Source organism: Streptomyces gottesmaniae (genome assembly GCF_031845845.1).
GTDB classification, from domain to species: domain Bacteria; phylum Actinomycetota; class Actinomycetes; order Streptomycetales; family Streptomycetaceae; genus Streptomyces; species Streptomyces akebiae.
The window spans coordinates 1-55,784 of the sequence record NZ_JAVRFJ010000018.1 but is presented as its reverse complement, the minus strand read 5'-3'; the positions used below and the strand labels follow the sequence as shown (position 1 = coordinate 55,784).

Here is a 55,784-nt window from a genome sequence, read left to right as displayed (position 1 = left end):
GTGAGGAGGGCGACGGCCGAGACCACCAGCTGTCTCAGACGAGTGCGCATGGCGACTCCCAACATCGTTGGAGGAAGAAAGGGTTGAGCGTGTCGACACGTGTCTGCGTAGTCCATACGGGTGATGGATCTTCTCTCGAGGTGACTCACCGTTCGCAGGCCCGGGTTGAGCGACTTCCCGCCATGTGTGCCGGATACGGCCGTACGGCTGTCGCGCTTGACCTGGCTCGCGCGACGGACCGAGGATCACGACAGACCCTGGACGAAGGAGAGCGGGACATGACGGCTGGTCGCAGCGTGACGGTCGACGGGACGCTGCGGCGCAGCGCCCGGCGCACCCCCGCCCGCGTCGCGATCCACTACGGCGAACGGTCCTGGACCTACGCCGAACTGGACGACGCCGTCTCCCGCGCCGCCCGCGCGCTGCGCGACACCGGCCTCGAGCCGGGCGACCGGGTCGCCGCCTACGGCCACAACTCGGACGCCTACCTCATCGCCTTCCTGGGCGCCGCCCGAGCGGGCCTGGTCCACGTCCCGGTCAACCAGAACCTCACCGGCGACGACCTCTCCTACATCCTCGACCAGTCCGGCAGCACGCTCGTCCTCACCGACCCGGACCTGGCGGGCCACCTCCCCGACGGCACGCGCACCCTGGCGCTGCGCGACACGGACGACTCGCTCCTCGCCCGCCTCGCCGCCACCGAGCCGTACGAGGGTGCGGAGCCCCGTGCCGAGGACCTCGTCCAGCTGCTCTACACCTCGGGCACCACCGCGCTCCCCAAGGGCGCGATGATGACGCACCGCGCGCTGGTGCACGAGTACCTCAGCGCCATCGCCGCCCTCGACCTCCAGGCGGGCGACCTGCCCGTGCACTCCCTGCCGCTCTACCACTCCGCGCAGATGCACGTCTTCCTGGTGCCGTACCTCGCGGTCGGCGCCACCAACACGATCCTCGACGGCCCCGACGGCGACCGGATCCTCGACCTGGTGGAGGAGGGCCGCGCCGACAGCCTCTTCGCCCCGCCCACGGTGTGGATCTCCCTCGCGAACCGCCCCGACTTCGACACCCGCGACCTCGGCGGGCTGCGCAAGGCCTACTACGGGGCGTCGATCATGCCGGTGCCCGTCCTCGAACGCCTCCGGGAGCGCCTGCCGAAGCTGGCCTTCCACAACTGCTTCGGACAGAGCGAGATCGGCCCGCTCTCCATGGTCCTCGGCCCCTACGAGCACAAGGGCCGGATGGATTCCTGCGGGCGTCCCGTCATGTTCGTCGAGGCCAAGGTCGTCGACGAGGACGGCGAGGAGGTGCCCGACGGCTCTCCCGGCGAGATCGTCTACCAGTCGCCCCAACTCTGCGAGGGCTACTGGGAGAAGCCGGAGGAGACCGCCGAGGCCTTCCGTGACGGCTGGTTCCACTCCGGGGACCTCGCGGTGCGGGACGCCCACGGGTTCTTCACCGTCGTCGACCGGGTGAAGGACGTCATCAACTCCGGTGGCGTCCTGATCGCCTCCCGCCAGGTCGAGGACGCGCTCTACGCCCACGACCGGGTCGCCGAGGTCGCGGTGATCGGCCTGCCCGACGACCACTGGATCGAGGCCGTCGCGGCGGTCGTCGTCCCCCGGGACGAGGTGACCGAGGACGAACTGATCGCCCACGCCCGCGAGAAGCTCCCCCACTTCAAGGCCCCGAAGAGGGTCTTCTTCGTCGACGAACTACCGCGCAACGCCAGCGGAAAGATCCTCAAGCGCGAGCTGCGGGACCGCTTCGCGCGGCCCTGACCCCCGCGGTTCCCCGACGCGACCCCGGACGAACGCACGACGCGGTGGGCACCGCCCGTGCGCTGCTCACACGTCCGCCGCCACCGCCACCGAGCGCGCCCAGCGGTAGTCCGCCTTGCCGCTCGGGGAACGCTGGATGGCGTCCGTGAGGACCAGCTGTCGGGGGATCTTGTAGCCGGCGAGACGGGTGCGGCAGTGGGTCTGGATGTCCTCCAGCGACGGCCGGGCGGCCCCCTCGCGCAACTGCACCACGGCGGCGACATGGTTGCCCCACCGGACGTCCGGCACCCCGGCGACCAGCGCGTCGTAGACGTCGGGATGGGCCTTGAGCGCCTGCTCGACCTCCTCCGGATACACCTTCTCGCCGCCGGTGTTGATGCACTGCGAACCCCGGCCGAGGACCGTGACGACGCCCTCCTCGTCCACGGTCGCCATGTCGCCGAGCAGCACCCAGCGCTCGCCGTCCCGCTCGAAGAAGGTCTCGGCGGTCTTCCTCGGGTCGTTGTAGTAGCCGAGGGGGACATGGCCGCGCTGTGCGACCCGGCCCGGCACACCGACGGGGACCGGCTCGTACGTCGCCGGGTCCACGACCTGCGTACGGGAGTGCACGCGGATGCGGAAACCGTCGCCGGCGCCCGCGTCCTGCGTGGCCGTGCCGTTGAATCCGGACTCCGACGAGCCGAAGTTGTTCAGCAGCATCGCGTTCGGCACCAGGGCCTGGAACTGCTGCCGGACCGTCTCCGACATGATCGCCCCGGAGGACGACACGCTGAACAGCGACGAGCAGTCGGTGCCCTTCATCGGGCCGCCCAGCGCGTCGATCAGCGGCCGCAGCATCGCGTCGCCGACCAGCGACACACTGGTGACCTTCTCCTTCTCGATCGTGCGCAGGACCTCCTCGGGCACGAACTTGCGGTGGATCACGACCCGTTGACCGAAGTTGAAGCCGATGAACGCGGTGAGCGTCGATGTGCCGTGCATCAGCGGGGCCGTGGGGAAGAACGTGATCCCGTCGCCCCCGGCGGCGACCCGCTCGGCCAGTTCCTCCGGCGACTTCACCGGCTCCCCGGTCGGCGCGCCGCCGCCCAGTCCCGAGAAGAACAGGTCTTCCTGACGCCACATCACGCCCTTCGGCATGCCCGTCGTGCCGCCGGTGTAGATGATGAACTGGTCGTCGCCCGAGCGGGCCGGGAAGCCCCGCCCCTCGGAGGCGGCGGCCGCCGCCTCGGTGAAGGCGACGGCGTCGAGGACGGGCGCGTCCGGCGCGGGGGTCCCCACCCGCACCAGGTGCCGCAGCTTCTCCGTCCGCGGCAGCGCGGCCGCCACCCGTCCCGTGAACTCCGCGTCGAAGACCAGACCGGCCAGGTCGGCGTCCCGGTAGAGGTAAACCAACTCCTCTTCCACATAACGGTAGTTGACGTTGACCGGCACGATCCGCGCCTTGAGGCAGCCGAGCGCGGTCTGCAGATACTCGACGCCGTTGTAGAGGTGCAGGCCGACGTGCTCGCCGGGCTCGATCCCGCGGTCGAGCAGATGGTGGCCGATCCGATTGGCCGCCGCGTCGAGTTCCGCGTACGTGAGCCGGTGTTCCGCGCCCGTGCCGGGGATGTCGAGGTACGCGAGTGCCGCCCGGTCGGGGACCACGTCGACGACCGACTCGAACAGGTCGGCAAGGTTGTACTCCACCGCACTCCTCCTGACCCCGCTGCCCCTCGGTTGCCGGTCATCAGAGCAAAGGGCGGCGCAACTGTGAAGGGTCCCCGCAGAGAAATCTGACTGTCTGTCAGAAAACCCTTGAAGTGCCGACCCCACTCCTGCAACCTGTTCTCGTTTCCTGCGGACGGAGGACAGCGGATGGGCGGCACCGAACACCTCACCGTGCGACGCGAAGGCGCCACACTGGTGCTCACGCTCAACAGGCCCGAGGCGAAGAACGCGCTCTCGCTGCCGATGCTGGTCGGCCTGTACGACGGCTGGGTCCAGGCCGACGAGGACGAGGAGGTCCGCTCGATCGTCCTCACGGGAGCCGGCGGTGCCTTCTGCGCCGGGATGGACCTGAAGGCCCTCGCGGGCAAGGGGATGGAGGGGCAGGAGTACCGGGACCGGCTCAAGGCCGACCCCGATCTGCACTGGAAGGCGATGCTGCGCCACCACCGGCCGCGCAAACCGGTCATCGCCGCGGTCGAGGGGCACTGTGTCGCGGGCGGTACGGAGATCCTCCAGGGCACGGACATCCGCGTCGCGGGCGAGTCGGCGACGTTCGGCCTCTTCGAGGTCAGGCGCGGGCTCTTCCCCATCGGTGGCTCCACGGTCCGCCTCCAGCGGCAGATCCCCCGGACGCACGCATTGGAGATGCTGCTCACCGGGCGGCCCTACAGCGCGCGGGAGGCCGCCGGGATCGGTCTCGTCGGGCATGTCGTGGCCGACGGCACCGCCCTGGCCAAGGCCCTGGAGATCGCCGAACAGATCAACGCGTGCGGGCCGCTGGCGGTGGAGGCGGTGAAGGCGTCCGTTTACGAGACGGCCGAGATGACCGAAGCGGAGGGGCTGGCCGCCGAGTTGAAGCGGGGGTGGCCGGTCTTCGACACGGCCGACGCGAAAGAAGGGGCCCGTGCCTTCGCCGAGAAGCGGCCCCCCGTCTACAAGCGCGCTTAGGGCGCTTCTGATGGATCTTCGCGGCGTCGCGACGCCCGGCACGCCTCTCGCCGCACCGCGCGAAAGCCCAAGTACGTCCAGTACGAGGGCTTCCGCGCGGCACGCCGAGAGCACGCTCCCCCAGTCTCGGCTTCGCTCGACCGGGAGGGGCCCCCACGACGCCGCTCCTTCACCCGCGGAGATCCATCAGAAGCGCCCTAGCACCCCCTGGGGCGGCCGTGCTTCGGCTGCGGGTCGGCTGTGGCTGCTCGCGCGGTTCCCCGCGCCCCTGAAGGGGCGCTCCTGTCGCCCCCCTCTCGAAGGAGGCAAGCCCCGATGTCCGCGATCCTCAAAGCGCCCCTCACCGTCGAGTTCCCGTTCACCCGGTCCCTCGGGCCCGTCCAGAGCGCCTTTCTGACCGGGCTCAGGGAGCGGGTCGTGCTCGGTGTGCGTACCGGTGACGGCAGGGTTCTGGTGCCGCCCGTCGAGTACGACCCCGTCACCGCCGAGGAGATCCGCGATCTCGTCGAGGTCGCGCCCACCGGCACCGTCACCACCTGGGCCTGGAACCACGAGCCGCGCCGCGGCCAGCCCCTCGACCGTCCCTTCGCCTGGGTGCTGGTGCGGCTCGACGGCGCCGACACGGCCCTGTTGCACGCCCTCGACGCGCCCGGCCCCGACGCCGTACGCACCGGCATGCGGGTCCGCGTGCGGTGGGCCGAGGAGCGGTCCGGCGCCATCACGGACATCGCCTGCTTCGAACCGTACGACGGCGAACCGGCGGAACCGGCGGGCCACGGCGGCGCTTTCGACGACGCCGTCACCGGCATCGTCGCCGCCGCCCGCCTCGACTACGCCTACTCGCCCGGCCGTGCCCAGACCGGCTACATCGAGGCCCTCGGCGACCGGCGCATCGTCGGCGAACGCTGCCCGTCCTGCCGCAAGGTGTACGTCCCGCCCCGGGGCGCCTGCCCGACCTGCGGGGTGGCCACCGAGGAGCGGGTCGAGGTCGGTCCGGCCGGCACGGTCACCACCTTCTGCATCGTCAACATCAAGGCTGCTCATACGGCGAATCTCGACATCGAAGTCCCCTACGTCTACGCCCACATCGCCCTCGACGGTGCCGGACTCGCCCTGCACGGCCGGATCGCCGGCATCCCCTACGACCGGGTGCGCATGGGGCTGCGCGTGGAGCCGGTGTGGACGGAGGGCGCCCGCTACCCCGACCACTACCGGCCCACCGGCGAACCCGACGCGGACTACGACACGTACAAGGAGCTGCTGTGACGCGCGAAGAAGCCCCGGGAGACCGTGACATCGCCGTCGTCGCCTTCGCCCAGACCGACCACCGGCGCACCAGCGAGGAACTCTCCGAGGTGGAGATGCTCATGCCGGTGCTGCACGAGGTCATGGCGAGCACCGGGCTCAGGACGGCCGACCTCGACTTCACCTGCTCGGGCTCCAGCGACTACCTCGCCGGCCGCGCCTTCTCCTTCACCCTCGCCCTCGACGGCGTGGGCGCCTGGCCGCCGATCTCCGAGTCCCACGTCGAGATGGACGGGGCGTGGGCGCTGTACGAGGCCTGGGTGAAACTCCGCACCGGGGACGCCGACACCGCGCTCGTGTACTCCTACGGCAAGTCCTCACCGGGCTCCGTACGGGACGTCCTCACCCGACAGCTGGACCCGTACTACCTGGCCCCGCTGTGGCCCGACTCCGTCGCCCTCGCCGCTCTCCAGGCCCAGGCCCTCATCGACACGGGTGCCACGGACGAGCCGGCGCTCGCGGCGATCGGGGCCCGCAGCCGCGCGGACGCCGCCGGCAACCCCCACGCGCAGCTACGGGGTTCGGTGCCGCAGGGGGAGTACCTGGTACGGCCGCTGCGCACCGGGGACTGCCCGCCCATCGGTGACGGGGCCGCCGCCGTGATCCTCGCGGCGGGGGAGCGGGCCAGGCAACTGTGCGAGCGGCCCGCCTGGATCCGGGGCATCGACCACCGCATCGAGGCCCACGGCATCGGCGTGCGCGACCTCACCGACTCCCCGTCCACCCGGATCGCCGCCGAGCGGGCCGGAGTCCATGAACGGCCCGTCGACACCGCCGAGTTGCACGCCCCGTTCAGCTCCCAGGAAGTGATCCTGCGCAAGGTGCTGGGGCTCGACGAGAGCGTGTGCGTCAATCCGTCGGGCGGGGCGTCCGCCGCCAACCCGATCATGGCCGCCGGGCTCATCCGGATCGGCGAGGCCGCCGCCCGCATCCACCGGGGCGAGTCCGACCGGGCGCTGGCACACGCCACCTCCGGCCCGTGTCTGCAACAGAACCTGGTCGCCGTACTCGAAGGGGATCCCCGATGAGCAAGGAGCCCGTGGCCGTCGTAGGCGTCGGCCAGACCAAGCACGTGGCGGCGCGCCGGGACGTGTCGATCGCCGGGCTCGTCCGGGAGGCCGCCCGACGGGCCCTGGACGACGCCGAGTTGGACTGGTCCGACATCGAGGCCGTCGTCATCGGCAAGGCGCCCGACTTCTTCGAGGGCGTCATGATGCCCGAGCTGTACCTCGCGGACGCGCTCGGCGCGGTGGGCAAGCCCATGATGCGGGTGCACACGGCCGGCTCCGTCGGCGGCTCGACGGCACTGGTCGCCGCGAGCCTGGTCGCCGCCCGCGTCCACGGCACGGTGCTCACCCTCGCCTTCGAGAAACAGTCCGAATCCAACGCCATGTGGGGGCTGTCCCTGCCGATCCCGTTCCAGCAGCCGCTGCTGGCGGGCGCGGGCGGCTTCTTCGCCCCGCACGTGCGCGCGTACATGCGGCGCAGCGGCGCCCCCGACACCGTCGGTTCCCTGGTCGCGTACAAGAACCGCCGCAACGCGCTGAAGAACCCGTACGCCCATCTCCACGAGCACGACATCACGTTGGAGAAGGTCCAGGCCTCACCCATGCTGTGGGACCCGATCCGCTACTCGGAGACCTGCCCCTCCTCCGACGGGGCGGTGGCGATGGTCCTCACCGACCGGGCGGGCGCGGCTCGCGCGCCCCGGCCACCCGCGTGGATGCACGGCGGCGCGATGCGCAGCGAACCGACCCTGTTCGCGGGCAAGGACAGCGTGTCGCCGCGCGCGGGACGGGACTGCGCCGCCGACGTGTACCGGCAGGCCGGCATCGCGGATCCGCGCCGGGAGATCGACGCGGTGGAGATGTACGTGCCGTTCTCCTGGTACGAGCCGATGTGGCTGGAGAACCTCGGGTTCGCCGCCGAGGGGGAGGGCTGGAAACTCACCGAGTCCGGTGTCACCGAGCTGGACGGAGATCTTCCGGTCGACATGTCCGGTGGGGTCCTCTCCACCAACCCCATCGGCGCCTCCGGCATGATCCGGTTCGCCGAGGCGGCGCTCCAGGTGCGGGGCCTCGCCGGAGAGCACCAGGTCGACGGCGCCCGTCGGGTGCTGGGGCACGCCTACGGCGGCGGTTCGCAGTTCTTCTCGATGTGGCTCGTGGGCGCCGAGCCGCCCGCCTCCTGAACCCGCCCCTCACACGGCCTGTCGGCGGTGGGGGCCGATCGCTAGTCTGGCGGGCGGACGACGAACCGGGAGGAGCACGGACGTGGCCGAGACCACCATGCAGCAGCGATCCCTCGACGGCTGGCACAAGCCGGCGGAACTGGACCTGAGCAACGCGGACTGGCGGTCGAGCAGCCAGGGGCGGGGAGATGTCCAGATCGCCTTCGTCGAGGGTTTCATCGCGATGCGCAACAGCGGCAGCCCCGAGAGCCCCTCGCTGATCTTCACCCCCGCCGAATGGGGCGCCTTCGTGTCGGGGGCCCGTGAGGGCGAGTTCGACCTGACCTGAGCCGCCGCACGTGCCGTGTCGGTGGGCGGCCGGAGCCGCCCACCACCGGCGGGTCAGCGCAGGGTGACCTCGCGCGGGCCGTTGTACGGCGCCAGCGACAGAACGGTCCGCGGTGTGCGCAGCCCCTCGCGCTCCGCGAACAACGCGCGGGCCGCCGCGAAGCGCACCTCGTCGCCCGCCACGACCGCGACCTCGTCGTACAGTTCGCGGACCGGGTCCACGAGTTCCTGACCGGGCTCCGTCTCGGTGCCCCAGATGTCCCACAGCAGTGTCTCGACCTTGTTCAGGGCCGCGAGATCGAGCCGGACGTTCCCGGCCACGAACCACTCCCCGTTGAGCGGCCCCTCCTCCGGCGGGTGCAGGCCGAACGCCCGGGGGTCCGCCTCCCCCGCCCGGATCGCCCGCCACGCCTTGCCCGCGACCAGGAAACGATCGCGCGGTACGTCCATCGGGTCGAAGCCGATGCTCCACGCGTCGGCGATCAGCGGCTCCGTCAGCTGTGCGTCGGCGAACAGCCAGCCCCGCGCCGGGTCCCAGTACTCGGTGACCACGTGGTCGGCGTGGAATCCGTTCTCGCCGAAGTAGGTGGCGAAGCCCGACCGCAACCGGGCGGGCACGCCGATGTGGCGCAGGAGCGAGCAGTGCAGCAGCGAGAAGTCGCGGCACACCCCGACGAACCGGTCCCCGGGCTCGCGGCGGTGCGACAGGGGCGCGTCGTTCCGCTCGACGACGAGCCGCAGGATGTCGTCGAGGTAGCGCGTCTCGGCGTCGTCGTGCAGCCGGTCCGGTGCCACGGCGTGGCCGAACGTGCCGCCCTCGCCCCGATGGATCATCAGATCCCGTGCCACACGGGCGAGTCGGGCCGGATCGCGGGGGAGATCGGCGTAGAGCGGGGCGAGGTCGCCCGGGTCGGTGAACGCGCTCTGCCCGGTGTAGAAGGCGGCGACATCCGGTGCGAGGTGGACGGGTGGCATGAGCGAACCCCCAGAAGGAATCGGCCACGTGTTCGATTTACGGGCCGCTCCGCCTCACCGTGCCAAAATTCACCCGCAATTGTCCACAATTCGCGAGCGGGAGCGGGGTGCTGGAATTCCTCGTTCGCACGCCACCCGATTCGAATTAATGGATGACGGCTCCCTTATCATTAGCGACATGGAGTACTCGATCAGCGGGGACGCACGGCTCGCCCTGGATCTCGCCCTGACCGTCCGCCACGGCGGCAGCGGTGATGTCACCGACGACCTGACCGACGTCATGGGACTCGCCACCTGGGTCCGCGCCCACGCGGACGACCTGCCGGCCACCGTCGGCCCCCTCGTCGACGAGGCCACGCTCACCGCCGTACGCGACCTCCGCGGCGCCGTCCGCTCCCTCTTCGCCCGCGCCGTCAGCCCCGGCGAGCCCAGCCCCGCCGACGCCGCCCGGCTGCTGCCCGTCCCCGAGGCCCTGGCGCGCCTCAACGAGGCAGCCGCCCTCGCCCCCACCGTCCCGGTCCTCACCTGGGGCCCCGGAGCCGACCCCGTCGTGCACCACCGGCCCGCCACCGGTGAGGACCCGCTCACCGCCGCCCTCGCCCGCGCCGCGCTCGCCTTCCTCGCGAGCCCCGAGCGACAGCGGCTGCGTGCCTGCCACGCACCACGCTGCGTGCGCTACTTCCTCAAGGAGCACCCCCGCCAGGAGTGGTGCAAACCCTCCTGCGGCAACCGGGCCCGAGTGGCCCGCCACCACGACCGCCACAAGAAGACCCCGGTCTGACAACCGGGACGGTCGTTCCCTGCGCTCCCTCGGCTCCACCTGCGGACGCCACGCCGTACCATTGCGGCATGTCCTTCCTCCGCCGCCGCAGTGCCACCCCCGCCGGGCCCGATTTCGACGTACTGGCCATGGATCCGGGCGACTGGCCGGGCAATCTCGGTGCCGGTCTGCTGCCCGCCCCCGACGGCAGCTGCCAGGGCGTCTTCCTGCGCTACGACCTCTACGGCGGCCGCGGCCCCGCGATGATCATCGGCAACCTCCCGGAGGGCTCCCCGGCGCGCGAGGTCGGCGACGACGAGATCCCCTTCGAGGTGGCCCAGCTGCTGGTCGCGCTGGAGAACGAGGAGGACATCACCGTCGTCGGTTCTGAGGACATGCCGGTGATGCAGGGCGACAACCTGCTGATCGTCCGCCGCCTCAAGCTCTCCGAGTCCCGGATCAGCTGCGTCCAGTTCGACCGCAGCGACAACGTCCTGGTGACCATCGCCGCCTGGGACCGCCCCATCACCGACGACCTGTACGCGCTGCTCAAGCCGCTCCCGGCGGAGCTCTTCCAGCAGGCCTGAGGGACGAAGAGGACGAACAAGGGGAAGGGCCGGGCGCGCACACCCGGCCCTTCCCCTTGTCCTCGCGCTCACGCGGCGGGCAGCACCCGCACATCCGCCGCCCGCACGAACGCCACCCGGTGGCCGAACTGGATCTCGTAGTAGAGGTCCTTGCCGACCACGACCCGATGGCCGCTCGTGTCGAAGGAGACGGCGTAGTAGTACTCACCGGGCACCAGGCCGCCGGTGACGTACTTCTGGCCCTTGAGGAGCTTGTACGGCCACGGGGACACCGCCTGCGCGGGCACACCCGCCGGGTACGCCGCCGCCTCCGGGTAGGCGCGACCGTACACCGGGATGTCCGCCAGGCCGTCCCGGGGCGTCACGACCAGCCCGGACGCGCCGACCGCCGTCGGCTTGCCCTGCGGGTTCCGGAACCAGGCCTTCTGCCCCAGGTACCAGATCGCCGTCCAGTCGCCCTGCCGCTCCGCGACCGCGTACTGCTGCCCGGTCGACATCCGGGAACCGAGGTCGTTCACATCGATCGTCGAGGGACTGCCGTCCGGCCGCAGCCCGATGTCCTTGATCAGGGGTGAGGTCACGTCGGGCCGGCTGTAGAGGCGTACGGCACTGGAACCGTGCACCGCGCAGGTCGCGCCGCCGGACCCGCAGCCGGTGAACGCCGGACGGTTGGCGGCGTAGTCCGGGAGGATGGTGACCATGGTGCTGTCGCTGCCGGACGTCGCGCCGAGCGGCTTGCCCAGCAGCTCGAAGTAGTGGCGCCAGTCCCAGTACGGGCCCGGGTCGGTGTGCATCCCCGGGATCGTCGCCGTCGTCGGACCGGGCACGGTGTCATGGCCGAGGATGTGCTGCCGGTCCAGCGGGACGTCGTACTTGTCGGCCAGATACCTCACCAGCCGCGCCGACGTCCGGTACATGGCCTCCGTGTACCAGGCGTCCGGCGAGGCGAGGAATCCCTCGTGCTCCAGGCCGACCGATCCCGCGTTGACGTACCAGTTGCCGGCGTGCCAGCCCACGTCCTTGTGCTTGATGTGCTGCGCGATGTGCCCGTCCGTGGAGCGCAGCGAATAGTGCCACGACACGTACGTCGGGTCCTGGACCAGTTCCAGAGTGGTGTCCCAGTAGCCCTCGGTGTCATGGACGACGATGTACCGGATGGGCTGCGAGTTCGGCCGGTCCGCCAGGTCGTGGTTGCCGTAGTCGTTGTCGCCGAACTCCTGGTACGGCGCCGGGATCCACTCGCAGGACACGGTGGTCGGGCACTGGGCGCCGGCGGCGGCCTTGCGCAGTCCCGCGCGGGACAGCTGCCCGGTGTCGGCGGCGAGGTCCGGATCGGCGGCCAGCGTCACCCGCTGGCCGGCGTCCGTGACGCGCTCCGCTCCGGCGCGGATGACCGCGAACACGTCGTTCGCGTACGCCGCCGCCGTGGCCCGGTCGTCGGCGCCCGAGAAGCGCGCCACCGCCCCGTACCAGTCCGCCGGGTCGGCGCTCGGTTCCGCGCCGAGCTGCCGCTGCGCGGCGGCGAGCAGCGCCGCACCGCCCGCCACGTTCGCCCCGGCGTCCGTGCGCAGCGTCCGCGCGGGCAGACCGGTCAGCTCGGCCGCCTTCGTCAACGTCCGGAGCCGGGCCGGGAGTTCGGACCGTTCAGGCAGCTTCGCCTCGGGCACCGGGAGCGGCCGGGACTCGTCGCCGCGCGCGTCCTCCGCGCCCTCGCTGTGGTGCGGGGCCTCGGCCAGGGCCGTGCGGGCGTCGGTGAGATGCATGGGCCCGTAGCCGCCGGTCACACTGGGCGCGCCGCCGTGTGCGTCCCAACGGGACTGGAGGTACGAGACGCCGAGCAGGACGCTGCGCGGTACGCCGTACTTCTCGGCCGCGGCGGTGAACGCGCCCTGCAGCCCGGTGAAGGCCGAAGGCCGGCTCTCCGGCGGCGCGGCCCCCAGCAGGGGCAGCAGCAGGACACCGGGAGCCACGGCGAGCGCCGCTCTGCGGACACGTCTGGGACGCGGGGTGGGCCTGCGGTCGGTGGGGGATCCTCGCAAGGCGGCCTCCTCTAACGGTGGGGCGTTGGCGGAGCGGCGGACCATGGACCCCTCCTGCCGGCGAAGCCGAGCGTGGAAGAGTGCGTCAGTGCTATCGGTCGGCCGACGATCCGTCAATCATGCCCCCGGGAGGTGGTTTCCCCGGTGATTGCCGGGTGCATGGCCACCCCGGGTCATGACGAAGGCCCGCGGTGCGCCCTTGCGCAGGTACACCGCGGGCCTTCGTATCCCCTCAGCGAGTGCCGACCGCCGCCCGTACGGCCTTGCGGGCCAGCTGGCAGTCGTCGTGCAGCCGCCTGAGCAGCAGCCGCTGTTCCTCGCCGGACGGCGCAGCAGCCGGGTGGGCCTGACCCGGTGCCGCCGGGGTCGAGTCGTGCATCGAACGCTGCACGACCGTCTCGTAGGTACGGATCTCGCGGGTCAGCACGAGCATCAGGTTCACCAGGAACGCGTCCCGGGAGGCCGGGCCCGCCGACTGCGCCAGCTGACTGATCTGCCGCCGCGCCACCGGTGCGTCCCCGAGCACCGCCCACAGCGTCGCCAGGTCGTACCCCGGCAGGTACCAGCCCGCGTGCTCCCAGTCCACCAGCACTGGACCGGCCGGTGAGAGCAGGATGTTCGACAGGAGGGCGTCGCCGTGGCAGAACTGGCCCATGCCCTGACGGCCCGACGCGTGGGCGATGCCGTGCAGGAGCTTCTGCAGATCGCCCATGTCCCGGTCGGTGAGCAGACCCAGCTCATGGAAGCGGGAGATCCGTTCCGCGTAGTCCAGCGGGGCGTCGAACGTCCCCGCCGGTGGCCGCCACGCGTTCAGCCGGCAGATCGCGCCGAGCGCCGCCCGGATGTCGGCGCGCGGCGGCGCCTCCACCGGATGCCGCTGCAGGGCCGCCACCCGGCCGGGCATCCGCTCGATGACCAGGGTGCAGTTGTCCGGGTCCGCCGCGATCAGCCTCGGCGCCCGCACGGGTGGGCGGTGCCGGACGAACGAGCGGTACGCGGCTATTTCGTGCCGGAGCCGCTCCTCCCAGATGGAGGAATGGTCCAGTAAACACTTGGCGACGGCCGTGCTGCGCCCTGTCGTGCCGACGAGCAGCACCGAGCGGCCGCTGCGGCGCAGCACCTGGACCGGAGTGAACTCCGGACAGATGCGATGCACCGAGGCGATCGCCGTGCGCAGCTGCGCGCCCTGAGGGCCGGACAAGTCGAGTCTCCCGCTGAGCGGTTGGGTGCCGAGCCCCGGCACACGCCGCGTCCGGCCGCCACCGAGCATCGGGGCCGCCGTACGCGTGGGGTCGAGGTAGGGGCCGCCGCTGCCCGGCTGGCGGGGGTGCAGCGACCGGGGAGGGGCGGACACGGAGGACGATGCTGCGTACATGGGGGAAGACAGATCCCTTCGTGTGCCGGCGATGTCACGCGCTACCCGCCCCGGCCGTACCGGGGACACCCTGGGGAGTGCCCGTCGGGGCGACCGGGTCGGGGTGGCGCTTTCCTACCTGACACCGGATGGGCCCTGGCACACCATCTAGCGCACCCTGGCGAAGCCTGGCGAATAGTCCCCGAGCAACTGACAGCGGGCTACATTCAACTCAGCCGAGAACCTGGGGGCTTGACGTGAGCGGACAACCCAATACCCGACTCGCAGACCTGTTCGGCCTGGCCGGCTGGTCCAAGGGAGAGCTCGCGAGGCTGGTCAACCGGCAGGCGGCGGCCATGGGCCACCCCCAGCTGGCGACCGACACCTCACGGGTACGGCGGTGGATCGACATGGGAGAGATCCCGCGCGATCCCGTGCCACGGGTGCTGGCGGCGCTGTTCACCGAGCGTCTCGGCCGTGTCGTGACCATCGAGGACCTCGGTCTGGTCCGGCACGGGCGTACGGGGAAACGGCAGGGCGGCGGGAGTGTGGAACATCCCGACGGTGTGCCGTGGGCGCCCGAACGGACTGCCGCGGTCCTCACCGAATTCACGGGAATGGACCTCATGCTCAACCGACGCGGCTTGGTGGGTGCGGGCGTCGCGCTCACCGCGGGATCCGCACTCAGCAGCGCCATGCACGACTGGCTGCACACCGATCCGGCCCTCGCGGCCGACGCCCCGGAAATCGACGACCCCCTGCACGCCGACCCCGCCGGGTTCGACCGTTACGAGGCCGCCCCCATCGGGTCGCAGGAGATCGAGGAACTGGAGCGCTCGGTCGAGGTGTTCCGGGCCTGGGACGCGGCCCGCGGCGGCGGGCTGCAGCGCAAGGCAGTCGTGGGACAACTCAACGAGGTGGGAGGCATGCTCTCCTACCGCCACCCCGAACATCTCCAGAGGCGCCTGTGGGGCGTCGCCGCCAACCTCGCCGTCCTCGCCGGCTGGATGTCGCACGACATCGGCCTCGAACCCACCGCCCAGAAGTACTTCATCATCGCCGCCCACGCCGCCCGGGAGGGCGGTGACCGGCCCCGCGCCGGCGAGGCCCTCTCCCGGGCGGCCCGACAACTGGTGCACCTCGGCAAGCCCGACGAGGCGCTGGACCTCATGAAACTCGCCCAGTCCGGATCCGGCGAGCAGGTCCTGCCGCGCACCAAGGCCATGCTCCACACCGTCGAGGCCTGGGCGCAGGCCTCCATGGGCAAGGGCCAGGCCATGCGCCGCACCCTCGGCCAGGCCGAGGACCTGTTCGTCTCCGAACGGGGGGACGTGCCGCCGCCGAGCTGGATGCAGATGTTCAACGAGGCGGATCTGTACGGCATGCAGGCCCTGGCCTACCGCACCCTCGCGGAGCACGAACCGGCCGCGGCCCAGCACGCCCGGCACTACGCGGAGAAGGCGTTGGACCTCAGGACGAACGCCCAGGGGAGGTCGCAGATCTTCGACTACCTGTCGATGGCCTCGGCGTGCTTCATCGGCGACGACCCGGAGCAGGCGAGCGGGTACGCGCGGCTGGCGCTGGCGTCGATGGGCTCCAACTCCTCCCACCGCACCTGGGACCGGCTGCGTGAGATGTACCGGCTCACCGGTCAGTACTCCAGCTATCCGAAGATCCAGGACCTGCGGGAGGAGATCAAGCTCTCCCTGCCCAAGCCCCAGTCGAAGAACAAGGGTGGCGGCGCCCTGGCGTGACCGTGAGGGGCCCGCTCCTCAGGAGCTGACTCGGGCGACGAGCACGCACGCGTCGTCCGTACGCTCCCTCTCGCCGAACTCCTCCAGCACCGTCCGTACGCACTCCTGGGCCGTACGCGCCTCGCCGAACCGGGGGGCCAGGTCCAACAGCCGCTGGACGGCTGCCTCTCCTCCCCGCCGGGGGACCAGCCCATCGGTGTGCAGGAGCAGCAGATCGCCTTGTTCGAGCGTCACTTCGGCCTGCCCGTAGACGGCACCCGAGGTCGCTCCGAGCAGCACACCCTCCGGCGGGGGCAGCACGCGCCCCGTCCCGTCGCGGAACAGCAGCGGGGCGGGGTGCCCGGCCTGCGCCCAGACGAGGGTGCGGGTCGCCGGCCGGTAGCGGCAGCAGACCGCGCTGCCGAGCGCCGGCTGCACGGTGGTGTCCAGTAACTGGTTGAGGCAGGCCATCAGCCGGCCCGGTTCGGTGCCCGACATCGCCATGCCGCGCAGCGCGCCGATCAGCATCGCCATGCCCGAGGTCACGCTGACGCCGTGCCCGGTGAGGTCGCCGACGCTCAACAGGCTCTCACCGCCCGGCAGTTCGAGGGCGTCGTACCAGTCGCCGCCGATCAGCGAACTCGTCGAGCAGGGCAGGTAGTGGGCGGCCAGGTCCAGCTTCTCGGGGCCCTGCTGCGGGAGCCGCAGGGAGCCGCGCCACGGCGGCAGCACGGCCTCCTGCAGCTCGACCGCGAGCCGGTGCTCGGTCTGTGCGACGTGCCGCTGGCGGTGCAGCGAGTCACGGGTCTCGCTCACCACCCGCTGGCTGCGCCGCAGTTCGCTGACGTCCCGCAGGACGGCCCACATGGAGGCCGTACCGCCGTCGTCGTCGAGCACGGGCTCGCCCATCATGTGCACGGTGCGCACTGCGCCGTCGGGGAGCACGATCCGGAACTCCCCGTCGATGCGTTGCGCGTCGATGAGGCAGTCCGTGACCATCGCCGTCAGTCGTGGACGGTCCTCGTCGAGAACCAGCGACGGCAGTTCGTCCAGGGTGAGCGGTGGGGCGGTGGGGTCGCGGCCGAGGATCTGGAACAGCTCGCCGGACCAGCTGGCCTCGTCCGTCAGGAGGTTCCACTCGGCGCTGCCGACGCGGCTGAGCAGCGATTCGCGCCGGGGGGCCGGGGGAGGCGCGACCGGGACGCCGACCGTGTCCGGGGGGACGGGGGGCGGGGCGGGGCCGTCCCGCAGTTGGGCCAAGTGGTCGTCGAGATCGCTCAGTTGATGCAGAGCCAGATCGTAGAGCGCCCGCTGCCAGCGGATCTCGGGATCGGCTTCGTCGGCGGGCGCGTCACGTCGTACGGCGTCCACATCGCCTCGCAGCCGTCGCGTCTGCGAGATGAGCGCGTCGACCGTGCCGCGTCGGGGCGGCTGGGCGGCGGGGCGATCCGCAGAGAGAGGGGACGGCATCACGTACTCCGATGGGGGACGGTACGACCAACGCTGACGTAAGGGCCGATTACGACTGTTGCACAGCCCGCGACGCGCTGTAAGGGATTTGGCAAGACACGATACGGTGGTGCTTCCGGCATATGCCAGCGTCCTCGCGGTCGGGGTCGCCCACTGCGGGTCCATACGCGCCCCGAGGGCCCAAGTCGTAGGAATCGTACGTGACTTGACGGACCGTCGACCGCATTCACACCTCATTCATTCCCCTGTTCGAGGGGCATATGTACGAGCGTTCCCCCGGGTCGATGAGTGACATGGGTCACAGAGGTGAATCCAGGAGGCCGCGTCCTGCGAAACCTCTCGGCAGGAAGAGCTTCATCCGAAACGGAGACCGTTCATGACCGTCACGCTGGAACAGCCCGCCCGCGCGCTCCTCGTCACCGACGAGGACCGGGAGGTCCCGGTGCCCGCGAGCCTGCGCTATTCCTCCGACGATCCGCTGGCCGTGCACCTCGACTTCCCGGCCGACATCTCGCTGAACGGTTCCATGGTGACGTGGACGTTCTCCCGCGGACTGCTGGAGGAGGGCGTACGGACCCCCGCGGGCGCCGGTGACGTGCGCATCCGGCCCAGCGGCCGGTTCCGCACGGTGGTGGAGCTGCACTCCCCGTACGGCATGGCCCTGCTCCGGTTCGAGAGGGCGGCGATCCAGCGCTTTCTGCTGCGCAGCTACGCCGTCGTCGCCGCCGGGAGCGAGGAGGTGGGCCCCGCGCTCGACCGGGGCCTGACATCCCTCCTGCGGGGTGTCTGAGGTCCCTCGCGGCGGCGCCGCGGCGGGTCCGGGGCGGGGCTCAGTAGCGCAGGACGCCCGCGATGCCCCGGGCGTCGCCGAGCGTGCCGTCGGGGACGAAGCGGACCTCCGCGCCGGTGTCCAGGCACCGCTCGACGATCTCGTCCACGATGTCCTCGCGGACGTCGAGGTCGCCGCTGTCGGCCGGCACCAGATGCCCGCCGCCGTCACCGTCCGCGCGGACGGCCGTCCGGAAGTTCTCCTCGACGGCCAGCAGCTGGATCCGGCCCTGCTGGGCGTTCTGGCGGACCTCGTCGACCCCGGCGGCGAACGTCTTGTGGCCGCGCGCCGCTTCGAGCCGGCGCGCCACGGTGTCGACGTTCCTGCGGTCCTCGGCGGCGACCATGGGCCGGACCGCCTGCCACACCGCCTCCGGGGTGCCGTGCGCGAGACCGCCGTGGGGGATGTGGGCGGCGTCCCGGGTGACCGTGCCGATCTCGTCGAGCAGGGACAGTGCCGCCGTCTCGCCGGTGACGTACAGGGGCCGCTGCCGGGTGCGCAGCACCCGGGCCACCGCGGTGTCGGCGTCGCGCAGGAAGTGCCGGATGTCCTCGTCGCGGAAGGTGGACGGCAGATCGCCGATCCGCTCCTGCCGCTCGGCGTCGAAGTTGTCGCGGTCCCTGGTCATCGGGAACCCTCCGACACGCGCCTCGGTGACGCGGTGGCCGGCGCCGTTCCACAGGGTGACCCGGTCGGCGGAGACCGCGAGCACCCAGAACGGCCGCTCGGCGGCCTGCGCGGCCACCAGGTTCCGGGTGAGGAAGGTGTCCGAGAGCACCACACGCTCCGGCACCGGGCGGGTCAGCGACCACACCTGGTGCTCACCGGGCGCGGCGAAGATGGCCAGGCCGTCCTCGGCGTGCGTCAGATCCACCTCGGCCAGTGCCCGGTCCAGCTGCTCGACGACGTCGTTGCGCCGCTCCCGGGTGACGGCGGGATCGTGCTCCAGCCGCTTCTTCGCCTCGGCCACGACGTTGCGCAGCCGGACCGGGTCCTGGGCGCTCTCGGGCTCCCGGCGGTGCGTCGGCGTCAGTACCGAGACCGCGGGATAGGGCCGCGGACGGCGCAGTTCGATGAGGGTCGTGGGACTGAGGGCATGCTCCATCTCTTCACGATAGGACTGATTCACGCATCGGGCATTTGGGGTAATCGGCTGCCCCGCGCGGGCCGCTCGCACAGGCGGCCGGGTGCGGCGAAAGAGCCCGTCGGCGCGCACCGGTGAGGGTGCGCACGACGGGCTCATCGACGTGACGCCTGTGGTGGGGGTCAGCCGACTTCCTTCTTCAGCGCCTTGTCGGCGGCGGCCTTGGACGGCTTCCACCAGGTCGTCACGGGCTCCCAGACCTTCACCTTCTTGGCGGCGCCCAGCTGCTTCAGCGTGAAGGTGCGGCCGTAGAGGTTGGGGTTGGCCGACACCGTGATCGTGCCGACGCGACGCGCCTCCGGGTCCTTGAGGTCGGCGATCGTGCGGACCGCGGCGTACACCGTCTTCCCCGCGCCGACCTTGTACGGGCCGCTCTCGCCCGACGGCACCGGCTGGGCCGCCCCGTCGAGGTCGCCGAAGGTGACGACGGGAAGGCGGTCGATCGTGCAGGCGCGGGTGCCGGTGTTCTGGACGCTGATGTGCACGATCCGCGCGTCCTTCGCCTGCTTGGCCGCCAGCTTGAGGACCTTCGACTTGCAGACCGGGGTCTTCGCGGCGGGCTGTGCGGCGAGCCCCTGAGGGGCGGCGGTGAGGAGGAGCGCGGCGCCGGCGGTGGCGACGGTGGAGACGGTGAGCAAGGAGCGGATACGCATCGGTGGAATCCCCCAGTTTCGGTCACATACGGGTACGGCACGGGCAAACGTGACGTCTGCCCAGTGTGACGGCCGAGATGCGCCCGGGGTTGTGCCGGATGCGCGCGTGTTGCACGCCCGATGCTCAATCGTCGACTCCGCATGAACTCCCGTCGTCCGGCAGCGTCCCGAACAGCAGGAAGTCGTCGACCTTCTCGTGCACGCACTTCGACGACCCGTACCCGGTGTGCCCCTTGCCCTTGTTGTCGAGGACGACCGCCGACGAGCCGAGCCGCTTCGCCGTCTCCACCGTCCACCGGTACGGGGTGGCCGGGTCGCCCCGGGTGCCCACGAGCAGCATCTTCGGGGTGTCGACGTTCCGCACCTCCTCGCGGATGAAATCGGTTCCCGGCGGGCGGCCGTAGCACATCAGCACCTGGGTGAGCCGGTACCGGCCGAACACGGGGGAGGCGTCCTCGTAGGCGGCGCGCAGGTCCTCCAGATTGTCGGCGATCTTCTTCGCGGTGGGCCGGTCGGGGTCGTCGGCGCAGTTGATCGCCATGAGCGCGGCGGGGAGGTTGTCCAGCGGGATCTCCTCGATGTCGACCAGGCCGTCGTGCGGGGTCGGGCTGCCGGACGGGGTGGGGTCGACGGGTTCGTGCGGGCGGGCCGGCGCCGAGCCGCGGTAGGGGGTGGACGGTGGGGCGAAGCCGCCGCCCGTGAGCGCCATGACGCCTCGCGTGTCCCCGTCGTGGACGAGCATGTTGAGCGCCTGGGTGAGCATGGGCCACAGTTGTTCGCTGTAGAGGGCGTGGCTGATGGCGCCCACCAGGTCCTGGCCCGTGAAGTCCGGCCCGAAGTCCGACGGCAGGGGGTTCTCGTCCAGCGAGTCGACCAGCGCCACGACCTGCTCACGGGCCGAGCGGGAGTCCTGCCCGAACGGGCACGTCAGCTCCTCGGTGCAGGCGTCCAGGTAGTCCTCCAGCGCGGTCTGCTGACCCTGGGCACCCACCAGACCCTGCTCGGTCAGCGGTTCGCTCAGGGTGTCCACCCCGTCGAGGGCCATCCGGCCCACCTTCTCGGGGAACTGCGCGGCGTACACCGCGCCCAGCCGGGTGCCGTAGGAGAAGCCGAGGTAGTTGAGCTTCTCGTCGCCGAGGGCGGCGCGCATCACGTCGAGGTCGCGGGAGGCGTTGAGGGTGCCTATGTGCGGCAGCACCGGGCCGGAGTTCTCCTGGCATTCGGCGGCCGCCCGCCGCAGCCGTTCGAGCGCGGCCTTCGGGTCGTCGGCGTCCTCACCGCCGTCGGTCGCCTCCAGGGCCTCGTCGGTGCCGTCGCCGCAGCTGACCGGGGAGGAGCGGCCCACGCCGCGCGGGTCGAAGGAGACGACGTCGTAGCCCTTGGTGAGGTCCATGAAGTCCTCGCCGGCGTAGGCGAGTTCGGGCACTCCGGGGCCGCCGGGGCCGCCGAAGTTCAGCAGCAGCGAGCCGCGTGAGTCGCCGGTGGCCCGATAGCGGGCCATCGCCAGGTCGAGGGTCCCGGCCTGGGGCCGGGTGTAGTCGATCGGCACGGTGACCTTGCCGCAACGCAGATCCCGGGGCATCTCCATGCCCTCGCACTTCGACCACTTGATCTTCTGGTCGTAGAAGCGGCTCAGGTCGGACCGGCCGGCGTTCCTGTCGTCGTCGGCGCCCGCCGTCAGGGCGGGCAGCCCGGCCCCCAGCAGGGCGAGCACCGCGACCGCGGCTCCGGTGAGAGGGCGCCGTCTGTGCGTTGACCGCATGCGTGCCTCCAGGGAAGCCCGGCCAGGGCGGCCGGGGACGACCCCCGGATCACCATAGGCGGCCCCTCGGGGCCACGCCTCCCGGCGAGCGGGCGGCCCGCAGGCGTCGTACTCTCCGCCGTCCCGGGACGTACCCCGCGGCGTGCGAGTAGCCCGTACGCGTGAACCGGGCCGTCGGACCGGCCCGGCGTGCCGCGAGGTCGGCCGTTTCCGGCGTCGCGGCCGTGATCGGGCTTCGGCGAGGATGCTGCGGGGCACGGCCGACCACCGGGCCCGCGGTCGCACGGCGGCCGCGCACTCGCGACCTCAGCGAAGGAGCGCAGAGATGACCTCTCCGGGCCATCAGGACCTCGTCGTCACCCGGGCCACGCTGGACGACTGGGCGGTGGTCGCCCGGTGGGCGGGGGACGAGGGCTGGAACCCGGGCCTCTCGGACCCGGCCTGCTTCTTCGCACAGGACCCCGAGGGCTTCTTCATCGGCCGGCTCGACGGGGAGCCGGTCTCCTCCGTCTCCGTCGTCACCTACGGCGACGACTACGCCTTCCTCGGCTTCTACCTGGTCCGCCCGGACCTGCGCGGCCAGGGCCACGGCCTCGCCACCTGGAAGACCGCGCTCGCCCACGCGGGCGACCGCACCGTGGGCCTCGACGGCGTGGTCGCGCAGCAGGACAACTACCGGCAGTCCGGCTTCGAGCCCGCCCACCGCACCTTCCGCTACTCCGGCGTGGTGCCGCAGCCCGCCGTACCCGCCGATGTCCGGCCCGTGCGCGACGCCGGGCTCCTCGCGGCGTACGACGGGACCTGTCACCCGGCCGACCGACCCCGCTTCCTGGAGCACTGGCTGACCGCCGAGGGACACCGGGCCCTCGCGCGGATCGTCAACGGGCGGCTCACCGGCTACGGCGTCATCAGGCCCGGCCGGGACGCCCTGCGCATCGGTCCCCTGTTCGCCGACACCGCCGACGACGCCCGCGCGCTGTTCGCCGGCCTGGCCGCCGAGGCCGCGGGCCGAGAGCTGGCCGTCGACGTGCCGGAGCCGAACGCGGAGGCCGTGGCGTTGGTCGAGGAGTACGGCCTGACGCCCTCCTTCGAGACGGCCCGCATGTACACCGGCCCGATCCGACCGTACGCGGCGGAGCGCGTCTTCGGGGTCACCACGCTGGAACTCGGCTAGGGGGTGTGTCGAAAGCCCTGTGTGGGTGCTGTGCGGGACTTTCGACACTCCCCCTAGGCCGCGCGCACCGGCAGGATCACCGCCGAGGGGTGCTCCGGGCCGTGGTGCACGCTCTGGTCGGCCACGCGGAGGGTGGTGGCCGTGGCGAGGGGGTCGCCGGTGCCGGTGTTGCGGGCGTAGCGCGGGAAGGCGCCGCTGGAGACCTGGACCCGGATGCGATGGCCGCGCCGGAAGCGGTGGGCGGTCGGCCACAACCGGACGGTGGCGCGGCCGAGTTCGTCGGCGCCGCTCAGGCTGGTCAGACCGTCGCAGACGTTGGTCGAGCGGCCCGTCGCGTCGACCTCGCAGAGGCGGACGAAGACATCGGCGTACGGCAGGCTGGAGCGGAACCAGATCTCGGCGCTCACCTCGCCGACGACCTCGACGTCCTCGTCCAGCACCGCGGTGGTGTAGGTGAGCACGTCCGTGCGGGCCTCGAGCGCGGTGTTGTCGGTGCGTCCGGCGCCGGGCACCATGACCACTCCGCCGACGGAGGGGGTGGGGTCCGCCGGGTCGTAGCGGTAGGTGTCGGTATGCGAGGCGGCGGCCGGTTCCACGGCCAGGGTCCCGCCGGTGTGGAGGTGGAAGCGCTGCTCCTGGTACCCCTTCGGCGGCCAGGACTCGAAGTCGCGCCAGGCCTCCTCACCCGTGACGTACAGCCGTACCGTGGCGCGCTCGGGCGGCTGTGCGCCGCGTGCGTGGGCGAGGCCGAACTCGAGGGCCTCGCGGATCACGGTGTTGTCGACCGACATGTGCGTCCAGGGACCGATGGTGAGGCGGGCCGGGCGGCCGGCTGCCTGGAGGGTCGTGAAGTCGCGTATCTGGCCGGGCAGGAAGATGTCGTACCAGCCGCCGATCGAGCTGACCGGCACGGTCACGTCGGCCACCCGGTCGCGGTGGTCGAGGCCGGTCCAGTGCGGGTCGTCGGCGTCGTGGGCGAGGATCGCCTGGATGTAGTCCGAGCGGTGGCCGAGGGCGGCCAGGTCGGCGTCGGCGAGGGGCAGGGTGTCGAGGGCGCGGCGGACCCGCTTCAGATCCAAGGTGTGCCGGAGCATCCCGAAGGGCCGCTCCTGCTTGGCGACCATGGCGCCCCAGCCGAACGGCGTCTGCAGGGACATCCCGTCGCCGCGCAAGAACTCCAGGGTCAGCGCCGACTCCGTCACGTGCGGGATCATCGCCTTGACCTGCGGCGGCAGCCGGTCGGCCACCGCCCACTGCACGTAGCCCATGTAACTGCTGCCGACCAGCACGATCGCGTCGCCGCACCACGGCTGCTCGACCAGCCACTCAAGGGTCGCGAGGCCGTCTTCGCGCTCTCGCAGGAAGGGGTCGAAGGTGCCGCCGGAGCCGAAGCCGCCGCGGGTGCTCTGGATCAGTACCTGGTAGCCCCGCTCGGCCAGTGGCCTGACGGTCCCGGCGGCGAGCAGGCCCCGCCTGCCGTACGGGCTGCGGATCAGCGCGGTCGGCAGGCCCTCGGCGCCGGTACGCGGCGCCCAGCGGTCGGCCAGCAGGTCGACTCCGTCGGGCATCGGTACCCGTATGTCGCGCTCGACGACGAGGTTCCGGGTGAGCGGCGGGGGCAGTTTCACCGCGCGCTGGATCAGATGGCTGCTCAGGTTCACCGGTGTCGCTCCTGGTGCGGTGGGGGTGGGGTGGACCGGCCCGGCGCGGCGGCGACCACGGGCGCCATCCGCAGGAGCCGGTCGGTGAACTTCTCGGGGTCGAGCGGTTCTTCGCCTTCCACGACCCAGGTGTTGACGACGGCGGAGGCGCCGCCGGTCAGGAACGTGGCGAGGTCGTCGACCAACTCCGGGTCGAGGTGGCCGCCGTACCGCTGTCGTACGAACTCCCGGTTGACCGGGACGAGCAGCTCGGTCAGCGCCTTGTTCAGGTCGAACGCGCAGGACCCGGTGAGCATCGCGCGGTAGAAGCCCCGGTGCTCCGCGAAGTGCCGTGCCATGGCCAGCACTCCGGCGTGATCGGTCATGTCCGCCGAGTCGTACGGGGGGCTCTCGATCAGTTCGCGCCGGGCGAGGTCGAGCCCGGCCTGGAGCAGTAGTCCGTCGCGGTCCCCGAACTGCTGGTACAGCACCTGGCGGCTGACATCCGCGGCCTCGGCGATCTCCGACACCGGGACGGCGGTGGTGCCCCGCTCGGTGACCAGGGCGATCGCCGCGCGAATCAACGCGGACCGGGAACGGCGGACCCGGCGGTCCATGGGCGGCTGGGGTGTCGTCGGCTCGGAGGGTTCCTGCTTCATGACGACGATAATGGACACTTGTCAATAAACAAGCAAGTGTCCATGTAGGTTGCAGGGAGTGCCCCGAAGGCGAGGACGCCGGCGGCGACGGCATCACCGACGGCCCCGGCGGTGGGCGGCTGCTGTACGACCACTACGCCGCCGACCGGCAGGAACGCCAGGGCGGAGAGCCCGGCGGTTCCCGCTGAGCCTGGGCGCCGGGGTTACGGCGGCCGACGGCGCGCTGAGGAGGATGCTCACGCCCGGCAGACGGCGGCGAGGCCCCGCACGGCCCCTCCCGGGAATGGGGCGGCAGGACCCGGGGCCCTTCTGATGATCTCCGTGAGAGAAGGAGCGGCGTCCGGTGCGGCGAGCGAGCGTGCGTGCCGGACGCCGCGGAGATCCATCTGAACAGCTCTAAGGGCCTTCCGCGGGACGTCCGGTGGAGGCGCTGCGCCGGGTCTCCGGGGAGGACGGAGCGGCGTCGCTCGGCTCGGCGGGCGGGGCGGTGGCGCCCGGGCGGAAGGCCCACTCCATGCGTGGCTCGACGACACAGCGGAGCGCGGCTCGCACGGGGGAGGTGCACAGCAGGGTGATGCCGCCGATCGCCACGGCCGTGACGGCGAGTTCCCCGAGCGGGGTGTGCAGCCACTCGACGGCGTACCAGTCCCGGAAGCGCGCCCACTTGATCACGAAGCCGTGCAGCAGATAGCCGTACATCGTGCCCGCGCCCAGCGCCGTGAACCACAGGTGCCGACGCGGCACCCAGGCCAGGAAGCACGCCGTCAGCAGCACCGCCAGACAGAACAGGGCGGGCGTGGTCAGCAGGCCGGCCCAGCGGGTCACACCCTGGCCGGTGACGCTGCCCCGGTGGTAGAACCAGCCGGCGTCGAACCACGGAGCCACCCGGTAGGCCACCAGGAACGCCCCGAGACCGACCGGGAGCAGCAGCCGTACCCGGCGGGTGCGCAGCCGTTCGAAGTGCTCGGCCCGCAGGGTCAGTCCCAGGACGAAGAACGGCAGGAAACCCAGCACCCGCTGGATGGAGACGTCGCCGCCGAGATCCGGTGAGACCGCCGCCAGCGTCGCCAAACCCAGTGCGACCGGCAGCGGGTGACGCAGCATCAGCCACAGGGGCGTGGTCAGCCGCCAGATGAAGAGCGCGACCAGGAACCACATCACGTACCACGGGTCCAGCAGGCTCAGCGGATAGCCCGGGTCGTCCTGCGCCCACCGGTAGAAGAGGGTGTACGCCGTCTCGAACACGACGTACGGCAGGGCCACGCCCGTCAGCAGCCGCTTCAGCCGGCCGGGCGCCATGTCGAAGCTCCGCGAGAAGTACCCGGAGATCAGGGCGAAGGCGGGCATGTGGAAGGCGTAGACGGTCAGGTACGCGGCCGTCACGGTCCGGCTGCCGTACGTCAGCGGCTCCCACGCGTGCCCGCAGGCCACCAGGACGATGGTGAGGTACTTCGCGTTGTCGAAGTACGGGTCCCGCGAGGTCTGCCTCGCCCGGGGCCGTTCCCCGTGGGGCGGGGCGGCGGGGGAGGGGCGGGTCTGCTGCACCACGTCTTCGGGCATCGGTGAGAAGTCTCCGGACGACGACGACTGAACCCGGACCGCCTGCCCGCTCACGCCGGTCTCAGTCGTCCTCGACGACAGTACCGACGCACAGGGCGCGGAATCGTCGACGCGGGTCACCCGCGCCTTCCGACCGGCTCGGCCACCGACCCCTCGCCCGGCGCCCGCACCCCGTGGCGTGCGCCCGCCTCGCACGTGGTCCCACGACGACACCCGTACGGCCCTCGCCGGGCCGGATCGGCGAGGGGCGCCGGGCGTACGCCCGCAACGCGCCCGAGTGGTGGGAGAACGGTCGAATTCCGTTGCCAGGGTGAACGACTGATGATGGAGTGAGCACATGGATCACGCTGCTGTGCTGGCACTGTTCGACCGGGACATGCGAGAGGGCGCCCGCCCCGACGGGCCCGGAGCCCGGATCGAGCGCGTGGGCGGGGTGGTGCGCCAGGTCGGTTCCGAGCAGGGCTGGAGCGGCGTCGTCTGGTCCGACCTGGACGAGGCGGGCGCCGACGCGGCGATCAGCGAGCAGATCCGGTACTTCTCCGGCCTCGGACGCGACTTCGAATGGAAGCTGTACGGCCACGATCTCCCCGTCGACCTGGGACACCGTCTGCGTACGGCCGGTTTCACACCCGCTCCGGAGGAGACGCTGATGGTCGCCGAGGTCGCCGACCTGACTCTCGACGTCGAGCCGCCCGAGGGTGTGCGGATCCTGCCGGTCACCGACCGCGCGGGCGTGGATCTGGTGGCCGACGTCCACGAGAAGGCCTTCGGCACCGACAGCTCCCGGATGCGTCACCAGCTGCTGGCCCAGCTCACCGGCGACACCGAGACGGTCGTGGCCGTCGTGGCGCTCGCCGGGGACGTACCGGTGAGCGCCGCCCGGATGGAGCTGCTGCCCGGCACCCGCTTCGCCGGGCTGTGGGGCGGCGGCACCGTCGAGAGCTGGCGCGGCCGGGGCGTCTACCGGGCCCTGGTCGCCCACCGCGCCCGGGTCGCGGCCGACCGCGGCTACCGCTACGTCCAGGTCGACGCGCTGGCCCGCAGCCGCCCGATCCTGGCCCGCCTGGGCTTCGAGCCGCTCACGACGACCACGCCGTACGAGTACGCGGTGGGGAGCACGGCGGCCGCCTGACCGCCGGTCACAGGTCGAGCTGGTACTCGATCGCCGTGTGCGTGGGCCGGTAGCCGAGGGCGTCGTTGACCCGGCGCATGGGGAGGTTCTCCTCGGCGGTGTCGGTGAGCAGGGCCAGCTCAGGGGCCAGGCCGTGGGCGTGGCGGATCGCCTCCGCCTTCATCCGCAGCCCCAGACCACGGCCGCGGTGCTCGGGCAGCACGGCCGTGCCGTAGTGCTGCCCCTCGCCCTTGCCGTCGCCCGGCAGGACCAGCCCCGGCAGGACCAGCTCCGAGAACCCGACGATCGTGCCGCTCGACGTGTGCACGGCGGCCACGGTGTGCAGCACGTCGCCGCGCTTCGCGATCGCCTCGGCGGCCGCCACGACCCGCTCGACGTCCCAGACGACCGTGCCGTAGTCGGTGTCGCCCATCGGCATGTCGTCCATCGCGCGGCGCGAGGCGGCGTAGGTGTCGGCGAGCTCCGGCGGTACGACGCCCGTCCAGTGGGTCAAGTGGTAGCCCGGACACAGCTGTTCGAGGATCCGGGTGAAGTGGTCCTGGTCGATCCCGGCGAGTTCGAGCCGGGCGTACACCAGCGACAGCACCTGGCGGAAGCCGCGTGCCGCGAGGAACGCGTGGGCGGGGGAGTCCCGGTCGGCCTGGGCGATGACGGCACGTCGCCGCTCGTCGCGCGCCGAGGCGATCGCCGCGTCGAGCAGCGCGGTGCCGACGCCCCGCCGCCGCTCGGCCGGGTGCACGGTGATGTCCAGCTCCGCGAGATGGGCCTGCCCGTCCTTGGTGAACAGCCGCAGAAAGGCCGTCCCGAGGGGTGTGCCGTCCTCCCCGGACGCCAGCCAGGCCGACCGACGGCTCGACGGGGTGACCGTGGGATCGGTGAGGTGCGTGAGGTGGGTGACGCGGGGCGGCAACGGGGCTCCGGGGGGCGGTCGACGGACGAACGGCGGCGCCCGGCGACGCTAGCCGCCGGGCGCGTTCGTCCGCAACGCGATTCCGGACGGGCGCGGGCGCCCGCCGTCGCTCCCGGGTCCGCTCAGCGGCGGGCCCGGGTACGGTCCAGTGCCAAGATGCCCAGGGCCGCCAGGGCGATCTGGATGAGCCACTCGATCCAGTCGACGCCGCCGGTGTCGGCCACACCGATCCCCGCGGCGAGCGCGCTGCCGATCAGCGCGGCGACGATGCCCACGAGGATCGTCAGCAGGATGCCGATGCGCTGGCGACCCGGTACGACGAGTCGGCCGAGTACGCCTATGACAATGCCGATGACGATGGCACTGATGATGCCGTCGATCTCCATCTGAACTCCGCCCCTTGTCGTCGGGATCCCCGCAACCGTGCGAGTGCCCTTCGAACGCGAGTGCAGTCCGTTTCCGTTTCATCTTCTTCACGGGTCCGCCACCAGTCCGGTGTCGGCCACCAGTCCGGTGTCGGCCACCAGTCCGGTGTCCGCCATCCGTCCGGTGCCTGCCGGCCCGTCAGGCGCCCGGCGCGCGTCAGGCCTCCGGCACCCATCCCGTGACGGCGAGCACCTCCGCCGCGATGTCCATGACGGTGCGCCCGTCGGTCGCGACGCGGAGGGTGTCCGCCGGTGCCCGTTCGTCCAGCAGCCGTGCCTTGCGGGCGCTGCCGGCCAGTTCCCGCTCCAGCTCGGAGCCGATCTCCCGCCCCCTCAGCCGCCGTTCGGTCGTCGCGTCGGAGGCGGTCAGCAGCACCCGCACGATGCGGACGTCGGCGCCCATGGCGCGTCGGAAGGTGGCCGCGGTCTCGGAGAGCACGCTCAGGGTGTTGGTGTAGACGAGCCGCCGGTGACCGAGGGCGGCGTAGTTGCCCCAGACCGCGGCGAGGTTGCGCTCGACGATCGCGGCGCGGTGCGGATCGTCGGCGGGAGCCGGGTGCACCTGCCCCATGAAGTCGCCCTCGATGAGGGCGTGCGCCACCTCGGCGAGCCGCAGCCGATCGGAGATCTCCCAGCCCACCGTCGACTTGCCGACCCCGGCCCGACCGCCGATGAGCAGTACTTCGGCACGATCCATCTAGCCCGCCACTTCCGCCGAGCCGAGGCTCGGACGCGTCGCGCGGCGCAGGGCCTCGCGGATCACCGTCGCCGGGTCGCCCTCGTGGTACGGCCGTTCCGAGGACTCGATGCCGTCGAGGAACTCCTGGTAGCGCACGGCGTAGGCGAGGTGTGCCAGTGGCTCGGCCAGGCTGAGTGCGCGGGCGGGGTCGCTCTCCGGAGCGTGGGCCCTCCAGGCGTCGACCCAGGCCCGGACGGCCGTGGGACGTACCGCCTCGGGCAGGAAGTCGTAAAGGCGCAGGCAGTCCAGTACGGGGTTGCCCCAGTGGGCGTCGGCGAAGTCCACGACGACCGGTGGCCGGCCGTCGCTGCGCCAGTTGCCCGGATGGAAGTCGGCGTGCACCAGCGTGTCCGGGAGGCCGCACTGCGCGAGTCGGTCCCAGCGGCCCGCCAACGCCCTTGCGCTGTCCCGTTCCTGTTCGGTGATGTCCAGTGCGGCCCGCCCGTCGAGCAGGTCGTGCGCCAGTTGGCCCAGGACCGGATCCCGTCGGTCCCGCAGTCCGGGTGGCCGTCGGCCGGCCAGGGCCGCCTGTGCGGCGACCATACGGCGTATGCCCGCCTCGACCGTCGCGGCGTCGGCCGACCAGCAGTCCTCGCCGGGGATGTGCTCCAGCAGCACCCGCCGCTCACCGGCGGCGAGGACAGCCGGAACGAGTCCCGGGTCCACCCGGGCGAACGCGGAGATGACGGCGGCCTCGTCGGAGGCGAAGCGCGGTGTCGCCTTGAGCCAGACCGGTCCTTGCCCGGTGGGCAGCCGGAAGAGGCCCGCCAGGTTCCAGGTCCGCTGCTGGTCGACCGGTCCCGTCACCGGCCGCCCCAGCGCGGCCAGGGCCCCCGAGGCCCAGCCGAGCAGTTCCCGCAGCCCGTCGGCGCGTGCCCACGGGGAGCGCAGGGGGTCGTCCGTGTCCAACGGTCCGCGGTCCTCGGGGCATCGTTCCAGCCTGCCGGGCCCGGGAGGCTCCAACGCCTCCACGTGGTACGTGACATGACCGTCGCGCCCGCTCTCACCCCCGTCGACCGCCAGCATCCGCAACACGAACACTCTCACCCCGAGTGCGCGTTCCAGCCGCTCCACGACGGGCGCGACCTCGGCCCACCACGGAACGTCGACGGGGAACGGGCCGGTGACACCGAGCAGCTCCGCACCGGAGGTCACCCATGCGCTGAAAGTCCGACTCACGGCGTCAGTGTGTGCCGACCCTCGGGTGATTGACATGCAGGTAATTACCTGCATAACGTGGAGTGTGCGATCAGAGAGCGACCCGGGAGTGGACAAGGTCTTCAAGGCGCTGGCCGACGAGACCCGCAGGAGGCTGCTGGACCGGCTGCACGAGCACAACGGGCAGACGCTGGGCGAGCTGTGCGCGCGGATCGACATGGCGCGGCAGTCCGTGACGCAGCACCTGGCCGTCCTGGAGGCCGCCAACCTGGTCAGCACGGTGCGGCGGGGGCGGGAGAAGCTGCACTACCTCAATCCGGTCCCGCTCCACGAGATGCAGGAGCGATGGATCGACAAGTTCGAGCGGCCCCGGCTGAGAGCGCTCGGGGCCGTGAGACGACGAGCCGAGGAAGCCATGACCGACAGACCCGCATTCGTGTACGTCACCTACATCGCGAGCACGCCCGAGAAGGTCTGGGAGGCACTGACCAGCGCCGACCTGACCGCCGAGTACTGGGGGCACCGCAACGAGTCGGACTGGCGGCAGGGGTCGCGCTGGGCCCATGTCCGCACCGACGGCTCGGGTGTCGAGGACGTCGTCGGCACGGTCGTGGTGAGCGAGCCCCCGACCCGGCTGGTCACCACCTGGACCTCGCCGGAGAACGAGGGCAGGGAGGAGACCTCCTCGCGGGTCACCTTCGACATCGAGGCGCACGCCGACATCGTCCGGCTCACCGTGACCCATGAGGACCTGGAGGACGAGGGCGCGCTCGCCGAGGTGTCCTTCGGCTGGCCCGCGGTGCTGTCCAACCTCAAGTCGCTGCTGGAGACCGGCCGTGTGTTGCCGCAGGAGCCCTGGGACGTGCCGCGTACCGGGTGAGGCCCTGGGGCCGGAGTTCACCCCGGTGGGGGGTCCGAGGGTGAACGGCGACGGCCGATCCGCCTGAGCGGATCGGCCGCCGTTACCCCTCGCGGGCGTTTCTGTCCGCACCTACGGTGTGCGGCCCCCACGGGTGCCGCCCTTGGCCGCGGCGCCGGCGCACACCAGCCCCAGCAGCAGAGCCAGGCAGCCGATGATGATGTTGTTGACCACGACACCGGCGTCCGGGCTGTCGCCCACGATCCACGCCGAGATGATCATCCACACGCCTATCGCGCACATGGCCCAGCTCAGGCCGTACATCCTCTCCGGTGCGGCGGTGAAGCCGAGAGCCAGCAGACCTATCGCGATGCCCACGATCAGGTTGTGGGGCACCAGCGCGGGCTGGCTCGTCGTGAAGTGGAGTATCCACGGGGACACGGCGCAGTACAGACCGAGCAGGAACACCGGTCCGTCCACGAGCGCCACGTCGCGACCACCGAGCATGCGGGCGTACCGAGCCTGCATTTCGGGTGCGTCAGGGTGACTGGAGATGTCACTCCTGTGTGAGACGTTGGCCATGAGTCGACTCCTTTGAACTCTGCAGGCCTGACCGCGTCTGGTGGGGTATGCGGTAAGCGCCGCGTACGTTCATTCTGCGCTTATTTTCCCTTTATGTGTAGGGGTCGGAGCGGAGTGTGGAGTCGGCGTCCGTCTCCGAGGAGCGCCGACCGCTCCTCGGAGACGGGCCTGGACGGGGCCGCGCCCTCGACCGGCAGTGGCCCGGTCGTTCGGCCCCGCCCATTCGCCACTTCCGTGGGAACCGGTCCCTCGGATGCACGCGGCGGCGATCCCGTCGGACCGGGCCTCGGCTCGCACCGCTTCCGCGTCGTATAGTCGCCCGCATGGGTGCATACGGGGAGGAAAACCCTGCCGATCCAGGGCTCACGAGCGGTGCGCTGGCCCGCAGGCTGGGCGTGTCGCCGACCACCCTGCGTTCCTGGGACCGCCGCTACGGCATCGGACCCGCGGTCAGGGCCGACGGCCGCCACCGGCGCTGGACTCCGACAGACGTGACGATGGTCGAGGCGATGTGCCGGCTCACCTCGGCGGGGGTGCCACCGGCGGAGGCGGCCCGCGCGGCGAAGGAGGGGGCCGGAGTCCTGAGCGCGGAGGAGGGCCCCGGAGCCACGCGAACACCGGACGGGGAACGGCCCCGGTCGGCACGCCCACCCGGCCCGCCCGAGCCGGGGGATCTCCGCAGGGAGTGCCGGGGCCTCGCCCGGGCCGCCGTACGTCTCGACGCCCCGGCGGTGGAGGACCAGTTGGCCGAGGCCGTAGAACGGTACGGGCTCACGGTCGCCTGGCAGGAGGTGATGGTGCCGACCCTGCACGCGGTGGGCCGTCAATGGGCCTCGTCCGGCGACCGCTACGTCGAGGTCGAGCATCTGCTGTCCTGGCACGTCTCCACCGCCCTCCGCCGCCATGCCCGCCCGCCCGCACCCCGCCACGACGCCACCGCGCCCGGACCGGTCGTGCTCGCCTGTGTGCCCGGCGAACAGCACACCCTTCCGTTGGAGGCCCTCAACGCGGCCCTCGGTGAACTCGCCCTGCCCACCAGGATGTTCGGCGCGGCCGTTCCCGCCGAGGCGCTCACCGCGGCGGTCGACCGGCTCGGTCCGGCGGCCGTCGTGCTGTGGGCCCAGGCCCGCTCCACGGCGAGCCTGCCCCTCGCCCGGCACGTGGCCGCCCTCCGCTGGGGTGTGAAGGGCGCCCGCCGACAGCCGCTCGTCGTGCTCGGTGGCCCCGGCTGGCACGGACACCCCGCCCCCGGGACCGTCCGGCCGTCCTCGCTGGGGGACGCCGTGGAGATGCTCGCGGGGCTGCACGGACGGGTGGACCGGCCGGACCGGATTCCTTCCGACGCCGGACCGACCGAACCGAAGCGTCAGGACTCGGAACATCAGGACCTGGAGGATCAGGACCTGGAGCATCAGGCACCAGAGGACCCGGAGCGTCAGGACTTGCGCCCTCGCAAGAACCGTTCCCGTCCCTCCGCCAACTCCACGATCGGCTCCGGATAGTCCAGCGCGGCCCGGTCCAACCCGGGCAGTTTCCACGGCTCGTGCACCGCCGGCCCTGTGACGTCCGCCAGCTCCGGCACCCAGCGTCGTACGTACTCCCCCTCCGGGTCGTACCGCTTCGCCTGGGTGACCGGGTTGAGGACCCGGTTGGGGCGGGTGTCGGTGCCGGTTCCCGCCACCCACTGCCAGTTGAGCTGGTTGTTGGCCACGTCGCCGTCGACGAGGAGATCCAGGAAGTGCCGGGCGCCCACGCGCCAGTCGACGTACAGCGTCTTGGTCAGGAAGCTCGCGGTCAGCAGACGGCCCCGGTTGTGCATCCAGCCCTCGTGGCGCAGCTGGCGCATGGCCGCGTCGACCACCGGATAGCCGGTGCGGCCCTCGCGCCACGCCTCGACCTCGTCCGGAGCGGACCGCCAACTGTCGTGTCTGGCCCGGTAGTCCACGGACGCGGCCGCCGGCCGCACGGCCAGCACCTGGCGGTTGAAGTCCCGCCACGCGAGCTGCCGTACGAACGCCTCGGCGCCCGGCCCGCCCGCCCGGCGTGCCAGGTGGACCAGCTCTACGGGGGAGAGGGTGCCGAAGTGCAGATGCGGCGAGAGCCGGGAGGTCGCGTCGCCCGCCAGGTCGTCGTGCCGGTCCTCGTACGCCTCGATGCCGGACCGCAGCCAGGCGGTGAGCCGCGCGCGCCCCTCCGTCTCACCGCCGCTCGCCAGCTCCGGGGACAGGCCCGACAGCCCTGCCCGCGAGGGGGGCTCCTCCGAGCCGATCCCGTCCGGCACCCGTACCGTCCGCGGCGCGGTCAGCGCGTCCCGCAGCCGCTGCCGGGACCAGTGGCCGAAGTACGGCGTGAACACCGAGAAGTGGTCCGACGAGGCCGGTGTCACCGCGCCGGGATCCACGGCCGTCGTCACCGTCTCGTGCACGTGCAGCCGTACGCCCTCGGCCTCCAGCGCGCGTCGCAGCCGCTCCTCGCGCCGCTGGGCGTACGCGCCGGCGTCGGCCGCCAGGTGCACCTCGTCGGCCTCCGCCTCGGCCGCCACCCTGCACACCTCCTCCACGACGTCGCCGGAACGCACCACCAGCCGGCCACCGCGCTCACGCAGCCCCGCGTCGAGGTCACGCAGGCAGTCCGCGAGGAACGCGAGCCGGTTGGGCACGGCGAACCCGGCCGCGGCCACGGCCCGGTCGCGCACGAACAGCGGGACCACCTGCCGCGATCCGTCGAGCGCCGCGCGCAGCGGCGGATGGTCGTGCAGCCGCAGGTCGGAGGTGAACAGGACGACCGAGACGTTCATGGACGGACTCCGGGGAGGGTGGCGGGGGGACGGCGTCGCGGCCGGCCCTGACATCACTTCCACCGGAAGGGCGCTCACGGATGCGCCCGGGGAGCATCGCCGCGCGTTCGGGTGATCGGTACGGCGACCACGCTGACCGCGTGGCCACAGTGAACGATCCCGCGCGGCAGTCGGGGGACGACGGGGGCGGCGCCGTCGGGGCGCCGACCGACCTGCACGCCTTCGCCGTGGCGCTGCGCCGGATGAACGGCGAGATCAACCGGCTGGTGCACGCCTTCGCGGGCGACCACGGACTGCACGCGACGGACGTCCAGGCGCTCGCGGCGATCCTGGACGCGGAGGCGCCCATGACGCCGAAGCGCCTGCGCGAACACCTCGGCCTGACCTCCGGCGCGGTCACCGCCTGCGTCGACCGGCTGGAGCGCGCCGGACACGTCCGCCGGGTCCGGGAGAGCGCCGACCGCCGTGTGGTCCACCTGTACTACGCGGCCGACGCACGAGGGGCGGCTCGCACCTACTTCCGGCCCCTCGCGGCGGCCACCGAAGCCGCCCGCTCCCGGTTCACCTAGTTCGTCGGCGGCCCGGCGCAACGAACGGAGCCGTCGCCGCTGTGATGTATTCCGGCTGTTCCGTTCGCACGGCAGCGGAATGCGTGCCGATTTCCGGCCCGTTCGAGGGTTTCCCTGTCACGTCCGTGAATTCCATGGTCCGGGATGCGAGACCGATCGGGTTCTCCTTGACGCCCGTTGACGGCGCCTGCCACGATCGACGGCATGCAGAAGCGACTGGACCTCACGCGGCGACGCCATGTCGACCTCGCACGCGTCTCCAGCGCCTCCTGTCGCGCCGCGGCCTGATCACCCCTCCGCGATCCGCCGCGCCTTTCCGCTTTCCCGGCTCTCCGCCTGAATTCACCCCTGCCCACTCACCCGTGTGCCACTGAATTCGGCGTGCCCGAAAACATTTCGCGACAGGAGTTCCGCGTGCCTGCCGCGCTCCTGCCATTCGCCTTTCGGGTCCCCGACGTCAGCGACAGACGGCGGCCTTCTGCACGCAGGTGAGCCGCCCGAACCCACCTGGCATTCCTGACCGTTCCCTTCCGGGGTGCTCATCCGCATGGGCACCCCGGGTCCCAGAAAGAGGACTCATGGCCACCGTTCTGTCCGTCTCCGGCAGCCCTTCCGCCTCCTCCCGCACCGCGAAGCTCGTACGCCACCTGGACGCCCGTCTGGTCGCTCAGGGCCACGTGGTCGTGCCGCTCGACATCCGCGCCATCCCCGCGGAAGCCCTCCTCGGGGCGGACTTCAAGCACCCCGCCATCGTCGAGGCCACCGAACTCTTCGAGCGGGCCGACGGCGTCGTCATCGGCACCCCCGTCTACAAGGCCGCGTACTCCGGAGTCCTCAAGGCGCTGCTCGACCTGCTCCCGCAGTACGCCCTCACCGGCAAGACGGTGCTGCCCCTGGCCACCGGCGGCACCACCGCCCATGTCCTCGCCCTCGACTACGCCCTGCGGCCGGTCCTCAGCTCCATGGGCGCCCGGCACATCGTCCCCGGCTGGTTCACCCTCGACAAGGACATCACCGTGGGGGAGGACGGCAGGGTCACGGTGGCCCCGGCCACCGCGGAGGCCCTCGGCCAGGTCGTCGACCAGTTCCTGACCGCGCTCCGCCCGGCGCCGGTACTGGCCGCCGTGAGCTGACCCCGGGCATGTGCCGGCGGGACGCCCGCACCCACACCCCGCACGCTGGTCCAGCTCCCTCTCCAGACAGGAGACCCCTCCCGTGTCCCTCACCTTCCACTGGTTCCTGCCCACCAACGGCGACAGCCGGCATGTCGTCGGCGGCGGTCACGGCACCCCCGCCACCGAGTCCGGGCGCGACCGGCCGCCGACGGTCGGCTACTTGAGCCAGATCGCCCGAGCCGCGGAGGACCTCGGCTTCGTGGGTGCGCTGACCCCCACCGGCGCCTGGTGCGAGGACGCCTGGCTGACCACGGCGATGGTCAGCCGGCACACCGAACGCCTGAAGTTCCTCGTCGCGTTCCGCCCCGGCTCCGTCTCACCCACGCTCGCCGCCCAGATGGCCTCCACCTTCCAGCGGCAGACCGGCGGACGGCTCCTCCTCAATGTCGTCACCGGCGGCGAGAGCCAGGAACAGCGGGCCTACGGCGACTTCCTCGACAAGGACGACCGGTATCGCCGTACCGGTGAATTCCTGGAGGTCGTACGGGGATTGTGGGAGGGCAGGACCGTCGATCTGAGCGGTGAGCATCTCCGGGTCGAGGAGGCGAGGCTGGCCCGGTTGCCCGACCCGGTGCCCGAGGTGTACTTCGGCGGATCCTCCGCGATCGCCGGGGAGATCGCCGCCCGGCACGCCGACGTCTACCTCACCTGGGGCGAGCCGCCGGCCGTGGTCGCCGAGAAGATCGCCTGGATCAAGGGGCTGGCGGTGAAGGAGGGCCGCACCCTCCGCTTCGGCATCCGGCTGCACGTCATCACCCGCGACACCGCAGAGCAGGCGTGGGCGGAGGCGAACCGGCTGCTCGACGGCTTCGACGCCGAGACCGTACGGTCCGTGCAGGCCGGACTCGCCCGCAGCGAGTCCGAGGGCCAGCGGCGCATGCTGGCCCTGCACGGCGGCACCCGCGACAGCCTGGAGATCCACCCCAACCTGTGGGCCGGCATCGGCCTGGTGCGCGGCGGAGCGGGCACCGCCCTCGTCGGCAGCCACGACGAGGTCGCCGAGCGCATCAGGGAGTATCACGCCCTCGGCATCGACGAGTTCGTCCTCTCCGGCTACCCGCACCTGGAGGAGGCGTACTGGTTCGGCGAGGGCGTCCTCCCCCGCCTCGCCGCACAGGGCCTGTGGCGCCATCCGTTGGCCGGGCCGACCGCCCCCACGGCACAGGTGCCGTTCGCGAGCTGACGCGCGGCGCGGACCGGGCCGGTTCAGTACGCGGCCGACAGCGAGGCCAGGTGGGCGCGGCGGACCTCGGGGGTCTGGCCCTGGACCAGGAGGAACATCGCCTCGCGGGCCAGCCGTTGGGCTCGGCTGTCCAGATCGATGGCGCGCCCGCCGCCGGCGACGACCGCGGCGGTCGTCGCCGTGCGCATCAGGTCGAACGCCTTCGTCTTGAGGGCCAGCCGTTCCTCCATGTGCTCGTGCGGCGCCGGATGGTCGGCGAGGGCGTACGCCTGCCGCCGCACCTTGTCGAGCCGCAGCCTGAGCGCCTTGGTCGTGGGGTCGTCCTGGTCCAGCAGACCGAGGGCCGACTCGGCGACCCCGAACACCGCCGGCGAGGCGTTCGTCGGCTTGGGGCGGTCGCTCGCGGCCCACGACTCGTACGGCGCGTGCAGGGCCACGGCGTCGTCGGGGACCCACAGCCCGTCGAGCTCGAGCGAGACCGTACGGGCGGCCGTGAGCGCCGCGAGCCGCATGGGCGCCGAAGCCCGCAGCCCGGACTGCTGACGGGCCTCGGTGAAGGCGAACACCACCTCGTCCGCGTCCGTGACCCCGGCCAGCAGCATCACGTCGTTGAGGCCCCACCCCGTGTACCAGGGGACCGTGCCGTGGAAACGCCAGCCGCCGCGCCTGGGCACGGCCCTGACGGGGACCTGCGGGTACCGCCGCAGATGCGCGTACGCGACGCCGGACATCAGCTCGCCGGTGGCCAGCTTCCCCAACAGGCTCTCCCGGGCCGGGAGTTCACTCTTCGCCAGGGTCAGTACGGGTGTGTGGTGCTGGGTCTGCACGAACCATGTGGAGCAGCAGGCCCCCGCGAGGATCTCGGCGGTCTCCCGCGCCACCGAGTTGGGCGCCCCCGCCCCGCCGTACGCCACCGGCGCGCTCACCCCGAGCAGCCCGGACCGCTTGATCGCCTGGATGCTGCTCGCGGGCACCCCCTCCTGATCGACGCGCTCCGCCTGGGGCGCGAGGACCTCGGCGGCGAGTCCGCGCGCCTGGACGACGAGAGGGTGCGGTGACGTGGTCATGGGGTGATTCTCCCCGGCCCGGGTCCCGGAGATCACATCTTCGCGGCCGGAAGATCACATGTTCTCCATCTGCCTCGCATGGCGTGTGACCTGCGCCACGTCGGCCGGTTGGTCGACGACTTCGTCGAGCATGCCGAGGCGGCCGTCGAGCATGCCGAGACAGTCGTCGACCGCGCCGAGGCAGCCGTCGCGCCACGGCCCGTCGACTGACCGCGCACGGCCCGATCCCGCCCTACGAGCCCTACCCGAACGGTCTGGTCATGCGCACTCGGCTCACGGGGAAACCGATGTCGCCGCGAGACGGGGCACAGCACGTCCTGCTGGTCGCCGACGATCACGTTGTCACCGAACTCCTCACCAGCACAATGGAGTTGGCCGGATACCGCGTCGCCGCGGCCGGTACCGGCGCCGAGGGGACGACACGGATCGCCCAGGACCGGTACGACCTCGTCGTCTGGGACGCCGCGCTGCCGGACCCGGAGCGCCTCGGAAGCGGCCGGCGCGGCGCGCCCGTGGGCCGGCCCCCGCTGCTCCTCCTGGCCGCCTGCGACACCCTGCACGACCTGGTGCCCGGGCTGCGGCCCGGCGCCGAGGACTATGTCGTCAAGCCCCTCCGGGTCGCCGACGTCCTGCACCGGGCGCGGTCGTTGCTGCGCGGGAGGGGAGGCCCCGAACGGATCGAGGGCATGCCCTGCTACGGCGACCTGGTTCTGGACGACGCTGCCTGCGAGGCGCGGCGCGGATCCAGGCCCCTCGGTCTCACGCCCGCCGAGTACCGGGTGCTGCGCCATCTGCTGGCGAACGCGGAGTGCGTGCTGTCCAAGGAGCAGATCGGTCGGCACGTCTGGGGCGAGTACCGCGCCCACGGCGCTATCGAGAAGCTCGTGGCCCGGCTCCGGCGCAAGACCGACCAGGAGGCACCCGCGCTGATCCACACCCGGCGCGGCTTCGGGTACTGGCTCGGCTGCCCCGCCCCTGACGGGGCGGCAGTTTAGGCGACCTGTCCGGTGACAGGCCCGGCGAGTGCCCGGTGACCGGCCGCGAGTGCCCGTCAACCGGTCTGCGAGTGCCCGTCAACCGGTCCGCGAGCGCCCGGTGATCGCCCGGCGGAGCGACCCTCGGGCGGCCTGACCTGGCGTCATGGGAGTCGACTGGTCTACACCCTTGACTGGTACAGACCAACGCGGTTGAGTGTGACCCACACCCCCCACCACGGCCGCCCCCACGCCGTGGCCGGCCCCGCCGGCACGTGCGCGCGAGGTGCGTCCCAGTCATGCCTCCGGGCCCCTCGCCCGGGTGCGGCCGTGCTCCACGAAGGAGTTGGTCCCGTGTCGAGGCGCCGCATATCCGCCCTGCTGACCGCGTTGGTCATCGCCGGTTCCACGCCCCTGCTGCTGCCCGCCCAGAGCGCGTCCGCCGCCCCCTGTTCCAGCTACGCGAACTGGGTGGCCGGCCGGTCCTACGTCACCGGCGACATCGTGCGCTACACCGACGGCAGGGCGTACATCGCCGAGCACGACAACCCCGGGTACGACCCCACCATCAGCACCTGGTACTGGGAGCCGTACGCCTGCGAGAACGGCCCCACCAACCCCTCCGGGTTCGTGGTGAGCGAGGCGCAGTTCAACCAGATGTTCCCGAACCGGAACTCGTTCTACACCTACAGCGGCCTGCGGGCGGCCATGAGCGCCTACCCCGCCTTCGCCACCACCGGCAGCGACACCGTCAAGAAGCAGGAAGCGGCGGCGTTCCTCGCCAACGTCAACCACGAGACCGGCGGCCTCGTCCACATCGTCGAGCAGAACACCGCCAACTACCCCACGTACTGCGACTGGGGCCGTCCGTACGGCTGCCCGGCGGGACAGGCGGCCTACTACGGGCGCGGCCCCATCCAGCTCAGCTGGAACTTCAACTACAAGGCGGCGGGCGACGCGCTCGGCCTGAACCTCCTGGGCAACCCCTGGCTGGTCCAGAACGATGCGGCCGTCGCCTGGAAGACCGCGCTCTGGTACTGGAACACCCAGACCGGCCCCGGCTCCATGACCGGCCACAACGCCATGGTGACCGGCGCCGGCTTCGGACACACCATCCGCAGCATCAACGGCTCGCTGGAGTGCGACGGCAAGAACCCCGCGCAGGTGCAGAGCCGGGTCAGCGCGTACCAGCGGTTCGTCCAGATCCTCGGCACGTCGGCGGGCGGCAACCTGTACTGCTGACGCGGACACGGCCGTGGTCGCCCGACGGCGTGGGAGACTGCGTCGATGACCTCCGAGACGATCGACGCGGCCGCCGCGGGCAGTTGGACTCTCGGCGATCTGTCCGTCCGCCGCGTCGGTCTCGGCGCGATGCGGCTGACGGGCAGCGCCGCCTTCCACCTCGGGACGCCGAGGACCCGCGAGGAAGCGATCGCCGTGCTGCGGCGCGCGGTCGAGCTGGGCGTCAACCACATCGACACGGCCGCCTTCTACTTCTCGTCCCTGCGGTCCGCCAACGAACTGATCAACAGCGCGCTGGGCGGGCCCTACCCGGACGACCTGGTCATCGTCACCAAGGTCGGGCCCCACCGGGAGTACTCGGGGGAGTGGGGTACGGCCGCCCGCCCCGACCAACTGCGCGGCCAGGTCGAGGAGAACCTGCGGCAGTTGGGACGCGACCACCTCGACGTCGTCAACCTCCGCCGGATGCGACAGGACTCGATCGCCGAGCACTTCGGGGCGCTGGCCGAGCTGCGCGAGGCCGGACTCGTCCGCCATCTCGGCGTCTCCGCCGTCGAACCCCGGCACCTCGCGGAGGCGCGGGCGATCGCCCCCGTGGTCTGCGTGCAGAACCAGTACGGGCTGCGCGGCCCCGACCCGGCCGCCGAGGAGATGCTCCGACTCTGCGGCGAGCAGGGCCTCGCGTTCGTGCCGTTCTACGCGATCGCGGGCGAGGCCGGACCCCAGGGCGCGAGCACCGCGCACGACCCCGAACTGCTCGCCGTCGCCCGCGCCCACGACGCCACCCCCGCCCAGATCAGGCTGGCCTGGACCCTGCACCAGGGGCCGCACGTCCTCGCCATCCCCGGCACCGGGAATCCGGATCACCTGGCCGAGAACGTCGCCGCCGGCGCCCTTCGGCTCACGGGGGAGGAGATGGCCCGGCTGGACGCGCTCCATCGAGGCGAGGCGTCCCGGCAAAGCGGCACCAACGGGTTCATATAGGCTGCCGGTTCTGTCCCTGCCGTTCGTCACCATCCGGGAGAGTCACCCGTGAGCGTAGCCACCGCCCACTCCGCATCGGCCGTACCGCCCGCCGACGAGACGCCCGCGACCGGCGCAGCGCCGACGCCGGACGAGGGTTTCTGGGTCGAGCCCGGAGCGGCCGAGGAGCAGACCCCCGGGGCCGCACCCGCGGCCGGGGTACCGGCACAGCCCTCCGGCGAGACGGACCTCGCGCAGCCGACGACCGAAGAGGCGCTCGCGCAACCCCCGACCGACGAGGTCCCCGCGCAGTCGTCCGGCGAAGTCCCCGCGAGGCCGTCCGGCGACGAGGTCCCCGCGCAGGCGCACGGCGACGACACCCCGGCCGACGTGGTGGACGAGCAAGTCGCGCGCGACGCGCGGGAGTTCGGGGTGTACGCGCGCACCGGTGGCTGGGCCTTCGCGCTGAAGGTGGCGCGGAGCGTGCGGCCCGGCGGGGAGCTGGCGGGCGAGACACCGAAGGTGTCGGCGAGGCACTTCGCCGAGCTGGCCGGATGCTCGCCGGAGCGCGTCATGCGCTACTACAAGGCCTGGGACAAGGCGGCCGACGACGGCATGGTCCCGCACTTCGAGGCGCTGGCCCCCGGCGAGGAGATCGACCTCCCGGACTCGGACGTGTGGCTGTCGTACTACAGCTCCCGGTCCAGCGCGACCTCCGACCGGGGCACCGCGATCACGGCGGCGGCCGAGGCCGAGGGCATCCGCCCGACCAAGGCGCTGGAGGTCGCCGAGAACCCCACCGCGCTGCGCGCCGCGATCCTCGCGGACCCCTCCACCGCGCAGGCGGCCCGCGCCGCGCTGCTGGACCGCCTCAAGGAGGACCCCTCCCTCCAGACCGAGCTGGCCCGCGACATCGCCCGCACCGACGAACTGAAGAAGGCCGTCGCCAACGAGACCCAGGCCGCCAGCCGTATCGGGTACGTCCGGCAGATCGTCGAGAACGGGCAGGTCAAGACACCGGCCGGCCAGGTGATCGACGCCACGGCCGAGCTGCGTGCCGAGGCCGAGCGGCATCTGTCCCTCATCGACGAGCTCGACGACGACGAGGACACCGGCGAGTGGGCGACGGAGGCCTACGACACCGTCAAGGAACTCGTCGTCCAGACCGTCGAGTCCGACCCCGAACTGCGGGTCCAGGAGCGGCGGACCAAGTTCTACAGCAGCCTGCAGAAGGCGACGAAGGTCTTCGAGGAGCTGACCCTCGACGACGCCGTCGACCTCGACGCCATCTACGAGGAGGACATGCTGGAGCGCCTGGAGGAGCTCCAGCAGGCACTGAGCACCTGCATCGCCGCCCTGCGCAAGGCCTCGCCGGGCGAGTGATCGCCGGCTGACGCCCTCCACGTGCCGAGGCACCCTGCCGCGCAGGGGGCCTCCGCCGTGCCGGGGGTGTCTCGGACGTACGGGCGAGAACGCCATTTGCGTCCGATGCGTGTTACGTATAACCTCCCGGGAACCCCGAGCGACCCGAGAGGCCCCGATGAGACGCATTGCCCTGGTCACCCTCGTGGTCGACGACTACGACGAGGCCATCCGCTTCTACACCCAGGCACTCGGCTTCCGGCTCGTCGAGGACGAACCGAGGCCCGACGGCAGCCGCTGGGTGGTCGTCGAGCCCGGGAGTGAGGGACAGGGCGGCGGACTGCTGCTGGCGCGGGCCAAGGACGAGGCACAGCGCGGCCGGATCGGCGACCAGACCGGCGGACGCGTGGGGTTCTTCCTGCACACCGACGACTTCGCCCGCGACCACGCCCGGATGCGGGCCGCGGGCGTCAGGTTCCTGGAGGAGCCGCGCCACGAGCCGTACGGCTCGGTCGCCGTCTTCGAGGACCTGTACGGCAACCGCTGGGACCTTCTCCAGCCCGCGACCGGCTGAACCGCCCCCCCTCTCGACCCACCCCACCGCACCACCTGCCGAGGAACGAACGCCCATGACCGCGCCCCGTATCGACACCGACACCATCCGCCGCCTCCCCAAGGCCGTCCTGCACGACCACCTCGACGGCGGCCTGCGCCCCGCCACGCTCGTGGAACTCGCGGCGGAGGTCGGCCACACCCTCCCGGAGACCGACCCGGAGGGTCTCGCCGCCTGGTTCTACGAGGCGGCCAACTCCGGTGACCTGGTGCGGTACATAGCGACGTTCGAGCACACCCTCGCGGTGCTGCAGACCCGCGAGGGCCTGCTGCGCGCGGCCGAGGAGTACGTACTCGACCTGGCCGCGGACGGTGTCGTCTACGGCGAGGTCCGCTACGCCCCCGAGCTGAACGTCAACGGCGGGCTGACCCTGCCGGAGGTCGTCGAGACCGTGCAGGAGGGTCTGGCCGCCGGTATGGCCAAGGCGGCGGCCCAGGGCACCCCGGTCCGCGTCGGCACGCTGCTGTGCGGGATGCGCATGTTCGACCGTGTCCGTGAGGCCGCCGACCTGGCCGTGGCCTTCCGGGACGCCGGCGTCGTCGGCTTCGACATCGCCGGCGCCGAGGACGGCTTCCCGCCCGCCGACCACCTGGCCGCCTTCGAGCACCTGCGCCGAGAGAGCGTCCCCTTCACCATCCACGCCGGCGAGGCCCACGGGCTGCCCAGCATCCACCAGGCCCTCCAGGTCTGCGGCGCCCAGCGCATCGGCCATGGCGTGCGCATCACCGAGGACGTCGTCGACGGCAAGCTGGGCCGCCTCGCCTCCTGGGTGCGCGACCGCCGGATCGCCCTGGAGATGTGCCCCACCTCCAACCTCCAGACCGGCGCGGCGACCTCCATCGCCGAGCACCCGATCACGGCCCTGAGGGACCTCGGCTTCCGCGTCACCCTCAACACCGACAACCGTCTGGTCTCGGGCACCACCATGACCCGCGAGATGTCCCTGCTCGTCGACGAGGCCGACTGGACCCTGGACGACCTGCGCACGGTCACCGTCAACGCCCTCAAGAGCGCCTTCATCCCGTTCGACGAGCGCAACGCCCTCATCGAGAACGTGGTGGTCCCGGGCTACGCGGCGGCGTCGGGCAGCTGAGCCCGCGAGCCTGTCTCTGAGCCCGACGGGGCTGCCGGGGATGACGTACGCGCGGGCGAACCGGCAGGGAGCGACGGCTTGGTCGGCGCCGTCACCCTGGCCCCGGGGGGATGACTGATCGGGCGTCGGGCCGCATGAGGCGTTCTCGGCGTCGCGTCCGTGTCCGGTTCACAGCGGGTGGCGTGGGTGGGGGCGTACGGTCGCGTGGGCGGGGGTCCGGGCGCCGGCCGGGTGGAGCATCTGTCCGGCAGCGAGTTCGCGGTAGAGGGGGCTGCTGGTGAGCAGTTCCCCGTGACGTCCTTGGGCGGCGGTGCGGCCGTTGTCCAGTACGACGATCTGGTCGGCGTGCTGGACCGTGGAGAGCCGGTGGGCGATGACCAGGAGGGCGCATTCCCGGGCGACGTCTTTCATCACCGTGGTGAGCGCGGTCTCATTGACGGTGTCGAGGTGTGACGTGGGCTCGTCGAGCAGGAGGATCGAGGGGCGGGCGAGCAGGGCACGGGCCAGGGCCACGCGCTGGCGCTCTCCTGCCGACAGGGTGCCGCCGCGCTCGCCGAGCTTTCCCGACAGGCCGCCCGGCAGCCGCCGCACGACCCCTTCCAGTTGGGCGAGCTCGACGACGCGCTGTACCTCGGCCTCGGCGGCGTCGGGTGTGGCATAGGTGATGTTGTCCCAGAGGGTGCCGTGGACGACGTGGGTGTTCTGGTCGACGACGGCGATGCGTCCGCGGCATGCGGTGCGGCTCAGCGAGGTGGCGGGCAGGCCGTCGAACAGCAGGGTCCCGGAGTCCGGTTCGTAGAATCTGGCCACAAGGGCGAAGATCGTGCTCTTTCCCGCACCCGACAGGCCGACCAGGGCCGTCTGCTGCCGGTGGGGGACGGTGAACGAGACGCCGCGCAGCACCGGCCGGTCCGGGTCGTAGCCGAAGCCGAGATTCCGCAGGGCGAGAGCGGGCTCCTCGTACGAGACGGTCCGCCGGACCGCTTCGCGCGTGCGTGCCCGGACGGCCGGCGTCTCCTGGGAGGGCTCCGCCGGCAGGGACAGCGCCTGCTCGATGCGCTGGTAGGCCCCCATGCCACGCTGGATCAGGCCGACCGCCCGGAAAACCGAGGACAGCGGAAGGACCAGGTAGGAGGCGTACAGCAGAAAGGCGACCAGGTCGCCGAGGGAGTCGGCGTGGCCGTTGACCCGTAGGCCGCCGATGACGAGGACGATCAGAAAGGAGCCCTGTACCGCGAGTTCGACCGCCGGGCTCATCACCGAGGCGAGTTTCGCGGTCCGTACGCCGGCGCTGTACGCCGCCTCGACGCGTTCTCCGATGCGGGCCGCCTCACGGTCCTCCGCTCGGTGGACCCGGACCATCGGCAGGGCGCCGAGGGCGCGTTCCAGGTCGGCGGCGATCGCGCCGACGGAGGCCTGCATGCGTTCGGAGGCGGCGCGGATGCCCTTGAGGAGCGAGGCGACGATCACGGCGGCGGCAGCCACGGTCGCCGCGACCAGGAGCAGCAGCAGCGGGTCGATCCACACCATGAGGACGATCGCTCCCGCGGCGACGAGGGCACCCGTCACCAGATCGACCAGTGCCTGGGAGACGACTTCTCTGAGCAGGGTGGTGTCGGAGGTGACCCGGGAGATCAGGTCGCCGCTGCGGTGCCGGTCGTACTCCTTCATCTCCAGCCGGAGAAGCCGCGCCACCAGACTGTGCCGAAGCCCTCGTACGACGCCCTCGCCCATGCGCTCCAGGACGAAACGGCCCACCGCGCCGGTTGCCGCCTCGGTGACGAACAGGACGGCCAGGAGCAGCAGCAAGGGCCACAACACCTGTCCCCGTCCGCTCGCGTCCACGACCTGTTTGGCGACGAGCGGCTGGGCAAGCCCCAGAGCGGAGCCGACCAGTGTGAGCACGGTGGCGACGAGGACCGAAGCCCGGTGCCCGGCGGTCAGCCGGTACATGGTGGCGACCGCGGCCCGGGTGGAGCGGTCCCCCTCCACCGCCGGCTGCGCCTGATCCACGAGGCTGTCGGTCATCGGCCCGATCGGCTCCCGGGAGCGACCGTGATGAGCCGGGTGAAGTAGTCGTCGGGCACACCCTCGTCCACGGGGTGGCCGTCCGCCTCGATCCAGGCGTGCGCCGTGAAGGGAGGCACCACGCGCACCCCGGTGCACCAGGTCGGCCAGCTCCCTCCCAGGCGGCACAGCAGCGCGGCTCCCAGAGACCGGGGCAGGCAGCCTTTCGGCCCGGCGCAGCGCAGACTCACCGCGCACATGGCGTCTCGCGCGTTCCTCGCCTGTGTGGCGGTGGCCGGCATGGCTCCGCGACAGGCGAGGTGGAGCACGGCGCGAAGCCGGCGGGGCGGCAGGAGCGAGAGCACGAGGGCTAGGGGCATGACGAGACGGGCGGCCAGACGCCGGGTGAAGGGCACACCGGTGGGCCGTTCCAGGGCGCTGGGCGTCGTCATTCGGCCAGCCCCGAGGCCCGCAGGTGCTTGACGAGGGCCTCGACGTCCTGCTTCGCCTGGGCGAGGTCGATGTCGAACTCCTCGGTGAGCGCGGCGACCGCGGCGGCTTCGTCACCGCCCCTCATCAGCGTGTCGACCACCAGGCTGCCGGTCGGATTCAGCTCCCAGTAGTCCCCGGCGCGTTCGTCCAGGAGGACCGTGCCGTAGTCCGTCTCGGCTGTGGAGACATGGGCGCCGAACTTCAATGCCATGCGTGTGCCTTTCTGCTGGGGAACGAGGGTCATGAGGAGGCGGGAGCCTTGGGCCCGGTGGTTCGGTGGAGGCCGCGCAGCCACACCTCGGCGGCGATGGTCGAATAGAGGATCGCGTCGCGCAGTTCGGGTGTGGCCGGGCGTTGTGCGAGCCGACGCAGGGCGGCGCCGTCGACCAGTCCGAGCTGTTCCAGCCGGGAGTCCTCCCAGAGCGCCAGCAGATCGGCGCGGTGCTCGCGCAGTCCGTTGGTCGCGTCCATGGCAGCGGCGGCCTTGTTGGTGCGCCGCAGGCACGCGTCGGGCACGATCCCGCTCATGGCGGCGGTCAGGAGGGGTTTGTACCGCCAGGGAGTGACGCGCTCGCTCGGGCGCACAGCGAGGCATGCCTCGATGACGCGGTCGTCGAGGAACGGCGAGGCCATCGGCAGGCCGGCCCGGGCGGCCATCCGGTCCCACTGGCGGATGATGCGGGTGCAGGCAAGGATCTGTTCGAGGTCGGTGTGCAGGCCGCGGTCCGGGTGCAGCGGTACGGCGGTCAGGGCGGCCTCGCGCAGCGACCGTCGGGCCATCCGTTCGGCGTCGGGGGTGACCCAGTCGAAGAGACGAGGGGGCATGCCCCAGCCGAGGCTGGTGCTGACGGTGGCGGGCAGTGGGTCTCGCAGGCGGCCGCCGGAGTCGGCCAGCCACTTCCCGTACGGCCGAGAGTCGGCGAGCGCGCGTGCCGTGCCGCCGAGTGGCCACTGCCACAGGGCCCTGAACCCGCGCAGCCGGCGCAGTGCGAACAGCGGGCGGGTGCGGAGCAGCCGGTGGTAGTACGCCTCGGAGCACCAGGCCACGTGGTCGCCGCCGATGCCGGTCAGGTGCAACCGACTGCCCCGCTCCGCCAAGGGGGGCAGGTGGTGCAGCACCCTTGATCGGTCCATGACGCCGATGGTCGGTTCGTCCAGCAGGTCGTCGATGTCGAGCAGGTCGGTGTAGACCAGCGGTGAAGCGTCGGCGTCCCAGACGACATGGTCGATGTCCGGCATCGACCGGGCGGCCTGTTCGGCCCAGTGCAGATCGGTGTCGGCGGGGTCGCGCCCCGGCCAGGTGCTGGCCACCACCCGGGCCGGCGAGCGGTCGGCCAGGAAGCAGATGGAGGTGGAATCCAGGCCGCCTGACAGGTCGCAGCTGACCACGCCACCCTGCCGGGTACGGGCGTCGACCGCCGCGGCCAGGGCTTCGCGGACGAGAGGGGCGCCGTCGGCGAGCGTCCGTACCGGTTCCGGCGGTGTCCACCAGCGCGAGTGGCGCACGGTCCGGCCGTCCGGCGAGACGATCAGCGCGTCCTGCGGGGACACGGCGGTGACGCCTCGCCACATGGGCGCCCGGGCGAGGGGATGGGGAACCGGCCACAGCAGCCGGACGGCCAGTTGCTCCTCGTCCGGGTCGGCGCGGAGCGCGTCGGCGAGGACGTCGGCGCGGCTGGCAGCCACCTGTGTCCCGTCGACGAGGGCACAGAAAACCAGCCGGAGCCCGGAGGCCGTGCCTTGCACCCTGAGCCGCCCGTCGAGCGCGGCGACGAGATGGAAACTACCGGGGAGGGAGCGGGCCAGTGCGTCGAGTTCGGCGAGATCACGTAACCGCCCGGCTCGGCGCTGGAGGTCTGCGACGTCGATCGGACAGCAGCCGATGACGGCGAGGGCCGTGTGGCCGGCGCGCGCGGTGACGATCTCCTGGTCGTGCCACTGCCCCACCAGCCAGGGCCGGCCCGACGCGTGGTGCAGGACGCGCGTTCCGGGGCGGGCGAAGGAGCGGGCCACGGCGGCCGCGTCCTCCCGGTCGGTGAAGACCGTGAAGTGCGCGTCGCCGGGGCCCGTCCCCGCACTTTCGTGCAGTTCAGTCATGACGTCGGGTCAGGACCGTCGCTCGTCAGTTCTTGCTCAGGATGAGACGGTCGTTGCCGGAGCTCTGCAAGAACCCGGTCTTCTTCCGGAACGTCCCGAGGCGGACCAGCGTCGGTGCTTCGTAAGCCTTCTTCATGACTTCTCCTCACAGCGGCGGCACGACCGCCCCTGGCGGCTGGGAACCGGAGGCCGGTTCACGGCCGACCTGTCCAGGCTCATCGGGAGCCGGAACAAGGGGGCGGATGTACTCAAAGCTATGTGCACGGGTGAATGCCACAGCAAGACCGCGAGAGGAAATGGGATCGTATGCCAATTCCTCAGGTGGCCTTAGAGCCGCACTGCGGCTCCCGCGGTTCTCAAAAACGAAACAGGGGGCGATCGCGGTGCGCGCAAGAAAGGAAAAACGTTTCCACCTGTGCATCGAGAAGCGCACGGTGGGCGTGACGAAGAGGGCGGCCGACGGGAGCCGGACGGAGCCGCCGGGGCGCATTACGCCCTTGCCGCAGTGCGTTCCCGCTTCGCGTGCCTGCATGCCGGTCAGTCGTCACGAGGGGCGGGCATCTCGCCGTCCTGGTGTCGGAGCAGCCCCCGTACGTACGCCGCCTGGCCGACGTGCTGGAGATCGTCGGCCAGGACGCTGACCAGGCGTACGCCGAGGGTGACGGCCGGGGTCCACCGGTCGTCCACGACGCGGTCCAGGTCGTCGGGGCCGAGCCCGTGCACATACTCCAGCGTCCGCGTGTGCACGGCGTCGAAGTAACCCGTCAGCAGGTCACCCGAGTCGACCCGCACCGCGGCGACCTGCGCCGCACCGTGGCCGTAGCCCGTGTCCCGGGACGGCAGCGAGAGTCCGAAGCGCTCCTCCCAGCCCTGGGACAGCCAGACCTGGTCGAGCCCGGCGGCGTCGGCCACGTGGTCGTCCTGGATGCGGGTGAGATGCCAGACCAGCCAGGCGACGGAGTTGGCGTCGGGCGCGGGGCGGGTGTGGAGCTCCGCCGGGGACAGCCCGTCCACGGCGGCGTGCACCTCCTCCTTGATCCGGCCGTACGCGTCGATGAGAACGTCCTTCACATCCATACGTCCACCATCGAGCATCGGAGCCGTGCCCGCACAGTCCCGCCCCGCAGCGCCGGTCCCCCGATCCGGCGCTGCGGGGCTGGGTCGGCTTCCGGCGCTTCCCCGGCGCCGGTCCCGATCAGTGAAGCTTGTTGACGGCCGTGGTCGTCGTCTTCTTGAAGGCCTTGACCGGCGCGTCCTTGAAGCCGCCCATCTGCCCCCAGTCCACGACGGTGACGGTCCGGCCGTCCCGGCCCACCGACAGGAGCCGGATGTCCATGGCCCCCCAGGACGTGACCGTGGCCACGCCGTGGACGCGGGCGCCCTCCTCGACCGGCAGCGTCCCGAGGTCCCGGTACTCGGCTTCGACATCCGGGTCGGAGGAGTCGCTCACACAGTCCCGGAAGTCCTTGTTCAGCCGTGTGGCGAGCGCCTTGGCCTTGCTGTCGCTGCCGGTCACGACGACCAACTGCCTGGCACTGGTCTCCAGGTCCGTACGGAAGGAGCGGTGGTTGATGTCGTACGCGAGGAGCGCGTCGCCCAGGCAGTACTGGAGCTCCTCGGGGACGCCGTCCTCGATCCCGCCGGCCGTCCAGGAGGACGAGGGGTGCGGCGGGAGCTCGGAGGCCGACAGGTACTTCGGCGCGCCGCTCGCCTTCGCGGCGGCGGCCGGCACGGCGCCGGCGGCGAGCGCGGAGCCCGCGGTGAGGCCCGCCACGACGAGTGCGACGAGTGTGCGGGCTCGGGTGTGCTTGGGCATGAGTGTCCCCCCGTGAACGAGTACTGAAGGAGTACGGAACGAGTACGTGGATGAGTGAAGTGCTGCCGCTTCGTCGCTGACGCCGGATGGTCCGTCCGGCCTGGTCGATGCGACACCAAGAGCATCGGCCGTCACAGGGCGTGAGTGCAACGGCCGATGCCCGATCCGCACCCCTGGAACCATCCCAGCCCTTCTGACGTGCACCTCTATGGAGTACCTGGGATGCGGTCCCGGGACGGGGAGGACGAGGAGAACAGTGGCGGCAGCACCGGACGACGTGCGGGAGTTCGCGGCGGCGCTCACGCGTCTCAAGGAACGCACGGACCGCAGTTACGGGCAGCTGGCCCGTCGCCTCGGTATGAACACCTCGACCCTGCACCGCTATTGCGCGGGCGACACCGTCCCGCTCGACTTCGCGCCCGTCGAGCGCTTCGCCGCGCTCTGCGGAGCGACGGGCGCGGAGCGGCTCGAACTGCACCGGCTGTGGCTGCCGGCCGTGGCGGCACGGCAGCGGGCGCGTACGGGTGGGGGAGGGACGGGGAGCTCGCCGGCACCGGGGCCGACTGAGCAGACCGAGCAGATAGAGACGACAGAGCAGACACAGCCGACAGCGGTCCAGCCCGCTGAGCCGTCCGGCGGGGCCGCCGCTGAGCCCGCTGAGCCCGCTGAGCCGGTAGAACCGGTCGAGCCGGTCGTTGTGTCGGCGTCGGTGTCGGCGCCGGCACCCTCCACCCGCCCCGCCTGGCACCGTCGTCGACGCACCCTCGTCGGCGCGGCCGTCGCCGCCGTGCTCATCGCCACTGCGGGCAGCCTCGCCGCGCTGCCGTCAGGCGGTTCTCCGGCCGACGGCGGTGCCCAGGGCGGTGAACCGAGACCGTCCCGTACGACCTCGGCGGCCCAGCGTCCGTCGACCGCCCCCACGAGCCCGTCCCCCGCACCGGGCACCGGCGGCACGAAAAGCCCTTCGGGTACACCCTCGCCCTCGCCCACCGAGCCGGAAAGCAGTCCCACCAAGGACGACGACACCGCTGAGCGGCAGCCCCCGGCCACCGGGGCGCCCCTCACCTGGACGGCGAACTCCCAGCTCTGGGCCCTCGGCTGCGGTCACGACTACGTCGTCGCGAAGCCGCCGAAGGAGGTGCCCCCGCCGCCCGCGCCGCAGGACGCGGGTGTCTGGGCCGCGACGCAGCGGGGGGTGCACGGCCGGAACACGATCGTGGAGGTCACGGTGCAGGGGCGGAAGTCCACGGCCGTCGTCCTGACCGCGCTGCGGGTCCGTGTCGTCGGACGCGCGGCCCCCGCCGAGGGCAACGCCTACGCGATGGACCAGGGCTGCGGAGGACGGGTCACCCCCCGGTACTTCGACGTGGACCTGGACAAGGACCGGCCGATCGCCCGCCCGGTCGACGGCGCCGACCTGGACGTACGGATCCCGGCCGTGCGCCTGCCGTACCGGGTGTCGGCCGACGACCCGGAGGTGCTGATGATCTCCGCCGAGACCGAGACCTGTGACTGCAGCTGGTACCTGGAACTGGAGTGGTCCTCCGAGGGCCGTACCGGGACGGTCCGGATCGACGACAACGGCCGCCCGTTCCGCACGACCGGGATCAAGGGACTGCCGCGCTACGAGTACGACACCGTGAACCGCCGCTGGGCGCCCGTCACGGGCTGACCTCAGGGCACTCCACCGGCGGGTCCAGGAGCTCCATCAGGGCGCGCGCCGCAGGGCTCATGGCCTGCGGGGGCGGGAGCAGGGCGACCGTCTCGTACACGGTCTCGCCGGTGTCCTTGACGGCGAGCGCGACGAGCGAGTCCCGCTTGTGCCGGAAGTGGCGCGGGACGACGGCTACACAGAGGTTCTCCTCGACGAGTTCCAGCAGGCTGTGCACGTCGTTGACCTCCAGGGCGACCGTCCGGCGGACGCCGGCGGCGGCGAACACCGCGTCGGTGGTCCGGCGCGGGCCCCAGTCCGGGTGGAAGTCGACGAAGACCTCGCCGCCCAGCTCCGCCGGGGTCACCGCTGCGCCGGTGGCGGCGAGGTGATGGCTGGGATGGCACAGGACGGTCATCGGCTCGCTGGACAGCGGTACGACGCGCAACTGGTCGGTGTCCTCCTGCGCCGCCCGCACGGCGAACGCCAGATCGAGACGCCCGCCCGCGACGTCCTCGGCCAGCGCCCCCGAGCCCGCCTGTCGCAGACAGATCTCCACATCCGGATGGCGGCGCCGGAACGAGGCCAGCAGCCCCGCCACGTTCAGCCCCGCCACACACTGCTCCGAGCCCACCGCCAGGATGCCCCGCAGCACGCCCTGCACGGCGGCCACCGCCTCCCGCGCCGACCGCACCTGCGCGAGGATCCGCTCCGCCTCGGTCAGCAGCGCCCGCCCGGCGGGTGTGAGCATCACCCGACGGGTCGTCCGCACGAACAGCGGTGTCTGCAGCTCGCGCTCCAGGGCCCGGACGGAGGCGGACAGGCCCGACTGGGAGACCAGCAGCCGCTCGGCGGCCCGGGTGAAGTGCTCCTCCTCGGCGACCGCGACGAAGTGCTGGAGATGACGGAGTTCCATGACTGAGAAGCGTAGGCGCTGAATCCCATCGGATTCTTCTGTTGGACCAATGCCCCCAGGTCGCGAAAGAGTGGACACCGGTTCTCCGGGACCCCGTCCTCCCGTGCCAACCTCTCTGGAGTCGCGTTGTACACCGCACACCCCGACCGCTACGCGGACATGCCCTACCGGCGCACCGGACGCAGCGGTCTGAAACTCCCCGCGCTCTCGCTCGGCCTGTGGCACAACTTCGGCCCCGACCGTTCCGTCGAGACGCAGCGCGCGATCCTGCGCCGCGCCTTCGACCTGGGTGTCACCCACTTCGACCTGGCCAACAACTACGGTCCGCCGCCCGGTGCAGCCGAGTCCGCCCTCGGCGAGGCGCTCAAGGACGACTTCGCCCCGTACCGCGACGAGCTGATCATCTCCACCAAGGCCGGCTATCTGATGTGGCCCGGCCCGTACGGCGAGTGGGGCTCCCGCAAGTACGTGCTCTCGTCGCTCGACCAGAGCCTGAAGCGCATGGGCCTCGACTACGTCGACATCTTCTACTCGCACCGCCCCGACCCGGAGACTCCGCTGGAGGAGACGATGGGCGCGCTGCACTCGGCGGTCCAGCAGGGCAAGGCGCTGTACGTCGGTGTCTCCAACTACTCGGCCGAGCAGACCCGCGAGGCCGCCCGCATCCTGGGCGAGCTGGGGACTCCGCTCCTCATCCACCAGCCGCGCTACTCGATGCTCGACCGGCGCCCCGAGAGCGAGGGCCTGCTCGACGCCCTCGACGAGCTGCAGGTCGGCTCGATCGTCTTCTCCCCGCTGGAGCAGGGCCTGCTGACCTCCCGCTACCTCGACGGCATCCCGGAGGGCTCCCGCGCGGCGAGCGACAGCCCCTTCCTGCGGTCGGACGCCGTCACCGAGGACCTGGTGGGCAGGCTGCGCGCGCTGGACGAGGTCGCCAAGTCCCGCGGCCAGACGCTGGCCCAGCTCGCCCTGGCCTGGACGCTGCGGGGTGGCCGGGTCACCTCCGCCCTCGTGGGCGCGAGCAGCGCCCGGCAGATCGAGGACAGCGTGGGCGCCATCGCCCGTCTCGACTTCGAGGCGGACGAGCTGGCCCGCATCGACACCATCATCGAGGGCAAGGGCTAGCCCCCGGTACCGAGGGCACGGGGCTGGTCCGTGCGGCGCGCACCGGCCCGGCCCGCACCGGCCCGGCGCGCACCGGCCCGGCCCGCACCAGCCCGGATCGGCTCCGCGCCCTAGATGTTCTGTCCACGGAGGTTGGTGACGGCGATCACTGGAGAGTGATCTTGAACGAGTGAGGGCCTTCCGGGTTCGGTGTGGATTGCGACATCTCCACCGAACGACGAAAGGCCCTCGTGCCCCACCGT

General features: G+C 71.9%; 54 protein-coding genes (1 of these 54 running past the window's edge). 27 read left to right on the top strand and 27 right to left on the bottom strand.

The annotated features are described in order from the left end of the window. Positions 1 to 50: the 5' end (the start) of a penicillin acylase family protein gene (locus tag RM704_RS21265; protein WP_033526260.1), read on the bottom strand. 2,368 nt of this gene lie to the left of the window's left edge; 50 of the gene's 2,418 nt are visible here — the first part of the coding sequence; the start codon lies at positions 48 to 50; its stop codon lies off the left edge, out of view. Positions 51 to 278: 228 nt separating this feature from the next. Between RM704_RS21265 and RM704_RS21260 the strand changes: the two genes are divergently transcribed. Then, positions 279 to 1,778 carry an acyl-CoA synthetase gene (locus RM704_RS21260; RefSeq protein WP_033526259.1) on the top strand — a complete coding sequence of 500 codons (1,500 nt, stop codon included), beginning with the start codon at positions 279 to 281 and terminating at the stop codon, positions 1,776 to 1,778. Between the two features lie 66 nt (positions 1,779 to 1,844). Here RM704_RS21260 and RM704_RS21255 read toward each other — a convergent pair whose 3' ends face one another. After that, positions 1,845 to 3,464: an acyl-CoA synthetase gene (locus RM704_RS21255; protein ID WP_033526258.1), complete on the bottom strand. Its 1,620-nt coding sequence runs from the start codon at positions 3,462 to 3,464 to the stop codon at positions 1,845 to 1,847. Positions 3,465 to 3,632: 168 nt separating this feature from the next. On the opposite strand from RM704_RS21255, the gene RM704_RS21250 reads away from it, so the two are divergent. The 5 genes from RM704_RS21250 (at position 3,633) to RM704_RS21230 (ending at position 8,257) form a co-directional block, all read left to right on the top strand. Next, on the top strand, positions 3,633 to 4,433 hold the full coding sequence (locus RM704_RS21250) for a crotonase/enoyl-CoA hydratase family protein (RefSeq protein WP_033526257.1): 801 nt from the start codon (positions 3,633 to 3,635) through the stop codon (positions 4,431 to 4,433). Between the two features lie 315 nt (positions 4,434 to 4,748). Then, complete coding sequence (locus RM704_RS21245) at positions 4,749 to 5,699, top strand: Zn-ribbon domain-containing OB-fold protein (protein ID WP_033526256.1); 951 nt, start codon at positions 4,749 to 4,751, stop codon at positions 5,697 to 5,699. Further along, positions 5,696 to 6,766: a thiolase family protein gene (locus RM704_RS21240; RefSeq protein WP_033526255.1), complete on the top strand. Its 1,071-nt coding sequence runs from the start codon at positions 5,696 to 5,698 to the stop codon at positions 6,764 to 6,766. The genes RM704_RS21245 and RM704_RS21240 overlap by 4 nt, the downstream gene beginning before the upstream one ends. Continuing rightward, on the top strand, positions 6,763 to 7,929 hold the full coding sequence (locus tag RM704_RS21235) for a thiolase family protein (protein WP_033526254.1): 1,167 nt from the start codon (positions 6,763 to 6,765) through the stop codon (positions 7,927 to 7,929). The genes RM704_RS21240 and RM704_RS21235 overlap by 4 nt, the downstream gene beginning before the upstream one ends. 82 nt (positions 7,930 to 8,011) lie before the next feature. Beyond that, positions 8,012 to 8,257, top strand: coding sequence for a DUF397 domain-containing protein (locus RM704_RS21230; RefSeq protein WP_033526253.1), 246 nt, complete (start codon positions 8,012 to 8,014; stop codon positions 8,255 to 8,257). 53 nt (positions 8,258 to 8,310) lie between these two features. Here RM704_RS21230 and RM704_RS21225 read toward each other — a convergent pair whose 3' ends face one another. Further along, positions 8,311 to 9,231 carry a transglutaminase family protein gene (locus RM704_RS21225; protein WP_033526252.1) on the bottom strand — a complete coding sequence of 307 codons (921 nt, stop codon included), beginning with the start codon at positions 9,229 to 9,231 and terminating at the stop codon, positions 8,311 to 8,313. Between the two features lie 178 nt (positions 9,232 to 9,409). Between RM704_RS21225 and RM704_RS21220 the strand changes: the two genes are divergently transcribed. Continuing rightward, the gene (locus RM704_RS21220) at positions 9,410 to 10,012 is read left to right on the top strand and encodes a CGNR zinc finger domain-containing protein (RefSeq protein WP_033526251.1); all 603 of its coding nucleotides are present in this window, start codon (positions 9,410 to 9,412) and stop codon (positions 10,010 to 10,012) included. A 68-nt stretch (positions 10,013 to 10,080) separates the two neighbouring features. Beyond that, positions 10,081 to 10,578: a hypothetical protein gene (locus tag RM704_RS21215; protein WP_033526250.1), complete on the top strand. Its 498-nt coding sequence runs from the start codon at positions 10,081 to 10,083 to the stop codon at positions 10,576 to 10,578. A 68-nt stretch (positions 10,579 to 10,646) separates the two neighbouring features. On the opposite strand, the gene RM704_RS21210 is transcribed toward RM704_RS21215, so the two are convergent. Both RM704_RS21210 and RM704_RS21205 read right to left on the bottom strand, forming a co-directional pair. Then, positions 10,647 to 12,617 (bottom strand): N-acetylmuramoyl-L-alanine amidase, encoded by a 1,971-nt coding sequence (locus RM704_RS21210; protein ID WP_033526249.1) that lies wholly within the window; start codon positions 12,615 to 12,617, stop codon positions 10,647 to 10,649. A gap of 232 nt (positions 12,618 to 12,849) precedes the next feature. Next, on the bottom strand, positions 12,850 to 13,992 hold the full coding sequence (locus RM704_RS21205) for an aminoglycoside phosphotransferase family protein (RefSeq protein WP_033526248.1): 1,143 nt from the start codon (positions 13,990 to 13,992) through the stop codon (positions 12,850 to 12,852). A 236-nt stretch (positions 13,993 to 14,228) separates the two neighbouring features. Here RM704_RS21205 and RM704_RS21200 point away from each other — a divergent pair, with 236 nt between their 5' ends. After that, entirely contained in the window at positions 14,229 to 15,725 is a 1,497-nt protein-coding gene (locus RM704_RS21200) for a DNA-binding protein NsdB (protein ID WP_033526247.1), read from the top strand. A gap of 18 nt (positions 15,726 to 15,743) precedes the next feature. Here RM704_RS21200 and RM704_RS21195 read toward each other — a convergent pair whose 3' ends face one another. Further along, on the bottom strand, positions 15,744 to 17,174 hold the full coding sequence (locus tag RM704_RS21195) for a PP2C family protein-serine/threonine phosphatase (RefSeq protein WP_311591023.1): 1,431 nt from the start codon (positions 17,172 to 17,174) through the stop codon (positions 15,744 to 15,746). Positions 17,175 to 17,550: 376 nt separating this feature from the next. Between RM704_RS21195 and RM704_RS21190 the strand changes: the two genes are divergently transcribed. After that, complete coding sequence (locus tag RM704_RS21190) at positions 17,551 to 17,964, top strand: SsgA family sporulation/cell division regulator (protein ID WP_033526246.1); 414 nt, start codon at positions 17,551 to 17,553, stop codon at positions 17,962 to 17,964. A gap of 40 nt (positions 17,965 to 18,004) precedes the next feature. Here the strand turns inward: RM704_RS21190 and RM704_RS21185 are convergent, their stop codons facing one another. The 3 genes from RM704_RS21185 to RM704_RS21175 all read right to left on the bottom strand — a co-directional run bounded on the left by RM704_RS21185 (position 18,005) and on the right by RM704_RS21175 (position 21,562). Then, positions 18,005 to 19,108: a baeRF3 domain-containing protein gene (locus RM704_RS21185; RefSeq protein ID WP_033526245.1), complete on the bottom strand. Its 1,104-nt coding sequence runs from the start codon at positions 19,106 to 19,108 to the stop codon at positions 18,005 to 18,007. Between the two features lie 161 nt (positions 19,109 to 19,269). After that, positions 19,270 to 19,800: a DUF4232 domain-containing protein gene (locus tag RM704_RS21180; RefSeq protein ID WP_033526244.1), complete on the bottom strand. Its 531-nt coding sequence runs from the start codon at positions 19,798 to 19,800 to the stop codon at positions 19,270 to 19,272. A 124-nt stretch (positions 19,801 to 19,924) separates the two neighbouring features. Further along, entirely contained in the window at positions 19,925 to 21,562 is a 1,638-nt protein-coding gene (locus RM704_RS21175; protein WP_033526243.1) for an alpha/beta hydrolase, read from the bottom strand. Positions 21,563 to 21,887: 325 nt separating this feature from the next. Between RM704_RS21175 and RM704_RS21170 the strand changes: the two genes are divergently transcribed. Continuing rightward, the gene (locus RM704_RS21170; RefSeq protein ID WP_033526242.1) at positions 21,888 to 22,736 is read left to right on the top strand and encodes a GNAT family N-acetyltransferase; all 849 of its coding nucleotides are present in this window, start codon (positions 21,888 to 21,890) and stop codon (positions 22,734 to 22,736) included. Positions 22,737 to 22,789: 53 nt separating this feature from the next. On the opposite strand, the gene RM704_RS21165 is transcribed toward RM704_RS21170, so the two are convergent. From RM704_RS21165 to RM704_RS21155, 3 genes are all read right to left on the bottom strand, one after another. After that, entirely contained in the window at positions 22,790 to 24,397 is a 1,608-nt protein-coding gene (locus RM704_RS21165) for a CocE/NonD family hydrolase (protein ID WP_033526241.1), read from the bottom strand. Further along, entirely contained in the window at positions 24,394 to 25,035 is a 642-nt protein-coding gene (locus tag RM704_RS21160; protein ID WP_033526240.1) for a TetR/AcrR family transcriptional regulator, read from the bottom strand. The genes RM704_RS21165 and RM704_RS21160 overlap by 4 nt, the downstream gene beginning before the upstream one ends. Before the next feature lie 396 nt (positions 25,036 to 25,431). Next, positions 25,432 to 26,595: an acyltransferase family protein gene (locus RM704_RS21155; protein ID WP_052145921.1), complete on the bottom strand. Its 1,164-nt coding sequence runs from the start codon at positions 26,593 to 26,595 to the stop codon at positions 25,432 to 25,434. Positions 26,596 to 26,932: 337 nt separating this feature from the next. Between RM704_RS21155 and RM704_RS21150 the strand changes: the two genes are divergently transcribed. Further along, complete coding sequence (locus RM704_RS21150; RefSeq protein WP_033526239.1) at positions 26,933 to 27,727, top strand: GNAT family N-acetyltransferase; 795 nt, start codon at positions 26,933 to 26,935, stop codon at positions 27,725 to 27,727. A gap of 7 nt (positions 27,728 to 27,734) precedes the next feature. Here the strand turns inward: RM704_RS21150 and RM704_RS21145 are convergent, their stop codons facing one another. The 4 genes from RM704_RS21145 to RM704_RS21130 form a co-directional block, all read right to left on the bottom strand. Continuing rightward, positions 27,735 to 28,637 carry a GNAT family N-acetyltransferase gene (locus tag RM704_RS21145; protein ID WP_033526238.1) on the bottom strand — a complete coding sequence of 301 codons (903 nt, stop codon included), beginning with the start codon at positions 28,635 to 28,637 and terminating at the stop codon, positions 27,735 to 27,737. Between the two features lie 122 nt (positions 28,638 to 28,759). Next, positions 28,760 to 29,023: a GlsB/YeaQ/YmgE family stress response membrane protein gene (locus RM704_RS21140; RefSeq protein ID WP_033526237.1), complete on the bottom strand. Its 264-nt coding sequence runs from the start codon at positions 29,021 to 29,023 to the stop codon at positions 28,760 to 28,762. Between the two features lie 196 nt (positions 29,024 to 29,219). Next, entirely contained in the window at positions 29,220 to 29,759 is a 540-nt protein-coding gene (locus RM704_RS21135) for a nucleoside/nucleotide kinase family protein (protein WP_033526236.1), read from the bottom strand. Continuing rightward, the gene (locus RM704_RS21130) at positions 29,760 to 30,980 is read right to left on the bottom strand and encodes an aminoglycoside phosphotransferase family protein (protein ID WP_311591017.1); all 1,221 of its coding nucleotides are present in this window, start codon (positions 30,978 to 30,980) and stop codon (positions 29,760 to 29,762) included. It abuts the gene before it with no gap. 88 nt (positions 30,981 to 31,068) lie between these two features. On the opposite strand from RM704_RS21130, the gene RM704_RS21125 reads away from it, so the two are divergent. After that, positions 31,069 to 31,839, top strand: coding sequence for an ArsR/SmtB family transcription factor (locus tag RM704_RS21125; RefSeq protein WP_033526234.1), 771 nt, complete (start codon positions 31,069 to 31,071; stop codon positions 31,837 to 31,839). Between the two features lie 111 nt (positions 31,840 to 31,950). Here RM704_RS21125 and RM704_RS21120 read toward each other — a convergent pair whose 3' ends face one another. After that, positions 31,951 to 32,400 (bottom strand): SPW repeat protein, encoded by a 450-nt coding sequence (locus RM704_RS21120; RefSeq protein WP_033526233.1) that lies wholly within the window; start codon positions 32,398 to 32,400, stop codon positions 31,951 to 31,953. A 323-nt stretch (positions 32,401 to 32,723) separates the two neighbouring features. Between RM704_RS21120 and RM704_RS21115 the strand changes: the two genes are divergently transcribed. Beyond that, complete coding sequence (locus RM704_RS21115) at positions 32,724 to 33,902, top strand: MerR family transcriptional regulator (protein ID WP_037657559.1); 1,179 nt, start codon at positions 32,724 to 32,726, stop codon at positions 33,900 to 33,902. On the opposite strand, the gene RM704_RS21110 is transcribed toward RM704_RS21115, so the two are convergent. Continuing rightward, positions 33,836 to 35,197: a cryptochrome/photolyase family protein gene (locus tag RM704_RS21110; protein WP_033526232.1), complete on the bottom strand. Its 1,362-nt coding sequence runs from the start codon at positions 35,195 to 35,197 to the stop codon at positions 33,836 to 33,838. The genes RM704_RS21115 and RM704_RS21110 overlap by 67 nt on opposite strands. A gap of 149 nt (positions 35,198 to 35,346) precedes the next feature. On the opposite strand from RM704_RS21110, the gene RM704_RS21105 reads away from it, so the two are divergent. The 4 genes from RM704_RS21105 (at position 35,347) to RM704_RS21095 (ending at position 38,124) form a co-directional block, all read left to right on the top strand. Beyond that, positions 35,347 to 35,766, top strand: coding sequence for a MarR family winged helix-turn-helix transcriptional regulator (locus RM704_RS21105; protein ID WP_311591053.1), 420 nt, complete (start codon positions 35,347 to 35,349; stop codon positions 35,764 to 35,766). Between the two features lie 204 nt (positions 35,767 to 35,970). After that, complete coding sequence (locus RM704_RS45180) at positions 35,971 to 36,054, top strand: putative leader peptide (RefSeq protein WP_369015706.1); 84 nt, start codon at positions 35,971 to 35,973, stop codon at positions 36,052 to 36,054. A gap of 290 nt (positions 36,055 to 36,344) precedes the next feature. Further along, positions 36,345 to 36,899 (top strand): NADPH-dependent FMN reductase, encoded by a 555-nt coding sequence (gene ssuE, locus RM704_RS21100; protein WP_033526231.1) that lies wholly within the window; start codon positions 36,345 to 36,347, stop codon positions 36,897 to 36,899. Positions 36,900 to 36,981: 82 nt separating this feature from the next. Then, entirely contained in the window at positions 36,982 to 38,124 is a 1,143-nt protein-coding gene (locus tag RM704_RS21095) for an LLM class flavin-dependent oxidoreductase (protein ID WP_033526230.1), read from the top strand. A gap of 23 nt (positions 38,125 to 38,147) precedes the next feature. On the opposite strand, the gene RM704_RS21090 is transcribed toward RM704_RS21095, so the two are convergent. Further along, on the bottom strand, positions 38,148 to 39,191 hold the full coding sequence (locus tag RM704_RS21090; protein WP_033526229.1) for an acyl-CoA dehydrogenase family protein: 1,044 nt from the start codon (positions 39,189 to 39,191) through the stop codon (positions 38,148 to 38,150). A gap of 78 nt (positions 39,192 to 39,269) precedes the next feature. On the opposite strand from RM704_RS21090, the gene RM704_RS21085 reads away from it, so the two are divergent. From RM704_RS21085 to RM704_RS21055, 7 genes are all read left to right on the top strand, one after another. After that, a complete protein-coding gene (locus RM704_RS21085) occupies positions 39,270 to 39,401 on the top strand; it encodes a hypothetical protein (protein WP_311591014.1) in 132 nt (43 codons plus the stop codon). 50 nt (positions 39,402 to 39,451) lie between these two features. Next, entirely contained in the window at positions 39,452 to 40,186 is a 735-nt protein-coding gene (locus RM704_RS21080) for a response regulator transcription factor (protein ID WP_033526228.1), read from the top strand. Positions 40,187 to 40,519: 333 nt separating this feature from the next. Then, positions 40,520 to 41,407: a glycoside hydrolase family 19 protein gene (locus RM704_RS21075; protein WP_033526227.1), complete on the top strand. Its 888-nt coding sequence runs from the start codon at positions 40,520 to 40,522 to the stop codon at positions 41,405 to 41,407. 45 nt (positions 41,408 to 41,452) lie between these two features. Beyond that, positions 41,453 to 42,391, top strand: a complete 939-nt coding sequence (locus RM704_RS21070; RefSeq protein ID WP_033526226.1) for an aldo/keto reductase — start codon at positions 41,453 to 41,455, stop codon at positions 42,389 to 42,391. Between the two features lie 48 nt (positions 42,392 to 42,439). Next, complete coding sequence (locus tag RM704_RS21065; protein ID WP_033526225.1) at positions 42,440 to 43,753, top strand: hypothetical protein; 1,314 nt, start codon at positions 42,440 to 42,442, stop codon at positions 43,751 to 43,753. Positions 43,754 to 43,910: 157 nt separating this feature from the next. After that, positions 43,911 to 44,306, top strand: coding sequence for a VOC family protein (locus RM704_RS21060; protein WP_033526224.1), 396 nt, complete (start codon positions 43,911 to 43,913; stop codon positions 44,304 to 44,306). Between the two features lie 55 nt (positions 44,307 to 44,361). Further along, positions 44,362 to 45,438 carry an adenosine deaminase gene (locus tag RM704_RS21055; RefSeq protein ID WP_033526223.1) on the top strand — a complete coding sequence of 359 codons (1,077 nt, stop codon included), beginning with the start codon at positions 44,362 to 44,364 and terminating at the stop codon, positions 45,436 to 45,438. Positions 45,439 to 45,606: 168 nt separating this feature from the next. Here RM704_RS21055 and RM704_RS21050 read toward each other — a convergent pair whose 3' ends face one another. The 7 genes from RM704_RS21050 to RM704_RS21020 all read right to left on the bottom strand — a co-directional run bounded on the left by RM704_RS21050 (position 45,607) and on the right by RM704_RS21020 (position 51,850). Continuing rightward, a complete protein-coding gene (locus RM704_RS21050; protein WP_052145920.1) occupies positions 45,607 to 47,466 on the bottom strand; it encodes an ABC transporter ATP-binding protein in 1,860 nt (619 codons plus the stop codon). Beyond that, entirely contained in the window at positions 47,463 to 47,897 is a 435-nt protein-coding gene (locus RM704_RS21045) for a lasso peptide biosynthesis B2 protein (RefSeq protein WP_033526222.1), read from the bottom strand. Before RM704_RS21045 ends, RM704_RS21050 begins: the two co-directional genes overlap by 4 nt. Continuing rightward, positions 47,894 to 48,148, bottom strand: coding sequence for a lasso peptide biosynthesis PqqD family chaperone (locus RM704_RS21040; protein WP_033526221.1), 255 nt, complete (start codon positions 48,146 to 48,148; stop codon positions 47,894 to 47,896). Before RM704_RS21040 ends, RM704_RS21045 begins: the two co-directional genes overlap by 4 nt. 29 nt (positions 48,149 to 48,177) lie before the next feature. Beyond that, entirely contained in the window at positions 48,178 to 50,034 is a 1,857-nt protein-coding gene (locus tag RM704_RS21035) for a lasso peptide isopeptide bond-forming cyclase (protein WP_033526220.1), read from the bottom strand. A gap of 25 nt (positions 50,035 to 50,059) precedes the next feature. Continuing rightward, a complete protein-coding gene (locus RM704_RS21030; RefSeq protein ID WP_107072254.1) occupies positions 50,060 to 50,170 on the bottom strand; it encodes a keywimysin-related RiPP in 111 nt (36 codons plus the stop codon). A 401-nt stretch (positions 50,171 to 50,571) separates the two neighbouring features. Beyond that, a complete protein-coding gene (locus RM704_RS21025) occupies positions 50,572 to 51,111 on the bottom strand; it encodes a mycothiol transferase (RefSeq protein ID WP_033526219.1) in 540 nt (179 codons plus the stop codon). A gap of 118 nt (positions 51,112 to 51,229) precedes the next feature. Beyond that, positions 51,230 to 51,850 (bottom strand): hypothetical protein, encoded by a 621-nt coding sequence (locus tag RM704_RS21020; protein WP_033526218.1) that lies wholly within the window; start codon positions 51,848 to 51,850, stop codon positions 51,230 to 51,232. A gap of 256 nt (positions 51,851 to 52,106) precedes the next feature. Between RM704_RS21020 and RM704_RS21015 the strand changes: the two genes are divergently transcribed. After that, a complete protein-coding gene (locus RM704_RS21015; RefSeq protein WP_033526217.1) occupies positions 52,107 to 53,522 on the top strand; it encodes a transcriptional regulator in 1,416 nt (471 codons plus the stop codon). Here the strand turns inward: RM704_RS21015 and RM704_RS21010 are convergent. Further along, the gene (locus tag RM704_RS21010) at positions 53,512 to 54,417 is read right to left on the bottom strand and encodes a LysR family transcriptional regulator (RefSeq protein WP_033526216.1); all 906 of its coding nucleotides are present in this window, start codon (positions 54,415 to 54,417) and stop codon (positions 53,512 to 53,514) included. The genes RM704_RS21015 and RM704_RS21010 overlap by 11 nt on opposite strands. A 126-nt stretch (positions 54,418 to 54,543) precedes the next feature. On the opposite strand from RM704_RS21010, the gene mgrA reads away from it, so the two are divergent. Next, positions 54,544 to 55,542 carry an L-glyceraldehyde 3-phosphate reductase gene (mgrA, locus tag RM704_RS21005; RefSeq protein ID WP_033526215.1) on the top strand — a complete coding sequence of 333 codons (999 nt, stop codon included), beginning with the start codon at positions 54,544 to 54,546 and terminating at the stop codon, positions 55,540 to 55,542. Positions 55,543 to 55,784: the final 242 nt, after the last annotated feature.

Excerpts from the sequence above, each read along its gene's own strand:
- RM704_RS21260 (WP_033526259.1), top strand. The coding sequence starts at position 279 with ATGACGGCTGGTCGCAGCGTGACGGTCGACGGGACGCTGCGGCGCAGC.
- RM704_RS21250 (WP_033526257.1), top strand. The coding sequence starts at position 3,633 with ATGGGCGGCACCGAACACCTCACCGTGCGACGCGAAGGCGCCACACTG.
- RM704_RS21245 (WP_033526256.1), top strand. The coding sequence starts at position 4,749 with ATGTCCGCGATCCTCAAAGCGCCCCTCACCGTCGAGTTCCCGTTCACC.
- RM704_RS21235 (WP_033526254.1), top strand. The coding sequence starts at position 6,763 with ATGAGCAAGGAGCCCGTGGCCGTCGTAGGCGTCGGCCAGACCAAGCAC.
- RM704_RS21225 (WP_033526252.1), bottom strand. The coding sequence starts at position 9,231 with ATGCCACCCGTCCACCTCGCACCGGATGTCGCCGCCTTCTACACCGGG.
- RM704_RS21220 (WP_033526251.1), top strand. The coding sequence starts at position 9,410 with ATGGAGTACTCGATCAGCGGGGACGCACGGCTCGCCCTGGATCTCGCC.
- RM704_RS21215 (WP_033526250.1), top strand. The coding sequence starts at position 10,081 with ATGTCCTTCCTCCGCCGCCGCAGTGCCACCCCCGCCGGGCCCGATTTC.
- RM704_RS21205 (WP_033526248.1), bottom strand. The coding sequence starts at position 13,992 with ATGTACGCAGCATCGTCCTCCGTGTCCGCCCCTCCCCGGTCGCTGCAC.
- RM704_RS21195 (WP_311591023.1), bottom strand. The coding sequence starts at position 17,174 with ATGCCGTCCCCTCTCTCTGCGGATCGCCCCGCCGCCCAGCCGCCCCGA.
- RM704_RS21190 (WP_033526246.1), top strand. The coding sequence starts at position 17,551 with ATGACCGTCACGCTGGAACAGCCCGCCCGCGCGCTCCTCGTCACCGAC.
- RM704_RS21185 (WP_033526245.1), bottom strand. The coding sequence starts at position 19,108 with ATGGAGCATGCCCTCAGTCCCACGACCCTCATCGAACTGCGCCGTCCG.
- RM704_RS21180 (WP_033526244.1), bottom strand. The coding sequence starts at position 19,800 with ATGCGTATCCGCTCCTTGCTCACCGTCTCCACCGTCGCCACCGCCGGC.
- RM704_RS21175 (WP_033526243.1), bottom strand. The coding sequence starts at position 21,562 with ATGCGGTCAACGCACAGACGGCGCCCTCTCACCGGAGCCGCGGTCGCG.
- RM704_RS21170 (WP_033526242.1), top strand. The coding sequence starts at position 21,888 with ATGACCTCTCCGGGCCATCAGGACCTCGTCGTCACCCGGGCCACGCTG.
- RM704_RS21160 (WP_033526240.1), bottom strand. The coding sequence starts at position 25,035 with ATGAAGCAGGAACCCTCCGAGCCGACGACACCCCAGCCGCCCATGGAC.
- RM704_RS21155 (WP_052145921.1), bottom strand. The coding sequence starts at position 26,595 with ATGCCCGAAGACGTGGTGCAGCAGACCCGCCCCTCCCCCGCCGCCCCG.
- RM704_RS21150 (WP_033526239.1), top strand. The coding sequence starts at position 26,933 with ATGGATCACGCTGCTGTGCTGGCACTGTTCGACCGGGACATGCGAGAG.
- RM704_RS21140 (WP_033526237.1), bottom strand. The coding sequence starts at position 29,023 with ATGGAGATCGACGGCATCATCAGTGCCATCGTCATCGGCATTGTCATA.
- RM704_RS21135 (WP_033526236.1), bottom strand. The coding sequence starts at position 29,759 with ATGGATCGTGCCGAAGTACTGCTCATCGGCGGTCGGGCCGGGGTCGGC.
- RM704_RS21120 (WP_033526233.1), bottom strand. The coding sequence starts at position 32,400 with ATGGCCAACGTCTCACACAGGAGTGACATCTCCAGTCACCCTGACGCA.
- RM704_RS21115 (WP_037657559.1), top strand. The coding sequence starts at position 32,724 with ATGGGTGCATACGGGGAGGAAAACCCTGCCGATCCAGGGCTCACGAGC.
- RM704_RS21110 (WP_033526232.1), bottom strand. The coding sequence starts at position 35,197 with ATGAACGTCTCGGTCGTCCTGTTCACCTCCGACCTGCGGCTGCACGAC.
- RM704_RS45180 (WP_369015706.1), top strand. The coding sequence starts at position 35,971 with ATGCAGAAGCGACTGGACCTCACGCGGCGACGCCATGTCGACCTCGCA.
- ssuE (WP_033526231.1), top strand. The coding sequence starts at position 36,345 with ATGGCCACCGTTCTGTCCGTCTCCGGCAGCCCTTCCGCCTCCTCCCGC.
- RM704_RS21090 (WP_033526229.1), bottom strand. The coding sequence starts at position 39,191 with ATGACCACGTCACCGCACCCTCTCGTCGTCCAGGCGCGCGGACTCGCC.
- RM704_RS21085 (WP_311591014.1), top strand. The coding sequence starts at position 39,270 with ATGGCGTGTGACCTGCGCCACGTCGGCCGGTTGGTCGACGACTTCGTC.
- RM704_RS21080 (WP_033526228.1), top strand. The coding sequence starts at position 39,452 with ATGCGCACTCGGCTCACGGGGAAACCGATGTCGCCGCGAGACGGGGCA.
- RM704_RS21070 (WP_033526226.1), top strand. The coding sequence starts at position 41,453 with ATGACCTCCGAGACGATCGACGCGGCCGCCGCGGGCAGTTGGACTCTC.
- RM704_RS21060 (WP_033526224.1), top strand. The coding sequence starts at position 43,911 with ATGAGACGCATTGCCCTGGTCACCCTCGTGGTCGACGACTACGACGAG.
- RM704_RS21055 (WP_033526223.1), top strand. The coding sequence starts at position 44,362 with ATGACCGCGCCCCGTATCGACACCGACACCATCCGCCGCCTCCCCAAG.
- RM704_RS21050 (WP_052145920.1), bottom strand. The coding sequence starts at position 47,466 with ATGACCGACAGCCTCGTGGATCAGGCGCAGCCGGCGGTGGAGGGGGAC.
- RM704_RS21045 (WP_033526222.1), bottom strand. The coding sequence starts at position 47,897 with ATGACGACGCCCAGCGCCCTGGAACGGCCCACCGGTGTGCCCTTCACC.
- RM704_RS21040 (WP_033526221.1), bottom strand. The coding sequence starts at position 48,148 with ATGGCATTGAAGTTCGGCGCCCATGTCTCCACAGCCGAGACGGACTAC.
- RM704_RS21035 (WP_033526220.1), bottom strand. The coding sequence starts at position 50,034 with ATGACTGAACTGCACGAAAGTGCGGGGACGGGCCCCGGCGACGCGCAC.
- RM704_RS21030 (WP_107072254.1), bottom strand. The coding sequence starts at position 50,170 with ATGAAGAAGGCTTACGAAGCACCGACGCTGGTCCGCCTCGGGACGTTC.
- RM704_RS21025 (WP_033526219.1), bottom strand. The coding sequence starts at position 51,111 with ATGGATGTGAAGGACGTTCTCATCGACGCGTACGGCCGGATCAAGGAG.
- RM704_RS21020 (WP_033526218.1), bottom strand. The coding sequence starts at position 51,850 with ATGCCCAAGCACACCCGAGCCCGCACACTCGTCGCACTCGTCGTGGCG.
- RM704_RS21010 (WP_033526216.1), bottom strand. The coding sequence starts at position 54,417 with ATGGAACTCCGTCATCTCCAGCACTTCGTCGCGGTCGCCGAGGAGGAG.